This is a genomic window from Hahella sp. CR1 (assembly GCF_029813005.1).
GTDB lineage: Bacteria > Pseudomonadota > Gammaproteobacteria > Pseudomonadales > Oleiphilaceae > Hahella.
The window spans coordinates 56,126-113,796 of sequence record NZ_JAPELK010000008.1; the positions used below are offsets into that span (position 1 = coordinate 56,126).

The window sequence follows — 57,671 nt, forward strand, 5'->3', positions numbered from 1 at the left end:
AAATCTAACCTGGATTTATGACAAAACCGCTCCCATCTCATAGGACGTTATAACTAAGGAAATTTTCAAACGCGCTGTCAGGTCGTGAAGCATGCGTTCGTCGTCGGCCCGTCTGCGCCCAGCGGAGGAATGATACATGTTGATGGGTAAAACCCTGAGTGGATTGAGATTATGTGTACTGGCCGTCAGTGTCGGCTGGGCGGCCTCCAGCGCCGCCGCGCTGCCTTTGGCCGACTCACAGGGGCAGCCCTTGCCCACCTTGGCGCCCATGCTCAAGGAAGTGAACCCCGCTGTCGTCAACATTGCGACCTACGCCAAGCAGGAATCCTACAGCCCTTTAATGCAGGACCCTTTCTTTCGTCACTTCTTCAATATTCCAGACAACCGTCGGCCTCGTGAGCAGCGGCGTCAGCAAAGCGCCGGCTCCGGAGTGATCGTCGACAAAGATAACGGCACGGTGGTGACCAACTACCACGTCATCAAAGGCGCGGACGAGGTGCATGTGTCGTTGACGGACGGCCGCACCCTGAAGGCGGAAGTGCTGGGCGGCGATCCTGACGCCGATATCGCCGTTCTGAAAATTGCAGCGGACGACCTGAGCGAAGTGAAAATGGCGGACTCAGACAGACTGGAGGTCGGTGATTTCGTGGTTGCAATCGGCAACCCTTTCGCACTGGGCCAGACCGTCACCACCGGCGTTGTCAGCGCATTGGGACGTACAGGACTTGGCATCGAAGGCTATGAAGACTTTATTCAGACCGACGCCTCCATCAACCCCGGCAACTCTGGCGGCGCCCTGGTCAACCTGCGCGGCGAGCTGATCGGCATCAACACCGCTATTCTGGCTCCTACCGGCGGCAATGTCGGCATCGGATTCGCGATTCCTGTCAATATGGCCAAGGCCAGTATCGATCAGATCGTAGAGCACGGTGAAGTAAAACGCGGGCAATTGGGCGTGGGGATTCAGGACATCACCCCGGATCTGCGCCAGGCCTTTAAACTGCGTAACGGCCAGCGCGGCGTTCTGATCACCAGCGTCGCCAAGGATTCTGAGGCGGAGAAGGGCGGTTTGAAGACGGGAGATATCATTATCGCCGTTGACGACAAGCCCACCCGTAGCGCAGGCCATCTGCGCAGCCAGATCGGGCAACGCAAAATCGGCGATAAGCTGCGTGTGACTATTTTGCGCGAAGGCGATGAAGAGATCGTGAAAGTGACCTTGCAGGAGCCGCCCAATAGCATCGCTGGCGACACCCGTATCCACAAGCTGCTGGAAGGCGCTTCGTTTGAAGATAATCCAGACGGCTCCGGCGTGGTGGTGACCGGGTTGGCGCCCAACTCAAACGCCGCCTATAGCGGTCTGCGTCCGGGCGATGTCATCATCGGCGCTAATAATCGCCGGGTAAATTCTGTTGGCGACCTGCAAAAAGTAGTGGATGTTGGGGAGACCAAATTGCTCCTGCTGGTGCAGCGGGGCGGCGGCGCCTTTTATCTGGTGATTCGTTGATTTGATCATTAACAAGACGATGGTCGATACAAGTCGGCCGTCGTCTGCATGAGTCAGAGAATACGAGGTTCAGTATACTTTCATACTGTGAATGTGAAGTTTATAACCCCGATCATAACCCGATTCACTGACTTTCTTTTCCAACTCTGCGGATGCCTGTATGGCTACAGGCTCCTCTCTACCATCAATTGCGATTCGCCCGGAAATATTAAAGGTGCAGGCGTCGCCAGTGAACTTGGCGGCATGGGTAAGCGTATACACCTTACCGTCAGCGCCATAGGTCTCCGTCTTTCTATCAACGTTAGGCTCACTACCTTCTCTCCATTCCGTCGATACGGTGAAAGGCTTTTTACATACCGGCGCTGAGGCGTTCAACGATTCGGATTCCAGCACCAACCTCTCACCAACAGACTCTTTTTTGAGTAGGTCTAAATGCAGCGCCAGCCTGGGTTGTATTGCTGTGATTTTTTTATCCTCCACGTTGGTGCTGGATAAAGTCGTTGCATAATTAAACCCCTCAAAGAATAGATCTACTTCGAGTTCTCTCTGTAGGCTCTGGCTGGGTTGAAGGAATTTGCCTAGCAGTTTCGTCGCCACCGCCTGACAAACTTCTGACGTCTGCTCGCTCGTGTTGAGGCCATGCCCGAACGTAGTGGATTCTTCTGCAATGTTGAGTTGCAGAGGGTACCAGTCGAAGTCCCCATTCGACCAAGACTTTTGCGAGTAAGAGTGGCCGGAGAAATAATTAGCTGGGTATCCATTGCCCGACAGTGTTTTATAACCTGAAAGATCGCAATCTTGATAGGCGCTGGCGGGTGGCGTGGAGTCATTCGATCCACCGCCCCCGCAGGCCGTCAACAAGGCTAAAGGAAACAACAAACACAAAGATGAGTACTTCATTCAACAACTCCCTGGTTGAAAATCAATCGAGATAGGAAATGCGCCGCCAATCGAAATCGATTGACGATATATCTCAGCAATAAAAAGCATGTGTTTCAGATTATATAACTGGCGTAAAAAGGCAGGTCAGACTCCTTTCTGTACAAATAAAAATGGTCCTTGCGCTTGTATATAAAGCAATGCGGAGAGTGAGGCGAAAGTATAGGAATTCAGGACGACTAACAATCCTGATTTGTCGTTTTGGCGATTATTATTCTCGTCTCAGGTAATTGATTAGTATGAAAAATATCTAATAGTAGGTATGATCCGCCTTCACCTGGACAGGTGAGGAGTACTTATTAAAAAGGAGAAGTCAGTATGACCAAAACACTAGCAGGGCTACTTTTAGCAATATCCACTACTGCATCCGCACAGTTCCAAGTCGAAAATAATGTTGAGTATAGCTTTATACATCTGGATAGGGTTTCTCTGTTTCCAGAACTGAAACTTGGCGAGTCTGTCTACGTTAAAGATATTGATTTTTGTATGGATGAAAAAGGCGCACTATATGCTGGCGCTAATGGCTATCACTTCTATCCCACTATAGATGCGCCCTTTGTGATAACGTCGGTAGGAGAGGGTAAAGTGGCGATAACTCATATATCCGAGAAAAACGGTTTTCTGCTAAATGGTCCGGCCGTCCAGATATTGCACAAATTAAAGCAGGAAGACTTGAGCAACCCATGGAAGTGTGGCTTGGAGGGCGCGGAAAATATTCGAGTAGAGTCTCGTTCGCCGTATAAAGTGGAATCTTTGTTTGGCCATATCAGCTATGAAGGTTTGGCTGAGGCCGTTAATAAAGAGTTTGAATCACGTTATGGCTCTGATGTTACATACTCGACCGTAATTCGCATATACGAACCCCGTGAGACAGAATAAGCCATTGTCTTAATTTCTTATCCACGCCCGGCGCCCCTGCCGCACCGGGCGTTCCCTCTAATTCGTGACATTTAGTCTTACCCGGATAACTGCGGATTTTTCCTTGACCGGATACTGCGGTATCATGGCCGCCATTTCCATCAGTTTCAGCGGCGGACTCCCGTTGCTGTGAGTAACGAAGATCTTCCTATGAATCTGCAACAATTGCTTGAACAGAAAATCAGCGCAGCGCTGCATGCGGCGGGCGCTCCAGAAGGCTCTCCGGCGATCGTGAAGCCGTCCGGCAAGCCTCAATTCGGCGACTATCAGGCCAATGGCGTGATGGGCGTCGCCAAAGCGCTGAAAATGAACCCGCGCGAATTGGCGACCAAAGTCCTGGACGTTCTGGATCTGGGCGACATGGCCGAGAAAGTTGAAATCGCCGGCCCTGGCTTTATCAATATTTTCCTGAGTAAAGACTGGATGAGTCAGAGCCTGCGTCAGGTGCTGGCCGATCCGCGCCTGACCATTCCTCTGGACAGCCCCAAACAGACCGTCGTAGTGGATTACTCCGCGCCTAACCTCGCGAAAGAAATGCACGTAGGCCATCTGCGCTCCACCATCATCGGCGACGCTGTCGTCAGAACCCTGGAGTTCCTGGGGCACCGGGTGATTCGTCAGAACCATGTGGGCGACTGGGGCACCCAGTTCGGCATGTTGTTGGCCTACATGAACAAGTTGAAGGCGGAGAACCAGCAGACTTTGTCTATGGAGCTGGCTGACCTGGAAAACTTCTATCGTCAGGCCAAGAAGTGTTTTGACGAAGATCCTGAATTCAAGGATAGCGCGCGTCAGTATGTCGTGAAGCTGCAATCTGGCGATCAAGAGTGTCTATCGCTGTGGAAAACGTTCATTGATATTTCCCTGCAGCATTGTGAAGAAGTATATGAGCGCCTGAATGTCAGCCTGACGCGGGCGGACGTAATGCCTGAAAGCGCCTATAACGAAGATCTGCCGAATGTTATCGATGATCTGCGCGAGAAAGGTCTGCTGACCAACAGCGATGGCGCTGAGTGTGTCTTCATGGACGAATTCAAAGGCAAAGACGATGAGACGTTACCGCTGATCGTGAAGAAGTCTGACGGCGGTTACCTGTACGCCACCACGGACCTGGCGGCTTTGCGCTACAGAGAGCGGGTTCTGAAGGCGAATCGGGTGCTTTATTTCGTCGATGCGCGGCAGTCATTGCACTTGAATCAGGTCTATGCGGCTGGCCGCAAGGCAGGCTTCGTCAGCCCGGATATGTCCCTGGAGCATATGGCGTTCGGCATGGTTCTGGGTACGGACGGCAAGCCTTTCAAGACTCGGGATGGCGGCACTGTCAAATTGGCGGATCTGCTCACCGAAGCGCAAGGCCGGGCTTATGCGGTCGTGAAAGAAAAGAATCCGGAAATGCCGGAAGAAGAGCTTAATCGCATCGCTCACGTCGTCGGCATGGCGGCGGTTAAGTATGCGGATCTGTCCAAGAACCGCTCCAGCGATTACATTTTCAGCTTCGACGCCATGCTCAGCCTGGAAGGCAACACCGCGCCATACGTGCAGTACGCATACAGCCGGGTAGTGAATGTCTTCAAGAGAGGCGAAGTCGGTAATCTGACCTTTGAGGGCGATCTGCAACTGGTGGAGCCTATCGAGCGCGCGCTGGCGGTCAGGTTATTGCAGTTCAATGAAATACTGCACTCTGTGGCGTCTGAAGGCTGCCCGCACATTCTGTGTGGCTATCTCTATGAACTGTCCAAAGAGTTCGCAAGCTTTTATGAAGCTTGTCCGATTCTAACGGCTGAAGAATCCGTGCGCAGCTCGCGTTTGATGCTGTCATTGCTCATTGCCAAGACCCTGAAACAAGGTCTGGATTTGCTGGGCATCGAAACCCTAGAGCGGATGTAATTCTCATCCTGCTTCTCATAAACCCGGCGGGGCTCTCCGCTCCGCCGGCTTAATCTTTTTCTCCTTTCCCTTGCTGTGATTTCCCAGGCTTGCTTTTTAAGCGACCTTCACTGTGTCGCTTACGCGCCGCCGATCTGATTAACGTTTGAAAGCGGGGACATTCAAGCTGATTGGGCTCAGGGCAATTAGCGACATGGATGATGCTGTCCCGCATCGTCTCCATTCGCTGAATGAGCTGGTCCAGCTCGCTGGCTTTTTCGATAAGTTGCGCCCGGTCTATTTTGGGCTTTCCATCGTGGGAGAACATCGCCCCGATCTCATCCAGACTGAAGCCCGCATATTGGCCCAGGGAAATTAAGCCCAGCTGGTCAATGACGGTGGAGCGGAAAATCCTCTTTAACCCTTCTCGCCCAATGGACTTTATCAGCCCCTTCTCTTCGTAGTAGCGAAGGGTGGAAGCGGGCAAGCCGGACAGCTTCGCCACTTCGGCGATATCCAGCTCATTACAGTTTTTCATAAAGGTGTTGACCTAAAGCTGACTTTAACTTGCATAGTAACTTCCTCAATACGGTAGTTAAAGAGGAAGTGGAGTCGTTATGGTCAACAGTGTGGAGCCTCTCGCTGAATATCGTGGCGCGCTGGCCGCGTTGCTGCTGTCTACTTTTCTCACCGCCCTGGCGATCAGTAGCGTCAACATTCTATTGCCCGAACTGGTGTCCAGCCTCGACGCCAGCTACGCCCAGGTCCAGTGGGTGGTTGTCGCCTACTTGATCGCGCTGTCTTCTTTTCTGGTGATTGCCGGGAGTCTGGGGGACACCTTCGGTCGTCGTCCGTTGTTTATCGCTGGCCTGGGTATTTTCATGGCGGGCTCCGCTCTATGTGGAATGACGGAAAACATAGGAATGCTCTCTGCGTACCGTGGCGTCCAGGGCATCGGCGCTGCGATTGTGGTGTCCCTGAATCTGGCTTTGGTGAGAGATATCGCGCCATCGGAGCACACCGGACGGGTCATGGGCTGGATAGGAGGAATGTCCGCCGTGGGCACCGCTGCGGGGCCTGTTTTGGGGGGACTGATAACCGGCTTTGCAGACTGGCGATGGGTGTTCTGGCTCAACCTCCCGTTGGGGGCGCTTACTCTGTTGCTTACCGTGCGTTATCTTCCTCGCGCCATGCAAGGGGCGGGGCAGGCGCCGAAACCATTTGACCTGATGGGCGCATCCCTGTTGGCGATAATCGTGCTCCTCTATTCGCTCGGGATTAAGCTCAAACTTGAGGAGGAGTTGCTACGCTTTTTCCTGGCGGGGCTTGCTCTTGTCCTGCTGGTCGTTTTTGTCCTGGTTGAACGGGCGAAGCCCTCTCCTTTGCTTCATCTTTCATTGTTGCGCGACTATCGCTATGGCCTGAGTTATCTGATCCAGTTCATCGTGGCTTCGGCGGTAATGACCGCTTTGGTGATTGGGCCGTTTTATCTGATTTCCCTCGGCTTGAATCTGCCCATGACCGGGCTGGTAATGGGCTGCAGTCCTGTGTGCGTGATGATTACCTCAAGCTTTATCGGTCGTCGCGTAAAGCCGGAAGCATGCAGCAACATGACGTCAACCGGCGTGCTGTTTCTATTCATCGGCTCTCTGTGCCTCACTCAGTTAAGCGCCGCGACGGGCGCCATCGGTTATGTCGCCTGTCTTATGGTGACCGCCATCGGCTATGCGATCTTCACCGTAGCGAACAACACCCAACTAATGGCTCGGGCTGCTCCAGAACAGCGAGGACAGATATCCGGCCTGCTGAATCTCGCGCGCAATCTGGGAATGCTGACCGGCGCCGCCTTGATGAGCGCTTTGTTCGATAGCGTCACCAACGCGTCGGCGCTTGGTGCGCTGACCCCGCAGCTGGCTGAAACCGGCTTACATCGTGTGTACGCCTGCGTCTCCCTAGTACTGTGCGTTGGTCTTGCTGTGCGCGGGTACTGGCATTTCAGGGAATACGGAGAAAAGGATGGAATAAGAACACTAACCTAAAGTTAGCTTTAACTATTAAGGCGCATCAATAAGACTTGTTTAACCCATTGGAGGACTTATGCAACCTACCGCACTTGATCACTTTATCGAATCGGCTCGCGAGGGCTGGGATGGCTTGACCACAAGTAATGTAATAAGGCTCCGCCGCTTGCTGCAGGATCTGGCGAAAACCTCCGCTGAGGAGCCTTGGCTGGCGCAGATTCACGCTGATCGGCCCGACATGGTCGAGTTGTATACCGACCCAGAGCACGGATTCAGACTGCTGGCCCATACCGAACCCCGTGGGCTGTATCGTGCGCCTCATGACCATGGCTTCGGCTGGGTGCTTTACGCCTTACAGCATGGCGCCCTGGAAATGTCCACTTATCAGTCCATTACGGATAAGCGTGGCGAAACCCGGCTGGTGAGCAGAGGTTGCGACACTCTGAACCCCGGCGACTGCAGGGTATTTCTACCTGGCGACATACACGACACCAAGTGTGTTTCTGACTATATCGTGCAGTTTCGTCTTACCAGCAGCGACTTCAAACTGGAGAAGAAAGAAGGACGGATGATTCAGTACCTGGATCAGGGGAACATGGCGTGAAGGGCTTGGTCTGGTAAGGGCTTTTGCGTCAGATCGCCGCATGTGTCAGATGGCGGGTTTTATTGACTCCGTTTTTTGCCCCTGAAATAATCGCGCGATGATTTATATTGATATTCATATTGTTTCGCGAATTGAGGGCGTTCCTGGTGGGGCGTCCGTAATTCGTGAGCAAGTCTAAGTTCGCGTAATTGCGAAATCAGCCCCGCCGTATCAACGGACGGGGCTTCGTCACGCCTGTAGGAAGTTGTATCCCGTTCGTTGCCGGCATATTCAAACGGAGTACACACTCATGACACAAAATATTTACGACACCGATTCATTCTTTGAAGGCTACAGCCAGCTGCCACGGTCCCTGAAGGGACTGGAAGGCGCGCCGGAATGGGCTTCCATCAGAGCGCTGATGCCGCCGTTGGCGAACGCCAATGTGGCGGATTTAGGCTGCGGATTTGGCTGGTTCTGCCGTTGGGCGCGGGAGCAGTCCGCGGCCAGCGTGCTGGGCGTCGACGTTTCTCAAAACATGCTGTCCAAGGCGGAAGAGATGACTTCTGACGCCCATATTCAGTACGCGCGCGAGGATCTGGAGACGCTGACCCTGCCCGAGAACAGCTACGATCTGGTCTACAGTTCGCTGACGCTGCATTACATCGCCAATCTGCAAGGTTTGTTCGAGCAGGCGTACAAGAGCCTGAAACCCGGCGGTTGGCTGATCTTCTCCGCGGAGCATCCGATCTATACCGCGCCCAAGCGACCTGGCTGGGCGGAAGACCAGCACAAGAACACGCTTTGGCCTATCAATCAGTATCTGGTGGAAGGACCACGAACCACTGATTGGCTGGCGGACGGCGTGGTCAAACAACACCGCACTCTGGGCACGTATCTGACGATGCTGATTAATGCTGGCTTCACCCTGAAGCATCTGGAGGAATGGCGTCCCAGCGCAGAGCAAATCGAGGAGTGCCCGGAACTGAAAGTCGAATTGGAGCGACCGATGTTCTTTATCGCTGCGGCGCAACGCGTTGAATAACGTCTGATTAAAACGCGGCTCATCTAAATGAAAATCAAGGCGGCGATCTCTGTTTATGAGGCGCCGCCTTTTCTTTGCTTTTTTGCTCCGACGCATGGCGTCAGCCTGGCGGGTTGACATCTTTCTGTTCGGACGCATAATGTCCGGCATGATTACTTTCAACCTTCATCCAACGCATCTGCATTCACTGTCGCATCGTCGGCTGGGAGAGCTATTGCTTGGTTGAAAGTTAAGCCCGTTCACTGAGAAAGCCCTCCCAGCGTTGCTGCGAGGGCTTTTTTATTGTTTTTAAATCAGTGAATGGGAATCCGTTATGGAATACAAAATTGAAGGTATGGCCAAAGGCGTACGCATTATCAGCGGCGAGACGGCGAAGAAGCGCAGAGCGTTGCTGAATCAGATGATTGTGCTGGCGGAAGCGAGTGGTTTTGAAGAGGTGATTCTGCCTTCCATTGAGCCGTCACAAGTCTATGTGGACAAAGCCGGCGAGGAAGTATTGGGGCAGATGTATGTGTTTCCGGATAAGAAAGGACGCTCTTTGTGTCTGCGTCCAGAAGGGACGGCGACTGTACAAATGGTGGCGGATAAACACTTCAAACGCAGAAAGAACGTGCGGCTCTGGTATTTCGAGCGCTGCTGGCGCTATGAACGGCCGCAGGAAGGTCGCTACCGGGAGTTCTTTCAGTTCGGCGTCGAGGTTATTAATCCCACTACGCCAACCGTTCGGCAAGAGTTGATCGATCTGGCGGAGAAGATGGTGTCGCTGCAAACCTCGGAATATGAAGTGTTCAGCGCCGTGAAGCGCGGGCTGAGTTACTACATGGAGGATGGCTTCGAAATCTCCGTACCCAAGTTGGGCGCGCAGAAACAGGTCGTGGGCGGCGGCGCTTACAAGCAAGGAATTGGTTTCGCGATTGGCTTTGATCGCCTGATGCTTTGTTAAGTAGCCCCTGATCGATTATCCGCCGTGCACTATGGATGGGGAAATCCACCTGATTTATCAGGCATTCTGAATTTCCCTGTCCTCATCTCCCCGTTGGCCCAGAGCTTGCCCTCATTTCCCCCGTTCACCCAGAGCCTGTCCTCATCTCCCCCATTCACCCAGAGCCTGTCCTTATTTCCCCGTTCACCCTGAACCTGTCCTCATCTTTCCCGTTCGCCCTGAGCCTGTCCTTATTTCCCCATTCGCCCTGAACTTGCCCGCATCTCCCTCGTTTACCCAGAGCCTGTGCTTATTTCCCCATTCGCTCTGAACTTGCCCTCATCTCCCTCGTTCACCCTGAACCTGTCCTCATCTTTCCCGTTCGCCCTGAGCCTGTCGAAGGGCCTTCCAGGGCGACTCAGGAAAAAAGCCGATTACCCGGATGTTGATTAAAGATCGTTGTCTATGGATTAGCTCTCTGGGAAGCCCTTCGACAGGCTCAGGGCGAACGGAGTAGAGATAGACTGGTGAGAAGAAAAGGTCGTGTTTGGCGATGCCAAAGTCCGCTATTGAGCGGCTGCCAAGACGACCAGTTCAGACTATCTTTTCACCAATTCAACCCGGCGGTTCTTGGCTTTGCCTGCTTCGTTTTCGTTGGAGGCGACAGGGGCCGCCATACCCACGCCTAAGGCGGTCATACGTTCAGCGCCGATCTTGTACTGGCTTACCAGCGCATCCATCACGGCTTTGGCGCGGCGTTCGGAAAGGCTGCGGTTGTAATCAAGCGCGCCCACATTATCGGTGTGGCCGACGATCAGCACTTTTAGTGAAGGCTGGGACTTCATCAGTTTGGCGATTTCCGCCAGGGTTTCCCCTGATTCCGGTTTGATATCCGCTTTGTCAGTGTCGAAATAGACGCCATACAACGCGATGTGCCCTTCTGCATCCAGGCCTTTCGCCATGGCTTCGGCGTCCACTTTCACCATGCCTGACTGCATGGGGGCGGACTCCACTACCTGAGTATTCACGAACACCCTGTTTTTATCCTGTCCGCCGATGGAGTAGGCCTTGGTGATATACACCGCCACATGTACGGTTTGATCTTCCCGGGTCAGGCGCGCCAGCAGGTAGCGTTGATCCTTCTCGTGAAACATCATTTTTACGGTGAGGTCCTTCGGCGTCACGATTTCGTTGAAAGGACGCCCAGCGGGCTTTCCGCCGCAGTCTTCATTCTTGCAGCTGAACAGGATTTCGAAACCCGCGCCGCGCAGGGCTTCCTCGTAATTGCGATAGACCTCCAGGGTGCTGCGTCCCTCGGGAATACGGTAAGCCACGCGGGTTAGTTTTCCTTCCAGCTCCAGAAACGCGCCGGGATTCTTGTCCTTGCCGCCCCGCTGTTGGATTGGCGTCTGCGCCAGGGATATTTCAGTGAAAGCCTGTTTTTCGTATTTGATGATTTCCGCGCCGGCGTAACGGGACACCATGGGATGGTCCTCGGCGCCGGGTATGTCGCCTGCCGTCGCCAAGGGCGTAATGAGGATGCAGAGCAGTGTCGCCAAGCGCCAGAATAAGCGAGCCGTCATAACGATAAGCCTCCACTATGAATAGAAGAAAGATAGCTCACATCGCCAAAGTACTGCATAGGCGTTTCAAGATTACTGCGTATTTCGGGTTGCTGACCAGCTATTATTCAGGGATAACGAGTGCAATATTTCATTGACTTGCGGACGATATACAGTGACGGCTGAACCATCCGGTACTCTCACTTTACTTCTCCTTGGCGGCGGGCATACCCACGCTTTGTTATTGCTGGCGTTGGCGAGGGACCCTTTGCCGAACGTGCGGGTGGTTTTGGTTTCCGAGCGGCCGCTGAGTCCTTACTCAGGCATGTTGCCGGGGCTGGTGGCGGGACACTATGACTATGCGCAGGCGCATATTGATTTGCTGGCCTTGTGCCGTCAGTCGGGGGCGGAGTTTCTCGAGGGACGGGTGAAAGGGCTGGACTGCGCGGGGCGTATGGCGTTTCTGGAAAGTGGAGAAGCGCTGCGCTACGACTACCTGTCTCTCAATATTGGCGCCGTTCCGGATTTGAGCACGCCGGGAGCGGCTGACTATGCGATTCCCGTTAAACCCATCGCCGACTTTTGGCCCCGCTGGCGTGAGGCTTATGAAAGCCTGCGCGTCGATCCGGCAGTGCGGAATATTGTTGTGGTGGGCGGCGGCGCAGGCGGAGTGGAACTGGCGTTCGCTGTTGCTCATGCGTTGCAGTCGGCTCCTGTCGCCCATCGTGTGACGCTGGCGGCGCGCAGCGAACCGGTGGCGGATTACCCCAGACGTATGCGGCGCTGGCTGCAACGCCGTCTTGATCGCTATGGCGTGAAGACGCAAGCCGACTTTGAGGTTGCGGAAGTGACCTCAGAGAGCCTGATTGATCAGGCTGGGCGAACACTGCCTGCGGATCATGTGTTCTGGTGTACGCAAGGCAAAGCGGCGCCTTGGCTAACCCAGACGGAGTTGCCTTTAACCCCCGAGGGTTTTATTCGCGTCGCTCCCAGCCTGCAAAGCATCGCTTTTCCTGAGGTGTTCGCCGTCGGCGATTGCGCCTGGATTGACGCGTCCCCCACGCCCAGGGCGGGCGTGTACGCCGTGCGTCAGGCTCCTTTCTTGCTCGATAACCTGCATCGCTTGTTGCGCGGCCTGCCGATGCGTACGTATCGACCCCAGCGGCGTTTTTTGAGTTTGCTGGCTTGCGGCGGACGCGATGCCGTGGGCGCGCGAGGAGGGATCAGTCTGGCGGGTGAGTGGGTATGGCGTTGGAAAGACGCTATCGACAGGCGCTTTATGCGACGTTTCCCTCGCGCCTGATCTGTTGGACTGGGCTATTCATTCATCATCGTTTTGCACTGCGGAGTCAGGCGCGTCATAGTCGCCGCGATAATAGGCCTCTTCCATTTCCTGATACCGGCCGCTTTCGCGCAGGCGGCGTAACCCCTCGTTGAACTGCAGGATGAGTCTGGCGTTCATGGGCCGTTTGCGGGATAGCATAAGCCGATATTCATGGCGGTCGAACACGGTGGCTGAGTGAGTGATGAGCGCTTGCTCCTGAGGTGAAAAGTGCGCACGCAGTGCGCTGTAGCCGACAGCTCTGGCGAGTGGGAAGGCGTCTACCCGCCGGCGCAGCAACATATTCATTCCCACTTCGATGTCCCGTACTCCGACCAGCATCACTTGTCCAGACTCCACCACCTCTTTCCAAACGCCGAGTTTGGAGCCCAGGGGCACGGCGATAGATTCGCCGCGCAGGTCTGCGGGCGACTTTGGCTCTAAGGGTAGTGCGCGCAGGTGAAACAGCACTTCATCCTGGGTGGCCACTACGTCGCTGAAATAAGCGAACTCATTCCTCTGCGGCGTTTGCGTCCAAAGCAGAGAACCGTCGATTTGCCCGCCTTCCACCATCGCTTCGGCGCGCGCCCAGGGGTAGAACTGGTACTCCACCTGCACGCCCACGGCGGAGAACGCTTCCGTGACCAGATGTGAGGCGAAGCCATAGTGAGGCAGGCGTTCAGAAAGAAAGGGCTCCCACTCCCCGTTGGCCAGAATCACCTGCTGGTCTTCTTCCGCCCTGACCGTGGCGGCGCAAGCCAGCAATAAAAAGAGACGAAGCCAATAGAGCATGGGACCTAATAGGGTTTGTGCGACGTACTTTTAACTATAGCTGAATCGTGGGCGGGGCTTATTGCAGGCATGTGACGACAGGGAAATAGAGGGGATAGGAAGCGTTAGCAAAGGCCCGCGCCACACTTGGGCCTTTGCACTCAATATGAACGAGTCAGGTTATTCCTGTGTTGGGGCGCCGACCTCTCTCACCAGCTTTGAACTCCAGGGGCACCAGATATTGCCGGGGAGAAAAGCGCCGCCGACTTCGTTCAGGTGTTCTTGCACGTATTGCATGGAGGCGTCGCACACCTCGATTGAAAATTCGAAGAAGCTGATGGTGTCTGTGTCCAAATGGTATTGCCATCTGGGGTTATAAGGCGTGGGAGAGGGCGTGACATAGCCCATGACGTGATAAAAGTCTTCCTGGCCGTTAGCCAGAATGTCCCGCGCCTGTTGAATTTTCGCTTTGTCCGTTAACTGGATGACAAACGTCTGCTCTGGTTTGACGTCGGTGAATTCGAAGTAGGCGACCTCCGCGGAGGCGGTGGCGGCGCAGAACGCCAGAGGGGCGGCCAACATTTTGGTCACATGCTTTTTGATGGACATAAGATACTTCCTTTTAATGTAAGACTTTCCAGTGATAACGCTCGTGATTGGTTCACGGGGCGGATTCTACTGTGTTTTATGCGCCTTCAGTACCGTGCTTTTCCCAATATTTATCCCAGTTTCGCACCGATAATGGGCGTCGTTAGCAGCGGCGCCCCACGAAGGCGCACAGCCTTATCGCATAAGCAGATGAAAGTTTTATGACGACCTATTGAATCGGCGACCGGGGAGTGGCTTTGGAGGGGGATGTTTTATCTGTAATTGCAGTGATGAATACAAAAATGAGTCAAAAAATGATTAATCATTTTGATGCTTTTTTCGGATGAAAATATAAATAAAAGTCAAAATATGTTGTCACCATTTTTTTGATAAAAATGGATCGCTGATAACACCCGTTAGATAAATCTTTTAAAACATAAAAGTAAGCCGTTTAAAATTTATAAAATACGTATAAATACTTATTCTTTTTGGTCTATCTTGTGAGTGATTAAAAAACGCCCAAACTGCTGAATTAATAAAAGTTCTCTGGCATAGGAATTGCCATCCGTCTTCGTCATCACTCAGGACAACATTCAACTTGGAGAAGAAGTAAAATGACGGAGAAGTCGTCCATAGCATCCTTTAAGGCTATATCACTTAATTTATCTCGCGGGGCGCTGGTTTCTGTATTAACCATGAGCGCGGCCGCCAATCTTTATGCGGAAGAACCTGTCGATGCGGATGCGTCCGCCGAGGCGGAAACTGAAAGCGCGCCGGTGGAAAAACTGGAAAAGATTCGCGTCACCGGTTCACGCATCATGCGGGCGGATATGGAAGGCGCCCAGTCGGTGCAGGTCATCACGCGTGAGGATATCGACCGCACGGGCGAGCTGAGCATTGCGGACGTGCTGCGCTCCGCCGCCGGCAACAGCTTTGGCTCGATCTCGGAGTCCTCAGGCTCTACGGCGCAGTCGCAGTCGACCATCAGCCTGCGCGGCCTGGGCGAGGGCAGAACCCTGGTGCTGATTAACGGCATTCGCGTTCCGGTTTCTCCCAGCGGCTCAGACACCGGGCCCGCCGGCGCCGTCAACTTGAATGCGATTCCCGCCGCTATTGTCGAGCGTGTTGAAATCACCGCCGATGGCGCATCTGCGATTTATGGTTCCGACGCCATCGCGGGCGTCGTTAACATCATCCTGAAGGAAGATCTGGACGGCGGCATCATCTCTTATGGCAAAGGCCTGCCGAAACATGAGGGTGGGGAAGAGGAATCCTATAACCTGGCGTTGGGAACGACCACAGAGAAAGGCAACCTGCTGTTCTCCTACGAGCATGACTCCAAAGGCATCGTCAATCTGCGTGACCGTGGCTATCTGAAAGCGACTGGCTTTGGCTCCGAATTCTTCTCCGACACCAGCGGACAAAGCTACTACGGACGCAATGTACTCGACCCCGCCAACGGCTACGCCATCAAGCCGTTGGCCGGCTCCCTGGATGGAGACGGCAACTGTAAAGGCCCTTTCCATGGTCCGTATCGGGATAGCAAAACCGATCCCAGTCAGTTGGTCTGCGCCTACGACTACACTGGCGAAGCGGCTAAAACCGCCTCCTTGAGCCGTGACTCGGTGATGCTGACCGGACGTCAGGAGCTGAAGGATAATCTGGACTTTGTGGCGCGGGTGATTTTCAACCAGAACAAAAGCTTCAGCCGCTTCGCGCCGGTTGCGGACCAGTTTGAGATCGACCAGAACACCTCCGGCGGCGCTGCGTTCTTTGCGGAAAACGGGCTGGACCCGGACACTAACGGCGATGGCGTGGTGAACGGCGATGACGATCCTGCCGTTGTGTTATATCGCTTCTCACCCATCGGACCTCGTGACGATAAAGTCTCCGACACGCAGTTGGATCTGGTTTTCGGTCTGGAAGGCGAAGTGGAGACGCAATTGGTGGGCGATCTGAGCTGGAACGCCAACTACCACCACAACTACGCCAACAACACCAAGACATCCACCGGTTACGTGCTCAAGCCTCTGATTCAGCCCTTGCTGGATTCCGGTAAGTTCACCGGCGGCGAGTTTGACGCGGAAAGCATCCAGAGCCTGAAATACTCGCCGTTCTCGCAAGATCAGATGACGTTTGAGCAGGCGACCGCCGGCGTGTCTTTTGATCTTGGCGAAATCGGCGGCAGATCGGTTTCCTGGGCCCTGGGTACGGAATACGCGAGCTGGGATTTCTCCTCCAAAGTGGATGACCAGTCGGAAGCCGGCAACGTGCTTGGCAGCTCCGGCAACTCTTCCGCTGGTAAAAGAAACATGCGCGCGTTCTACATCGAAACCGTAGCGCCGATCACCGATCAGGTGGAACTGAACCTGGCCGGACGTTATGACCGTTACAGCGACTTCGGCTCCGCCTCCACCGGTAAAGCCACGGTCCGTTATCAGCCGCTGGACAACCTGACGCTGCGCGCTACCTACGGCACCGGATTCCGGGCGCCGACCTTGAGCGATCTGTACGCGGCGGATTCTTTCTCTGCCGATTACGCGGTCGACTACGTCACCTGCGGCGGCGATTGCGATGAGCGCCAGTACAACGTAACCCGTTCCTCCAACGAAGATCTGAAGGCGGAGGAGTCCACCTCCTTCACCGCAGGAGCCGTGTGGAACATCACTGACTCCATGGACGTTTCCGTGGATTACTACTCCATCGAAATCGAAAACGTCATCCAGTTGCTGGAGCTGCAAAACTCCATCAACCAGGAAGTCGCCACTGGCGAATCCTCCCCCTACATCACCCGCTCCGATTCTGGACGCATCCTGTCCGCCGTCGCGCCTATGGTTAACTTTGGCGTGAACAAAACCGAAGGTCTCGACGTCAAGTTCAACTGGGGTGAAGACTATGGTTTCGGCGCGCTGCGTTACGACTTCTCCGGCACCTATATCCTGAGCTTCGAGAAAGACGAGTTCCCCGGCGGACCCGTGAATGACTACGTGGGCCGTTGGGAATATCCCAGCTTCCGCTTCAACACTGGCGTTGGCTACACCACGCCTAACGACGCCCATGATGTTTACCTGAACGCCGAAGTCATCGGACCGCAGTCGGATTCCGCTATAAATGAGCGCGACGGGCACGTCGACTCCAATACCGTGTGGAACGTTCACTACAGCTACAACACGCCCTGGGACGCCACCATCGCTCTGGGCGTACGTAACCTCTTCGACGAAGAGCCTTCGTTCCGCGCCGATGGCGTCACCTACTCAGAAGAGCTGTACAGCATTCAGGGACGGGTCTCCTACTTCAAGTACACCCAGGCCTTCTAGTAATGGATGAGCCGGCGCAGCCGTTCGCAAGGCGGCCTGGCCGGACTACAACGGTCGTTTTCCTGTAGTCGCCCCGCTTTCGGGCGGGGCTTTTTTCAGGAACCGACGATGATAGTTTTTGCAAGATTATTGAAACTTATGAAGATCAGATCGATTTCCAAACTGCTAATTGCAGCGCCCCTGGCGGGACTGACGCTGTCCCTGCCAGTCTATGCCGATACTCTGGGCGAGTCCGTCGCCGCGCAAACCGCCATGGTGCAGTCCTCGCAGCAATCTCAGGCGCGGGTGGACAAACTGGCGGACCAGTCCGACGAATTACTGTCCGAGTACAAAAACGTCATCCGCCAGATCGAAGGCCTGAAAGCCTATAACGATCAGAATGAGCGTATCGTCAGCTCGCAACAGGCGGAGTTGAGCTCTCTGAATACGCAGATTTCCGCTCTGGAGCAGACACGTACGGAAGTGGTTCCGCTCATGCTGCGCATGGTGTCGGCGCTGGAGCAGTTCGTGGAAGCGGATGTGCCTTTCCAGATGGACGAGCGGCGCAAGCGGGTGGCGGATCTGCGCGCCTTGATGGATCGCGCCGATGTGTCCACGTCAGAGAAGTTCCGCAAAATTCTGGAAGCTTACGAGGTGGAGAACGAGTACGGTCGCACCATCGAAGCCTACAAGGCCAGCCTCGGCGAAGGCGAGCAACTGAGAACCTACGAATTCCTGCGCATCGGCCGTATCGCGTTGATGTATCAAACGCCGGATGGCGCGGAAACCGGCCACTGGAACAAAGATAAAAAACAATGGGAAGCGCTGCCGGAAACCTACCGCTCCGCCGTGTCGCAAGGGCTGAAGATCGCCAAGAAACAGGCTCCGCCCGCGTTGATTAAATTACCTGTGCTGGCTGCGAGGGCGAAGTGATGAGAACACTCAAACGTTTAACTGTCTTCAGTTGCATTCTGGCGGCGGCGTTGGCGACTACGACGGTCAAAGCCGGCACCAATGAAGACCTGCAGGCGCTGTTAAAGCAGATCAAGGAAGACCGGGTCACCGAGTCTAAAGAAAACAAAAGTCGCGAAGCGAAGTTCAAGGCGGAGAAAGACCAGCGCCAGGCGCTGCTGGCCAAGGCTCAGGCGGAGTTGAAGGCGGAGCAGGCCCGTATGGACAACCTGAAAACCGCTTACGATGAAAACGAAAAGCAGCTGACGGAACTGAAGGAAACCCTGGAGCAACGTAAAGGCTCCCTGGGCGAGATGTTCGGTCTGGTGCGACAGACCGCCAACGACACCAAGGGCGTGTTTCAGGCGTCCATGGTCACGGCGCAATACCCTGAGCGCATGGCGCTAATGAGTTCATTGGCGGAGAGCACCGCGTTGCCGTCCATCGATGAGCTGGAGAAGTTCTGGATTGAGCTGTATCAGGCCATGACCGCCTCGGGAGAAGTCAGCCGTTTCGACGCCACGGTGGTTTACGGCGAGGGCGATCAGGCGGTGAAAAACGTCACCCGGATCGGCACATTCAATGCCATCGCGGACGGCAAATACCTTAACTATTCCGCCCAGACCGGTAAATTCGAACAGCTCTCACGACAGCCGGAAAGCGCCATGCTGGAGCTGGCCGCGGGCCTGGAAAACGCCAATGACGGTTATCAGCCGTTCTTCATCGACCCTTCACGGGGCGTGATCCTGTCGCTGCTGGTGCAGAGTCCCAGCCTGGAAGAGCGAGTGCAGCAGGGCGGCGCCGTAGGTTATGTGATTCTGGCGCTGGGCGCAGTGGGACTGCTGCTGGCGTTGTTCGGTTATCTGCGCCTCAGTTACATCCAGTCCGGCGTGAAGAAACAGCTGAAGTCCAAGGACGTGATTCGCGGCAACCCCATGGGCGACATCATGCAAACCTATCAGGACAACAAAGACGCGGATGTCGAGACCCTGGAGCTGAAACTGGACGAAGTGATCATGAAAAACGCTCCCAAACTGGAGAAGGGCGTTGGTTTCATCAAGCTGTTCGCCTCCGTGGCTCCGCTGTTGGGACTGCTGGGAACGGTCATCGGCATGATCGCCACTTTCCAGGCTATCACTCTGTTCGGCACCGGCGACCCCAAACTGATGGCGGGCGGTATTTCCGAAGCGCTGGTCACCACCATGTTGGGGCTGATCGTGGCGGTGCCACTGGTTTTCGCCCACACCCTCGTCAACGGTAAGAGTCGCCGTCTGATTCAGACCCTGGAAGAACAGAGCGCAGGCTTTATCGCCTTGCATAAAGAAGCGGAAGCGGCGCGCTAGCCGGAGCTGACATTATGGTTTGGTTCATTCTTGACGAAATCGAGTCCATCAAGCGCTTTCTGGGCCTGGGCGGCGACGTGCTGGTCGCCATCTTCGCCCTGACCGTGCTGTTGTGGACGCTGATTCTGGAGCGTTACTTCTTCTTCGCCATGAGCTTTCCGGCTCAGGCGAAGAGCATTTTGCTGCAATGGAGCGAACGCGTTGAGGCCGCGGCCTGGAACAATCAGCAAGTGCGCCGCGCGTTGATCTCGCAGGCGTCCATCAGCGCGCATCAATCGCTGCCGTTGATCAAGACGCTGATCGCGCTCTGTCCCTTGTTGGGACTGTTGGGAACGGTGGTGGGCATGGTGCAGGTGTTCGATGTGCTCGCCGTCACCGGCACTGGCAGTCCCAGGGCGATGGCGTCGGGTATTTCCAAAGCGACGATTCCCACCATGGCGGGAATGATGGCGGCGCTGTCCGGCATTTACTTCGCTGTGCAGTTGGAAAAGCGCGCCCAGAAAGTGACCCGGGAGCTGACCGACAAATTACAGCATCACTAACGCCTGCGACGAATTGACGCAGCAAACAGACGCAGACGCGGATATAGACTAGAGGCGGCCCGGCGGCGAGTCGGGCCAGGGGATAGAACAATGAGAAGAAGATATGCTTCCGCGGAGTCGGAAGACACCGCCATCGACATGACGCCGATGCTCGACATCGTATTCATCATGCTGATTTTCTTTATCGTCACCACTTCGTTCATCAAGGAAGCGGGCATTGACGTCAATCGTCCCAGCGCCAATACCGCGCAGACGGTGAAAAAGGGCAACATCATGATCGCCGTAGCTGATGATGGCGCGGTGTGGATCGACAAGCGCAAGGTGGAAGTGGCCCAGGTGCGTCCCAATGTGGAGCGTCTGCGCGCGGAAAACCCGGAAGGCGCGGTGGTGATTCAGGCGGATACGGAGTCCCGTTCCGGCATCGTGGTGGAAGTGATGGATCAGGTGCGGATGGCGGGGGTGCAGAACATCTCCATCGCTGCAGTGAAAAAGTAGGCCTCGTTGAAATCGTTATGAAATTCAGATTCGCAGCAGCATTAGGCCTGGCCTTGATCACCGTACTGGGGTTGTTTCGGCTGATGGATCAGCTCATCCACAACGACGGCAAGGAACTGGCGGACAAGGACGACATCGGCATGATCGATTTCGTGCGGGTGCAGAAGGAAGACCCGGTCAAGGAACGCAAGCGGGAGCTGCCGAAACCGCCGCCTCCCAAGCGTCCGCCGCCTCCGCCGGAAATGAAGACCACCCAGAGCGCCGTACGTCCGCAGACGCCGCAACTCAAAGTGGACATGCCCCGGGTTGACGCCAACCTGGGACTGGCCCTGGGACAGATGGGGCAGGTCGGGATGGCCGCCAGCTCCGCCGGCGACAGCGGCGTCATCGGTAAAGCGACCTTCCCGCCGGACTTTCCCCGGGAAGCGGCGCGCGCCGGGATAGAAGGCTGGGTGGAAGTGGAATTCACCGTCAACGCGCAAGGTCGGGTGGAAGACATCAAGGTGGTGGCGTCGGAGCCGCGCAAGATATTCGACAAAGCCGCCAAACAATGTATTTCCAAATGGACCTTCAAGCCCGCCATGGTGGACGGCAAAGCCGTCGCCACACGGGCTCGACAACGCATTGACTTTACTCTTTAGGAACGGTGATGAAGATGACGAGCAAACCCCGTTCATATTCGGCGCGACAACGGCTGCGCACGGGCGTACTGACCTGCCTGTCCGCATGGCTGTTGGCCGCCGCCGCGCTGTGCGGCGCCGAAGGCATGGAAATCTCCCCGCAAACCTACAAAAAAGTGGTGAAGGCCAGGGAGTACATTTCCGAGGAAAAATACGGCGATGCGGAAACGTTGCTGTTGGAGCAAAAAGAACGCAGCAAGCGCAAGAAGTTCGACCACATCGAAGTCCTGCGCACCCTGGGCTATCTCTATGCCGCCCGCAGCCAGTATGCGAAAGCTATGCAGGTATTCGAGGAAGCGATCAAGGTGGAGGGATTACCGCCTGAGCTGACCCGGGAGCTGCGTTATAACCTGGCGCAGATGTATATGGCGGAGGACTTGTTCGCGAAAGCTGCGCCGCAACTGGAGACCTATCTGCAGGAGAGCGAGCAGGCCAAGCAGAAGCCTGGCTCCGCTGTCTATCTGGCGCTGGCCAACTGCTACTCCCAACAGAAGCAATACGCCAAGGTGATACCCGTGGTGCGCAAGGCCATTGCAACGGAAGGCAAGGCGCAGGAATCCTGGCTGCAACTGCTGCTGGCGGCCCATTACGAACTCAAGGAATATGATCAGGCCGTCAACGTGCTCAAGGAGTTGCTGCTTGCATATCCGGAGAAAAAGCAGTATTGGAAGCAGTTGTCCGGCGTGTATATGCAACTCAAAAAGGACGCCGCGGCGGTCGCCGTTCTCGAAATGGCCTACCGACGCGATATGCTGGAGGAGGAAAAAGAGTTCGTGAATCTCGCCAACTATCTCGCCTACCAGAATGCGCCCTTACGCGCCGGCAAAATCATGGAGGACGGCATGCAACGCGGCGTGGTCGCCAGCAACGGCGACAACCTGCGCAAGCTGGCCGGCTTCTGGCGTCAGGCGCGGGAACGCAAGCGCGCCATCGACGCTTATAAAACCGCCCTGCAACAACAAGTCACCGGGGACACCCAACTGGACCTCGCTTATCAGCTGTATGAAGACGAAGACTATCGCGCGCTGGTTGATTTGCTCAACGCGCCTGCGACAGACATGAGCGAGGACCAGAAAGGCCGGGCGTTGTTATTGAAAGGGCAGGCCTACTACAACCTGGAGCAGTCCCAGGAGGCGTTGGCGACGATGCGAGAAGCATCGCGCTTTGACGCCAGCGCCCCTACCGCGAAACGCTGGATCAGCTTTCTGTCCGCGGGAGCGGAGCAGTAAAGACGGCGCGGACTCCCGGGCGATTTAAGCAACGAGCGCCCCGTCCAGGCGGTAAAGGGGCGGGGTCTGTAAGAGTGAATGGAAACCAACGGATGTATAAAGCGAAGTTAAAACTGTATTCCTGCGTGCTGCTGTCCTCCTTGAGTCTGGGCGGCGGCATTGTCACTAATGCGGCCTGGGCCGCGGAGACAGGGAGCGTACCCGCGATGGCGCAGACAGAAGCGTCGAATCAACAGGCGGAAGCCTTGTTCGACCGTATTTTTAAAGGCTGGGTGTCGCGCAGTCCCACCTTTCAGTCTTATCTGGGCATCAAAACCGACTACGACAAATGGGACGATATGAGCGAAGCGTTCGCTGAGGAATCGCTGCGCATCGCCAAGGCGGATCTGCAGGACCTGCAGGCGCTGGACCCTTCGCGTCTCAATTCGTCCAACCAGTTGAGTTATCAGTTGATGCAACAGCAACTGGAAGCTCAGATTGCAGACTACCGCTGGCGTCACTACGACTACCCGGTAAACCAGATGTTCGGAACTCATTCCGACACGCCCTCTCTGCTGATCAATCAGCACAGCATCGAGGACATCAAGGATGCGGAGGCCTACATCAGCCGTCTCAATCGCATTCCTGCGCTATTCGATCAGCTCATTGAGCAGTTGGCGCTACGGGCTGACGAAGGCGTGATCCCGCCGCGTTTTGTATTTCCCAAAGTGATTCAGTCCAGCCGTAACATCATTACCGGCAAGCCGTTCGGCGGCGAGGAAGACAGCGCGTTGTTGGCGGACTTCTCTGCGAAAGTCGCCGCGACCGACATTCCCGATGCACGCAAGGCGGCTCTGGTTGCGGAAGCCAATAAAGCGTTGCTGACGTCAGTGAAACCGGCGTACGAAAAACTGATCGCGTATCTGGCTGATCTGGAAAAACGCGCGGACGACAAAGCCGGGGTCTGGAAATTCCCCGACGGCGATGCGTTCTACGCCAACGCGCTGCGCCGCATCACCACGACGGATATGAGCGCGGAAGAGATTCATCAGTTGGGCCTCAAGGAAGTCGCCCGCATTCACGATGAAATGCGCGCGATCATGCAGCAGGTGAAATTCAAAGGCGACCTGCAGGCGTTTTTCGCCTTCATGCGTGAGGACAAGCAGTTCTATTATCCGGAAACGGAAGAGGGCAAGCAGGCGTATCTGCAAAAGGCCACGGCGCTAATCGATGATATGAAAGCCAACCTGCCCAAGCTGTTCCTGACGCTGCCTAAAGCGGACCTGAAGGTCAAAGCGGTGGAGCCGTTCCGGGAGCAGGAAGCGGGCAAGGCGTTTTATGAAGCGCCGGCTCTGGAAGGGGATCGTCCGGGTCTGTATTACGCCAACCTCTACAAGATGAGCGAAATGCCCATTTATGAAATGGATGCGCTGGCCTACCACGAAGGCATTCCCGGTCACCACATGCAGATCTCCATCTCCCAGGAGCTGGACAAGCTGCCCACCTTCCGCAAGTTTGGCGACTACACCGCCTACATCGAAGGCTGGGGTCTGTATTCCGAACTGCTGCCTAAAGAAATGGGTTTCTATAAAGACCCTTATGCGGATTTTGGACGTTTGTCCATGGAACTGTGGCGGGCCTGCCGTCTGGTGGTCGACACGGGTATTCACGCCAAGCACTGGACCCGGGAGCAGGCGATCGACTATCTGGCGGAGAACACGCCTAACGCCCGCGGCGACGTGGTCCGGTCCATTGAGCGTTACATCGTCATGCCCGGGCAGGCCACCGCGTACAAGATCGGCATGCTCAAATTCCAGGCGCTGAGAGAAAAAGCAAAGCAGGAATTAGGTGAGAAATTCGACATTCGCGAGTACCATGATATTGTATTGCGTGACGGAGCCGTTCCGTTAAATGTTTTGGATGGACTGGTGACCGATTGGATCGATCACAAAAAAAGGGATGTTCTCGCCAAAGAAAAAGATGCGCTTCAGGACGGGAAGTCATGAAGTCTCTAAATCTGCTTTTCTTCTTGTTGAAAACATTCGCCCGATATTTCTGAGTCATCGTCCGTTCAGGAGCGGTTATACCTACGCCTTCAGGCCATTCGCCGTTGGTTCCCCCTGTGTGAGCAGAGGGCCGACGGCGTGTTGCGTGGCGAAGCGCGATACAGTCAACCGTTCAGGAACAAAATAAATAGCTAAGGAGTTTGCGAGTATCTATGAAAACATTACACCTGTTTGCCGGCGCGACCATGTTGGCCGCTGCCTTTACCTTGTCAGGATGCGGCGGTTCCGGTGATGAGCCGGTTTCCGTCGCGCCAAAAGCGGAAGCCGCCCAAGTCAGTCAGATGGACGCCAAGTCGGGGGCGAAGCAACCTGGGAGCGCGACGACGCGAATGCACCCGGTCACGGGAGAGCCGTTGTCCGCGGAGCAGGTGCTGGTAAGGGGTAATGGTTCGGAGCCCGGCTCCATAGATCCTCAGTTGGTGGATGACAGCGTTGGCGGCGCCGTCGTTAACGATCTGTTTGAAGGTTTGACCAGCAGTGGCGCCGACGGTCAGTTGATGCCCGGCGTGGCGGAGAGCTGGAGCTCCAGCGAAGACTTCAAAACCTGGACTTTCAAATTACGTCACAACGCCAAGTGGAGTGACGGCGAGCCCGTCACCGCCAATGATTTCGTTTATTCCTGGAGACGCGCAGTTAATCCTGAAGTCGGCTCCAACTACGCTTACTACATGGAAGTCGCGGGTGTCGCCAACAGCACCGCCATCGTCAACGGCGAAAAACCGATTACCGAACTGGGCGTGAAAGCGCTGGACGATTACACCCTGCAGGTGTCTCTGGAAGTGCCGGTGACCTATCTGCCCATCATGGTGTCCCACTACACCACCTATCCCTCGCCACAGAGAGCCGTGGAAAAATACAAAGGCGACTGGACCAAGCCCGGCAACATCGTCTCCAACGGCGCTTACAAGCTGAAAGAATGGAGCGTCGGCGAAAAAATGGTCGCCGTACGCAATGAACACTACTGGGGCAATGCGAACACCATCATCAACGAAGTGGTGTACCTGCCCATCGACGACACCGTCGCCGAAATGCAGCGCTTTGAAGCCGGTGAAATGCACCACACCAACACGGTGCCGGTTTCCCAGATGGAGCGCATCAAGCAAGACATGAACGATGAGCTGATCTCCGTGCCAAAACTGGCGACTTACATGTATCAGTTCAATCTGCAGGAAAAACCCTTCGACGACGTGCGCGTACGTAAAGCGCTGAGCTATGCGATCGACCGCGATATCATCGTCAAATACATCACCAAAGGCGGCCAGACTCCCGCGTACAGCATCACCCCTCCAGAAGTGAACGGCTTCCATTATGTCGCGCCTGAAATCAGCAAAATGACCCAGGCGGAAAGAGACGCTGAAGCGGTTCGTCTGCTCAACGAAGCCGGCTATAACAAAGACAACCCACTGGTGTTCGATCTGGTGTACAACACCAGCGAAGGCCACAAATCCATCGCTGTCGCCATCAGCCAGATGTGGAAAGAAAAACTGGGCGCCATCGTGACGCCGACCAACATGGAATGGAAAACCTTCCTGACTGAAAAAGCCGCCGGTAACTTCAAAGTGGCCCGCTACGGCTGGAACGGCGACTATAACGAAGCCTCCACCTTCCTGACCTTGATGTTGTCCAACAGCGGCAACAACGACGGCAAGTGGAGCAATGCAGAATTCGACAAACTGCTCGCAGACGCGCGCAATTCCACAGATCCGGCGCCTTTCTATGAGAAAGCGGAGCAGATCCTCAGCGAAGAAATGCCTGTGGCGCCCATCTACTTCTACCGCGGCCTGCGTATGGTCAGCCCTCAGCTCGGCGGATACGCCACTAATAATCCTCTGGACATCGCTTACGCCAAAGATATGTACATCAAGGCGCAATAAGTCAGTTTTAGCCGCCTGCGCACGCAGGCGGCTCTACTCTAGTGGGAAAATAAAAACATGCTGAGCTTCATCATCAGAAGATTGTTGGTGGCGATTCCTACGCTGCTGATACTCGTCACTATTTCATTTACATTGATGCACGCCGCGCCCGGCGGACCTTTCACCAATGAACGCAAGGTCCCGGAAGCGGTGATGAAAAACATCGAAGCCAAATACCATTTAGACCAGCCTTTGTGGAAACAGTACCTCTATTATCTTGGCGATCTGGTTCAGGGGGATTTGGGGCCTTCTTTCAAATACAAAGACCATACGGTCAATGAACTGATTTCATCGAGCTTTCCCAGATCCGCCTATATCGGGGTGCTCTCTTTCGTGATTGTGGTGCTGCTGGGCGTCGGCATTGGCGTGGTGGCGGCGCTCAATCAGAATCGATGGCCCGATTACGCGGGCATGACTTTCGCCATGTCCGGGGTCATGCTGCCCAACTTCGTGCTGGCGCCGTTGTGCGTCATGATCTTTGCGGTGTACCTGAAATGGCTGCCCGCAGGCGGCTGGGAGGGAGGGCGCATCGAGTATCTGATTCTGCCCATCGTCGCCATGGCCACGTCCTATGTGGCGCAAGTCGCCAGGATCACCCGCGGCAGCATGATCGAAACCCTCAACAGTACTTTCATCCAGCGCGCCCGCGCCAAAGGTCTGCCGCGCACGCATATTATTCTGCGCCACGCCCTCAAGCCCGCGATGATTCCGGTCATTTCCTATTTAGGGCCGGCGTTCGTTGGGATCGTGACCGGTTCCGTGGTGGTGGATAAAGTGTTCTCCACTGGCGGTATCGGCCAGCACTTCGTCAACGGCGCAATCAATCGCGACTATTCCCTGATTCTCGGCGTCACCATTCTGGTGGGCGCGTTGACTATTTTCTTCAACGCGTTAGTGGACATCCTCTACACCGTGCTCGACCCGCGCATCCGCTACTGATAGCGGCGAACCTAGCGAATCGGATAACAAGGAATACGAATCATGCTGTTGATGGGCAAAGACAAAGGCGTGGCGGCGATGGCCGCCAATATGGGCAAATACAAAGGCCGCAGCCTGTGGGCGGACGCCGCCAGACGCTTCGCGCGCAACAAGGCGGCGTTGATCAGCCTGGGCGTGCTGGCGCTGCTGCTGGCGTTCTCTCTTTTGGGGCACTATGCCTCAGATTGGAGCAACGAAACCATTGATTGGGGGCGCCTGAGCAATATCTACGAACAAGGGCAGCCCAATTTGGAAAGCGGGCACTACTTCGGCCTCGATCATGTGGGACGCGATCTGTATCAGAGAGCGGTGCAGGGCAGTCGCATCTCATTGATGATCGGCGTGCTCGGCGCGTTTGTCGCGGTGGTCATTGGGGCTCTGTACGGTGCGGTATCCGGGTTTGTCGGCGGTAAAGTCGACAGCCTGATGATGCGGCTGGTGGACGTGCTCAGCGCGTTTCCGTTTATGTTCCTGGTCATCGTGCTGATGGCGATTTTCGGACGTAATGTGCTGCTGATGTTCGTCGCCATCGGGGCGGTGAGCTGGCTGAACATGGCCCGTATCGTGCGCGGTCAGACTCTGAGTTTAAAGCGTAAGGAATTTATTGAGGCGGCCTTCACCGTTGGCGTGCATCCCATGGTGATTATCCTGCGACATGTCATTCCCAATCTGCTGGGCGTCGTTATCGTTTACGCCGCGCTGCTGGTGCCGGAAATGATCATGTTCGAATCATTCATTTCCTTCCTCGGCCTGGGCGTCTCCGAGCCGCAGACCTCCTGGGGCGCGTTGATTTCTGAAGGCGCCGACAACATGCGCAGCACCCCCTGGATGCTGGCGTTTCCCATGACGCTGCTGATCGCCACGCTGTTCTGCTTTAACTTCATCGGCGATGGGTTACGCGACGCATTAGATCCCAAGGGTAATTGAGGCGAAGGTTATGACATTGTTGCAAGTAGAAAATCTAAGCGTGTCCTTCAGCACTCCCGAAGGATCGGTCAAGGCGGTCAGCGGACTGAGTTACAGCGTCGAAAAAGGCGCCACCCTGGGCATTGTGGGTGAGTCCGGTTCCGGCAAAAGCCAGAGCGTGTTCGCCATTCTCGGGCTGCTGGCCAGCAACGCCCATGTGTCGGGCAGCATCAAGTTCAACGGACGTGAGCTGATCGGCCTGAGCGAGCAGGAGCTGAATCGCATCCGCTCGAAAGAAATCGGCATTATTTTTCAGGACCCGATGACCTCGCTGAACCCTTTCATGCGGGTCAGCGATCAGTTATCTGAAGTGCTGATGCACCATAAAGGGATGTCGAAAAAAGACGCGCTCAATGAAGCCATCCGTATGCTCGACGCGGTGCGCATTCCTCAAGCGCGGGAGCGGGTGAACATGTATCCCCATGAATTCTCCGGGGGGATGCGGCAACGGGTGATGATCGCCATGTCGCTGCTGTGCAATCCGCAGATGCTGATCGCGGACGAACCGACCACGGCGTTGGACGTGACGGTTCAGGCCCAGATTATGCATCTATTGAGAGAGCTGCAGCGGGAACTCAGTATTTCGATTGTACTGATTACCCACGACCTGGGCATTGTCGCCGGCGCCTGTGATCACACCATGATCATGTACGGCGGGCGCATGATGGAATACGGCTCTACTTTGGATATTTTCAAAACGCCGTCCCACCCTTATACCCAGGGACTGTTGAAAGCGATTCCTAGACCGGATGACGAAAGCGACGAGCTTTATTCCATTCCCGGCAATCCACCGAATCTGCTGAATCCGCCCACGGGATGCCCGTTTGCGGAGCGTTGCTGCGAGGCGGGAGAGCAGTGCGAGGCGCGCGTGCCTGCGCTGGAGGCGTTGTCCGGATCGCGTTTGCGGGCCTGCCACAAGCCCTGGACGCCGCCGCACAGAAAAGAGCCGCCCGCCGCCGGCGCGCGTCTGGAGCTGGAGGCCGGCGTGCGCGGAGATGTGTTATGAAGATGTTGCAATATAAGAACAAAGGTAATGCCGACATGATGAGAGGAGCCGCCCAATGAGCAGCGCCAACCCGATATTGAGAGTTCAGGATCTCTGCGTCCGCTTCGATCTGCCGCGGGGCGGCGTCTGGCCGTGGCGGGGAGATGCGTTGCAGCTGAAAGCGGTGAACCACATCAGTTTCGACCTGTATCCAGGGGAAATTCTCGGCATTGTAGGGGAGTCCGGCTGCGGCAAGTCCACCCTGGCGCGCGCGATTCTTGGCATGCTGCAGAACGTGCAGGGCAAAGTCGTGTGGCAGGGAGAAGACATGCTCGGACTCTCGCCCTCGCAGTTGCGCAAGCGACGCCAGAAACTGCAAATGGTGTTTCAGGACCCCATCGCCTCGCTGTCTCCACGGATGACCGTGGGGGAGATCATCGCCGAGCCGTTGAGGACCCATTATCCGGAGATGTCTTCCGCGGAGCGGGAGGCAAAAGTGGTCAGCATCATGGAGACGGTGGGACTGCACGCCAATCAGGTTAATCGTTATCCCCATGAGTTCTCTGGCGGACAATGTCAGCGTGTGGGCATCGCCCGCGCCCTGGTGCTGGAGCCGGACCTGATCATCTGCGACGAGCCGGTGTCCGCCCTGGACGTTTCCATTCAGGCGCAGATCGTCAATCTGCTGAAAAAACTGCAGCGGGAACTGGGTCTGTCGCTGATTTTCATCGCCCATGACCTTAACCTGGTGAAGTACATCAGCGACAGGGTCATGGTGTTGTATCTGGGGCATGTGATGGAGGTGGCGAACAGTCGCGATCTGTATCGGGAGCCGCTGCATCCCTACAGCAAAGCGCTGATCTCCGCGGTGCCGATTCCAGATCCGGAACTGGAGCGCGGCAAGGACGTATTGTTGTTGGAAGGGGATTTGCCGTCGCCGATCAATCCCCCGCTGGGATGCCCCTTCGTCACCCGTTGCCCTATGGCGACGCAGGTCTGCGAAGAGACCAAGCCGGAACTGCGTGAGGTAGCGGACGGTCAACGCCGCGTCGCCTGCCATCACGCGTGATCATAAGGACGTAATCGAGTTTTAGTTGTTGTAAGGAAGTGTCTATGTCGTTCGTAAAACAGGGTGTTGAGCCATCTATTCACTGTAGCTTCGTATTTTCATATCTCGCATATCTACGCGAGAGCCGGCTTGATGAGCAGGCGCTGGTGGGTGCGGTGAAGGGGTTAAGGGAGTTGTTGGACGAACGTTGCTGGGTTCCCGCGCGCATGCTCAACGAGCTGACCGCACGGGCGCTGTCGGAAACCCGCGATCCCTACATGGGGTTGAGGTTCGGGGCGGAAATCGACGCCTCGACCTATTCCATTCTGGGCTATATCGTCAGCTCTGCGCCTTCCGTGGAGGAGGCGCTGTCCGTGCTGCGCAAGGCGCAACGGGCGGTCAGCTCCATCGGAGAATTACAACTGGTGGTGGAAGAAGACGCCGTCACCTGCGTTTTCAAAGACAACTGGCCGCGCAAACTCATGCTGGACCATCTGGTGGAAGCGTTCATCAGTTGCTGGAAAGCGCTGGGCAGCCGCATCTCCGGCATCAAGGCGCGAGCTACGCTGGTCACTTTCAAGCATGCGCCGGTCGGCGATCCAGTGCAGTATGAAAAAGAGCTGGGTTGCCGGGTGAGCTTTCACAGTCCGGTAGACTCGGTGCGCTTTTCGCTGGAAGGCGTTAATCGCGAGACCCTCTGCGTGGGCGACACGCTGGTCTTCGAAGCGCTGAAAGAGCGTCTGCTGAAAATGCTTGGACCGGGCTCCCGCAACGTCTCCGCTCAGGTCAACCGGGTGCTGGCGAATCTACCGGGGGAATTGTTTCCCAGTATGGAAATGGTGGCGTCCCAATTGGGCATGGAGCCTATTGAACTGGGCAAACAACTGAAAAGCGAGCACGCCAGTTTCCGCATGTTGTTGGACCGTCGCAAGTTCATGCAGACCCTGGCGCTGATGCAAACCACTAAACTCGACCTCGCCGCGATCGCCGTGCAAGTCGGCTTCTCCGAGCAAAGCGCCCTGAGTCGCGCATTCCAGCGCTGGACCGGCATGCCCCCGGCGCAATATCGGGAAATGCTGCAACGGCAGGAACGCTGGTTGCGGCGTCAGCGCGGAGATTCCTCTCTGGGTTCGCTATCGCCGGAGCTTTCCTGGGCGCCTGCGTTGAACAACCGTAATCTGCCCACGCCGCGATCGTTTGTTCCGGAAGAAGCGTTTTCCCGCTGATCCAGACCGCGTAATCTCGCTGCGCAGAATATTCTGCGCGTTTCGTCTCTGGGGCAAATTGAGCGGATAGTCTATTGTTAAAGACGTTGCGGATGTTTTAAGCGTCCGTGCGTCAGACTATTGCTCTTGATGGATATCCCCCCAGCAGACGGAGTGGCTTATGAAGCTCAATTTCTTTCAGAAGCTTGTTTTACTGGTGGCGCCTGCCGCCGCCTGTCTCTTGATACTGGCTTATGTGATTATTTCCGAGTCTCTGCGCGAGTACCAACAAGCGGATGACCTCACCTACATGGTGGCGCTGGCGGGGAAAAGCAGCTATCTGACCCACGAACTGCAAAAAGAACGCGGCGCCAGCGCCGGGTATCTGGGGTCGGGAGGCAAGGCCTTCGGCGACACCCTCAAGGAACAGCGCACCCTGACTGATCAACGACGCTCTGAACTATCCGCCTTTCTGACCAAACACCGCGACATGATCGTCAGACCGCAACTGTTGGAGCTGATGAAAACCGTCGATGACCTGATAGCGCAAATGCCGCAGATCCGACAACGGGTCGACAGCCTGAATATTCCCGCCGCCGAAGCCATCGGCTATTACACCAAGCTTAACGCACTGCTGCTTTCCTCCGCAGCGACCGTCGCCGATGACGCGGTGACGCCTCAAATTAGTTCGGCGCTGATGGCTTATTACAACTTTCTGCAGGGCAAGGAGCGGGCGGGAATCGAGCGGGCGGTGCTCAGCAATACTTTCGCCGCCGGGAAGTTTGCGCCCGGAAATTATGAAAAATTTATCCGGTTGGTCAGCGAACAGAATGTTTACCTGGATACCTTCGACCAGTTCGCCCAGCCTGAGCAGGTTGAATATCGCAAGCGCACCTTGCAGGGCGATGCGGTGGAAAAGGTGGAAAAATACCGCAGCTTCGCCTTGAGCGGCGAGTTGCAGCAGGATGCGGCGGACTGGTTCAAGCAGTCTACTGGACGCATTAACCTGCTGAAAAACATCGAGGACAAATTGACGAGTGATGTGCTGGCGCTGGCTGAGCAGGTTAAGAGTGATGATCTGAGTTTGTTATGGTGGCATTGTGCACTGGCTCTGATTTCTCTGGTCATCGTCGGGGGTATGGCGACATTTCTGACCCATGGCGTGCACAAGCAGGTGAGCAGCCTGATGGAGACCATGCGCGCGGTGTCCATTCGTAAAGACCTGCGCAGTCGGGCGAAAGTCCTGGCGGGAGATGAACTGGGGGAAATCGCAAGCCTGCTGAACGATATGCTGGATAACTTCCGCGACGCGGTACACCGGATTTCCGCCTGCAGCGGACAATTGGCGTCCGTGGCGGAAGAAAGCGCCGTGACGGTGGCCACCACAGCGGACAGCCTGGGGACGCAGAAGCAGGATACGCTCATGGTCGCCTCCGCCATCGAGGAAATGAGCGCCTCCATCAAAGAGGTTGCGGAGAACACGTCCAGCGCCTCCAGCGCCGCCGGTTCCGCAGACTCGCTGGTGAACAAAGCCAATCAACTGATCTCGGATGCGGCGACAACCATTGATACTGTTGCGGCGCAGGTCGGCGAAGCGTCGGCCTCCATTCGCAGTCTGCGCGATAGCAGCGAGCGCATTTTCCAGGTGGTGGACGTCATCAAAAGCATTGCGGAACAAACCAACCTGTTGGCGCTCAACGCCGCCATTGAAGCGGCGCGCGCAGGCGAACAAGGGCGGGGATTCGCCGTGGTGGCGGACGAAGTACGCTCGCTGGCGCAACGCACCCAGAGTTCAACCACGGAAATTGAAGACATGATCAAGTCCTTCCAGGACGAAAGCGGCCGGGCGGTGTTGAAAGTGGAGGCGAGCAAGGATTCCGTCAACAAGAGCGTAGTGGGCGCAGGCGAGGTGCGCGAAGTGTTGACCGACGTGCTGGCGGCGATCCACGACATCAACCAGCGCGCGTTGCAGATTGCGGCGGCGGTGGAGCAGCAGGCGCAGGCCAGCGGCGATATCGCCTCAAAGATGCAGTCGATTGGCGAAAAATCTCAGGTTGCTGCGGAAGCCGGGGACCAAATCTCCGCCGCCGCTGGCGAACAAAGTCGCCTGGCGGACGAACTCAAAACCCTTTCCACCGCGTTTCAGGTGTAATTACTCAGAATAAAAAAGCATAAGAGGCTGTGCCTCTTATGCCTGTCGCTTTGTTTTTCCTGCTAACTCGCCTCAAATAAATAACGCTTATCCTAAGTTAAAATCAAATAAAACAAACTGTTGCGTATTGCCTTTCGGCCTCGGCGGCCACTCACTTCATCCGCCAAATTGCATAGAAAAAATACCTTTCTGGATGATACCAATTCGTGTACTAATATATACCATTGAGATACCAATAATAAGTAATCTCATGTGGTAGGTAGGTCCATTGATATAAGTGGTACGGTATAGGCGGTCCAATATAGCCCTAACGAGGCGTGCAAGGCGCAGCCCAGTAAACCGGCCTGGGCCGCTTATTACAAAAATCCAATAAGGAGTCCCGTAAACGCCGGGACGTTTTGCCTCAAGGAAATAACTATGCGTACTCAATTTAGATTCGGAATGGGGATATTAGCCTCTGTTTTCTGTCTATCCAGCGCAGTTGTCATGGCTGCTGTGCCGGAGTGGAAAAGCAACGCCGTTTATCAGGGCGGCGATCAAGCGCACACCGCCAATACGATTTTTCAGGCCCGCTACTGGACGCAGGGAGATGATCCCACCGCCTCGGGAGAGTGGGGCCCCTGGAAGCAAGTAGGACCTTGCGACGCCTCCTGCAGCGGTGGCGACAGCCCCGGCGATGGCGGCGATAATCCGGGAGATGGCGGCGACAGCGCCAGCGATCTGCCGCAACCTCTACCGGGCGGCGGCTACAGCATGAAAGCCTCTGCGCTGGACGCAGCGGAAGCCAGTCTTACCGATACGCCTCTCTTCAATAAAGTCAAAGACTCCGTCAAAACCCTGGATAACGCTCAAGTCGAAGCCATCGTTCCCGGCGCCGCCTCTAACCCGGCGAACGTCAAACGGGTGGAGAACATCATGTCTTCCGCTCAGTTCGAGCAGACCTTTCCGCAGCGTCATGAGTCCTACACCTACACCCGCTTTTTGAGAGCCGTCGGCAAGTTCAAAGGGTTCTGTTCCACCTATGACGACGGCCGCGACAGCGACGCCATCTGCCGTAAATCCCTGGCGACCATGTTCGCTCACTTCACGCAGGAAACTGGCGGTCATGATGGCAACTCCTCCATTCCACAGTGGCGTCAGGGCTTGGTGTTCGTCAGAGAAGCCGGGTGCGACGCGAATAACTCGGGATGCGGCTACAACGCCGAATGCAGTCCGGACACCTGGCAGGGCAAAACCTGGCCTTGCGGGAAGGACGCCAGCGGCGACTACCTGAAATATTTCGGCCGTGGCGCCAAGCAGCTCAGTTACAACTACAACTACGGCCCCTTTTCCCAGGCCATGTACGGCGATGTGAGGGTGTTGTTGAACGATCCTGAAAAAGTCGCCGACACCTGGCTGAACTTGGCTTCCGCCGTGTTTTTCTTCGTGTATCCGGCGTCTCCGAAACCCAGCATGCTGCACGTAGTGGATGGGACCTGGACGCCTAACGCTCACGATGCGCAACTGGGCATCAAACCTGGTTTTGGCGCCACCACCAATATCATCAATGGCGGCATCGAATGCGGTCACGGTTATGAGAAGCCACAGTCAGTCAATCGCATCGACTATTACCGCAACCACGCTCAGGCGCTCAATGTCGCCATTGGCGCCAACGAAGAGTTGGGATGCAAGGATCAGAAAAGCTTCGACACCCAAGGCTCCGGCGCATTGCAGGTGTACTGGGATCAGGATTGGGGTTATTACCCGGACATGCCCGAAGGCAAATCTTTCGCCTGCAAGCTGGTCGGCTATCAGACCCCCTACTTCGCGCTGGCGCAAGGCGACTATCGCAGCTGCGTGGAGAACTTTTTCAACGTCACCGTCGTGACTGATGAAAAACAACAAACAGCGGGACAATGAAGCCCGCGACCGCAAAAGGACTATAAATTATGAAAATGAAATTGCTGACCGCCACCTTGATTGCTGCGGGAGCCCTCAGCCAATCGGCGTTCGCCTATGATTGCGCGGGACTTTCCGACTGGGACAGCGGCGCCGTTTACACCGGCGGCGCGAAAGTGAAGCACAAAAACAGCGCCTATGAGGCGGCCTATTGGTCGCAGGGCGCTGATCCTGAAACTCATTCCGGCGACTGGCAGGAATGGAAGCCCCTGGGGCAATGTGACGACGGCGGTCCTGTCGATAACAAACCGCCCAGCGTGACGTTGACTGCGCCTAAGTCCGGCTCTGAATACGCCGTTGGCGACAATGTCGTGCTATCCGCTGACGCGTCCGATGAGGACGGTTCTATCGCCAAAGTAACCTTTATGGTGGATGACAAAGTGGTCGGCGAAGACGACAGCGCGCCTTATTCCGTAGAGTGGAAGGCGGAGCTGGGCGACCACACTGTCAGCGCTACCGCAGTGGATGACGACGATGCGGACGCCACGTCCGGCAAGGCCAGCATTAAAGTTTCCGATGACGATACGCCGCCGGATAATCAGGCGCCTACGGCCAGCGTGACGTCTCCCAAAGCGGGCGAAGAATTCAATGTGGACGACAACGTTAATATCAGCGTTGACGCCGCGGATGCGGACGGCTCTGTCAGCAAGGTGGAGTTCTATGTGGACAACGCCCTGATCGGCGAAGACGACGCTGCGCCCTATGAAATGGACTGGAAAGCCAAGGCTGGCGGCCATCGCATCGCCGCCAAGGCGATTGACGATAAAGGTCTGAGCGGCATGGCTCCAGCGGTCGCCATCAAAGTGAATGGCGGAACCGATCCCGGCGGCGAAGACTGTCGTCCGGAAGGTCTCTATCAGACGCCAGGCGTCGATGTGCCCTACTGCAGCATCTACGATGAAAACGGCCGCGAAAAAATGGGCGCGGATCATCCCCGTCGCATCATCGGCTACTTCACTTCTTGGCGCACTGGCAAGAATGGCGCGCCGTCCTATCTGGCCAGCGATATTCCCTGGGAGAAGCTGACCCACATTAACTACGCCTTTGCTCATGTAGACGGAAACAACAAGATCTCCGTGGGCAATGTGAATAATCCGGAAAACGCCGCCACCGGTCTCACTTGGGATGGCGTGGAAGGCGCGGAAATGGACCCAAGCTATTCCTATAAGGGCCATTTCAACCTGCTGAACAAGTTCAAGAAGCAGTATCCCAACGTGAAGACCCTGATCTCCGTTGGCGGTTGGGCGGAAACCGGCGGCTATTTCGACGATGACGGCAAGCGCGTCGACAGCGGCGGCTTCTACACCATGACCACCAACGCGGATAACAGCATCAACCAGCAGGGCATCAACACCTTCGCCGATTCAGTGGTGGCGTTCCTGCGCTCATACGGCTTTGATGGGGTGGATATCGATTACGAATACCCCACCAGCATGAATGACGCCGGCAACCCGGATGATTTCTCCATCGCCAATGCTCGTCGAGCCGGTTTGATGGCCTCTTACGTGGAACTGATGAAAACCCTGCGTGAGAAGCTGGACGCCGCGTCGGCGGAAGACGGCAAGCACTACATGCTGACCATCGCTTCGCCATCTTCAGGCTATCTGCTGCGGGGCATGGAGGTGATGCAGATCACGCCGTATCTGGACTACGTCAACATCATGTCTTACGACCTGCACGGCGCCTGGAACCAGTTCGTTGGTCCCAACGCGGCCTTGTATGACACCGGCGAAGACGTGGAGTTGAAAGCCTGGAATTACTACAACACCTCTCAGTATCAGCGCATTGGTTATCTGAATACCGACTGGGCCTACAAGTATTTCCGTGGAACCATGCAGGCGGGGCGCATCAATATCGGCGTGCCTTATTACACCCGCGGCTGGCAGGGCGTGAACGGCGGCGACAACGGTCTGTGGGGCACGGCTTCCGCGCCGGATCAGAACAACTGTCCTCCCGGCACCGGTTCCGGCGATAAGAATGACTGCGGCAACGGCGCCGTCGGCATCGACAACATCTGGCATGACCTGGATAAACAGGGCAATGAGATGGGCGCCGGCTCCAACCCGTTGTGGCACGCCAAGAATCTGGCGGAAGGCGTAGCGGGCAGCTACATCGCGGACTACGGTCTTGATCCAGCCAACGATCCTACCGATGTGCTGACCGGCTCTTACAGTCGCCACTATGACTCGACTGCGGTGGCGCCCTGGTTGTGGAATGCGGAAAAACGCGTGTTCCTGTCCATCGAAGATGAAGAGTCCATTGGCGTAAAAGCCAAGTATGTCGCGGATAACGGCATTGGCGGCGTCATGTTCTGGGAACTGGCCGGCGACTATGACTGGAATGCGGACAAGGGCGAGTACTTCATGGGAGACACCCTGACTACGCAGTTCTATGACGCGTTCAAAAACGCAACGCCATACGGTGATCAGGTCGGCTCCGATGTGCCAGCGACCAGTCTGGACATCAAGTACAGCATCAGCGGCTTCAAATTGGGCGATCAGAACTATCCGATCAACCCCAAACTGAAGATCACCAACAACTCAGGGCAGACCATCCCAGGTGGAGCCACCTTTGAGTTCAATGTGCCCACGGCGATTCCCGACACCATCAGCGATCAGAGCGGCGTAGGCCTGAAAGTTATCGCCAGCGGCGCTAACAGCTCCGGCAACAACATCGGCGGTCTGGAGAACGATCACCACAAGGTGGCGTTCACCCTGAAAAACTATCAGGCCCTGGCGGACGGTGAGAGCATGGACATCACGCTCAACTACCATCTGCCAATGTCGACGCCTTCCAGCTGGAGAGTGAAAATCGGCGGCGCCACCTTCGCCCTGAAACAAGAGCATCCGGAACTGCCCGCCGGCTCTTTGGACGGCGGCGATAATGGCGATGGCGGAGACGACGGTGGCGATGATGGCGGTAACGACGGCGGCTCCTGCGCCGACGCTAACGTCGATCCCAGCAAAGTGAACGTCTATCCCAACTGGACCCAGAGCGACTGGCAGGGCAACCCCAATCACGCCGGCACAGGCGACCTGATGTCCCACAACAAGGTCGTCTACCGCGCAGGCTGGTGGACCCAATCCACCCCAGGCAGCGACGGCAGCTGGACCCTGGTGTGCCGCTTCTAAACTAAACCCACCCGTCCGCCCCTTTTACCGGGGGGCGGACTCAGTACCATCCCGCTTTGTAGCTTAACGGCTTTTCCTTTTGAACCTGTTATTGACGCTAATGGCTGGTGCGATTCCAAGTCAATATTCTGAGACTTGTGGTTATCTTTTTCTGACAATTTGGTAGCTTTAGTGATCAGCAAGTTTCTTTGCTATATCCTTTTTTGGTACCTATAATTATCAAATTACCGTCTTTTGATAACTATAGTGATCACTATATGTCTGGTGAAAAAAGAAGCGCTGTTGTTTTTCCCAAGAACCAAAAGGTTCTCTCGCAGTTAGGTGAGAACATAAAGTTGGCCAGAAAGCGTAGAAACTATACTCAAACCCTGATTTCTGAGCGGACTGGGCTCAGTCGGTTAACCATTCGCAGAATCGAGCAAGGAGACGCCAAAGTGTCTATGGGACATTATGTGGCGGTATTAGGCGTACTAGGATTAGTAGAGGACTTGGCGAAAGTGGCTAGTGACGATGAATTGGGACGCAAGCTACAGGATATTAAGCTTCTGAGTAAGCAAAAATGAACACTGAAGTCTTTGTATTTGCTGACTGGGAGGAATTCGATGAACCGGTTTTGGTTGGGAGACTTCGCTCTACTGTCACCAAGAATAGAGAGCATTTCAGCTTTCATTATGATGAGGGGTGGCTGAAGCTTCCCAGCGCACAGCAAATAGACCCTGACCTCCATTTGTTCTCCGGCGAGCAACATAGCTCAAACTCAAATAACTTTCGCGCATTTCTGGACTCTTGTCCTGATCGTTGGGGACGCTTGCTGATGAACCGTCGCGAAGCGATCTTAGCGCGTCAGCAGGAAAGGCGCCCCAAGGTGCTTCATGAGATGGACTATCTCCTCGGCGTCCATGATCTTTATCGCCAAGGCGCCTTGAGATTTAAACAGTCAATAGAGGGCGCCTTTCTTGATAACGACGAGCGACTGGCGGCCCCGCCCATATCATCGTTAAGGGAGCTGGAGTACGCCGCCCAGCAAGTAGAAGACAGCAACAGTGATGATCCCGAGTATCTAAGATGGCTCTACATGTTGATGTCGCCAGGCTCATCTCTAGGGGGCGCTCGCCCCAAGGCAAGCGTGGTGGATGAGGCGAATCACTTGTGGATCGCCAAATTTCCGAGTCGCCATGACGACCATGACATCGCTGCGTGGGAGTTTACGGCTTATCAATTGGCGTTGGAGGCGGGGATAGTGATGGCTCCGTGCAGAATTGAGAGATTCAATAGCCATCACCACACGTTTTTAACCCAGCGTTTTGATCGCACTGCTACGAGTCGTCTGCATTTCACCTCAGCATTAACGCAGCTTGGTTACTATGATGGCGACTACGACGCCAGCTACATCGAATTGGCGCAGTTTCTTACGGAGAGAGGCTCCAACACCAGAGATGATTTGGCGCAACTATGGCGTCGTATCATTTTTAACATTGCGATTTCCAATACGGATGATCACTTGCGTAACCATGGGTTTATCTATCAAAAGGGGGGATGGGTTTTATCTCCGGCTTACGATATTAACCCTGTTACACCCTCTAATGGGCTGCATTTGAATATTACTGATAATGACAATAGCCTGGACTACGACTTAGCGATGGATGTAATCGAGTTTTTTCAACTAGGCGTCAGTGAAGCGAATGCGATAAAGGATGAAGTGCTGCACAGTGTTAGTCAGTGGGAATCGGTGGCCAAAAACATCGGTATCAGCCGAGCTGATCGACAACTAATGGCTTCAGCGTTCAATGTTGGATAAATGAATCGCGATTCTCCATCCTGATTCAAGCCCGCCTGCGCAGGCTTTTTCTGCTTCTCTCTTGCAAGAACGCCCAAACGCTCACATCACCCACAAGTACACGCATAACGCCATCACTGGCCAGCCTACGTAGGGGCCTAGCGTCCAGCGCCAGATCGTCAGGCGCGGTACGTAGCCGACGCCGTGGACGAAGCCGGCGCTGACGCCCCACAGGCAGAGCGTCAGCAGGCCGTGTTTGAGTTCCGCGGAGCTGGCGGCGATGAGCTGCGGCGCGGCGAACGCCATGGCGGCCAGCGCCAGGGCGCTCAGCAATGACAGGCCCCGCGCCCAGCCGGCGTAAAGCGGCCCGTAAGCCACATAGTCAACGGGATGGCTCATGGGTTAATCCTTGACGTCGGGTTCGCGGTCTAAGTTCTCGGTGACTTCCAGCCACAGGGCGTTGACCAGTCCGAATGAACACGCCAACAACACGCCCAGAATCCAGGTGAAATACCACATATCCGGTTCTCCTCTAATCGTAAAAGCTGTTTCAGTTCGCCATTGCGGGTTCAATAAACGCCGTGTTTGTTGTTCTCGATAAAATCCGTGGTCAGTCGTCCCCACATCTTGTAGTAACCCCAGAGGGTGTAGGACAGCACGATCGGCACGAAAATCATCGCCACCCAGAACATGATGTTCAGGGTTTTCTCACTGGATGTGACGTCCCACAGCGTGAGGCTGTGTCCCGGCATGAGGTTGGAGGGCATCACAAAGGGAAACAGACTGAAGCCGGCGGTGCAGATAATGCCGGTCAGCGCCAGGGAACTGCCGACAAAAGCCAGCCCGCTGCGCTGGGCGGCGGTCATGACCAGCGTCAGGAGCAAGCCTGCGTAAGCCAGAATCGGCGCCGCCAGAGTGATTGGATATTTGCCGTAATTGGCCAGCCAGGCGCCCTCTTTCAGTTCGACGGATTTCTGCAGAGGCGTCATGGCGGCGCCGACATCAGCGCTGGCGGTGATGACATAACCTTCAATGCCGAAGTACAACCAGACTCCCGCCAGGGTGAAGCAGGCCGCCACCACCAAAGCCAGCAGACGTGTGTAACCGCTGGCGCGTTGACGCAACTCCCCGTCAGTGCGCATTTGCAGATACGCGGCGCCGTGCATGGCCAGCATACTCAGACTGACGACCCCGCACAGAAGCGCGAACGGATTCAGCAACGCCCAGAACGAGCCGGTGTATTCGGAGCGCATCAACTCGTCCAGTTTGAATGGCGTGCCCAGAAACAGGTTGCCAAAGGCGACGCCGAACACCAGCGCAGGCACGGCGCCGCCGGCGGTCAGTCCCCAGTCCCAGGCGTTGCGCCAGCGCGGATCTTCCATTTTGGAGCGGTACTCGAAGCCCACCGGGCGGAAGAACATGGCGAACAACACCAGCAGCAACGCCCAATACAGACCGGAAAAGGCGACCGCGTAAACTACCGGCCAGGCCGCGAAAATGGCGCCGCCAGCGGTGATGAACCAGACTTGGTTGCCATCCCAGTGCGGGCCGACGGTATTCAGCAGCACCCGCCGCTCGTTGTCGTTTTTGCCGATGATGCGTAACAGCGCGCCCACGCCCATATCAAAGCCATCGGTGACCGCGAAGCCAATCAGCAACACGCCGACCAGCACCCACCAGATCATTTTCAGCGTTTCATAATCAAACATACTTTGACTCCTGATATCTGTAGGGGCTTAGGCGTTGGCGGCTGCGGAGGCGGCCGATTGTTCGAGGTCGTAACGCCCGGTGTGCAGACTGGAGGGACCCAGGCGCGCATAGCGAAACATCAGGTACATTTCCGCCACCAGCAGCAGGGTGTAGAACCCGATAAAACCGGCCAGACTCATGTACAAATCCGTTGCTGAACGCGTGGAGGCGGACAAGTAGGTCGGCAGCACCTCACCGATGGACCAGGGCTGACGCCCGAACTCGGCGACGAACCAGCCCATCTCGGATGAGATCCATGGCAGGGGAATGGCGAACAGCAGCGCCTTCAGCAGCCAGCGTTGACGCTCCACGCTATGACGGGAGCTGTGATAGAACGCCAGTCCGATCAGAATAAGCATGGCGAACCCCAGGCCGACCATGATGCGGAATGTCCAGAACATGGGGCCCACGGAGGGAATGGTGCCGTGCGCCGCCTGCTTGATCTGCGCTTCACTCGCATCCACCACATTGTCCGTGTATTTCTTTAGCAGCAGCCCGTAGCCCAGGTCTTTTTTCAGGGCGTCGAAGGCTGACAGCGTTTGCGCAGACTGGTCGCCGCCTTTGAGTTTTTGCAGCAGCGCATAGGCCTGCATGCCGCGGCGAATGCGTTCTTCATGCTCGACGATCAGATCCTTGATGCCAGTGACTTCTTCGTCAATGGAACGGGTCGCGATCAGGCCCAGGGCGCCGGGTACTTTGAGCGCGTAATCCGTTTTCATGTTTTCGCTGTCGGGAATGCCGAAAAGCGTAAAAGCCGCCGGCGGTTCCACCGTTTCCCACTCCGCTTCAATGGCCGCGAGCTTGGTGCGTTGCACATCGCCCAACTCGTAGCCTGACTCGTCGCCAAGCACGATGACGGAGAGTATGGATGCGAAGCCAAAACTGGCGGCGATGGCGAAGGAGCGCCGTGCGAAGGGAAGGTCGCGCTTTTTCAACAGATAGTAGGAAGAAATCCCCAGCACGAACATGGCGCCCGTGACATAACCGGCGGACACAGTGTGAACGAATTTCACCTGCGCTACGGGGTTGAAAATCAGTTCGCTGAAACTGACCATTTCCATGCGCATGGTTTGATAATTGAATTCGGCGCCGACCGGGTTCTGCATCCAGCCGTTGGCGATGAGAATCCATAGCGCGGACAGGTTGGAGCCGATCGCCACCAGCCAGGTGACCGCCAGATGCTGGACTTTACTGAGGCGGTCCCAGCCGAAGAAGAACAGGCCGATGAAAGTGGACTCCAGGAAGAACGCCATCAGCCCCTCAATGGCTAGCGGCGCGCCAAAGATATCGCCGACATAATGAGAGTAATAGGCCCAGTTGGTGCCGAACTGAAACTCCATCGTCAGGCCGGTGGTGACGCCGAGCGCGAAGTTGATGCCGAACAGCTTGCCCCAGAACTTGACCATGTCCTGATAGACCTGCTTGCCGGTCATCACATAAGCCGACTCCATGATGGCGAGAAGAAACGCCAGTCCCAGGGTTAAAGGCACGAACAGAAAATGGTAGAAGGCGGTGATCGCGAACTGGAGCCGCGACAGGTCCACCACGTTTTCACTGATCATAGTGATCCTCCGATTGAGTAGGAATAACGCCGAACTGCTTGGAAATGCTTTCCTCTGGATGGGATAAATCCACAGGATCAGAGAAGTAGGCCGCCTTGATGGCGAATATCAGAATCAGTTTGAGCAGCAGAAACAGACTGAGCTCGCGCACCAGAGGAATGGAAAAGATGGACTTGCGCTCAGGCATTGCGGGATCTCCCTGACGTCTCCCGCGCCGCAATCGCCTTTTCCTGACCAAGGCTGGTGATGCGTTGTCCGCTGACGATGCGACCGGGGTAGATTATGGTGTCGTCCGCCAACTCCAGCAGGGACTGCAACAACGCAGGAGAAGGTTCCTTTACTGTTGTTAAGTAAAGCAGGGCTCCGGGAGAAAACCACTGGCCGGTGAAGGCGAATCCCTCGCAACGAAATCCGCAACACTCACCGGCTGCGTCAGGCAAGGTCCATAAAATGGTTTCCCCCAAAGGCAGACTCTGAGGCAATCGCTCCCCTGACGTCGGCGCAATGCGTAGTCCTGCAATATCAGAAACGTCGGATGTTTCCGCTGCGGTATACAGCAGATATTGATTACTGAGTCCCTTGCTGGTCAGAAAGCTCCGGTAGCTGTCCGAAAGGACGGGAAGGGCGTCGATCAGAGCGCTGCGCCGTGAGATGGGCTCGAACAGCAGGTAGCTGAGTCGGTCGCCGTAAATCCATTGTTTCACTCTGGCCATGGTTAGTCGTCGAATTTGGGGTAAAGGTTTTTGTGGTCTGCGATGAGGATTGAGCAAGCGGCGGGCCAGAGGCGGGAATGTCTTGTATTCCGCGGAGATAGAAGCAAAAACAGGGGTTGCGCCGCTTTACTTTATGGTGATGTCGCGCCATATTTGTCATGAGTTATGACATAAATGGCGGTCTGTTATGACAGAGTCCTCTTATCCCACACTCCCCGCTATCAGCTCTATGCTGGAAGCGATTCCTGCGCCCGCCGTGTTGCTGGATCGCGAATACCGTATCCGCGCCGCCAACGACGCCTATCGCCGCACCTTTCAACAGGACGGCGCGTTGCTCAATCGCCATTGTTATGAAGTGTCCCACGGCTATTCCGTGCCTTGCGATCAGGCGGGGGAGACCTGCCCCTTGCGTCAGTGCCAGGAGAGCGGCCGACGGCAGCGCATGCTGCATATTCACAACACGCCGAAGGGGCGCGAGCATGTGGATGTGGAGCTCAGTCCGATTCGCGATGAAGAAGGCGAAATTCGCTTCTATGTCGAGATCATGCAGCCGGCGCATCCTGGCCGCAGGGAGCGTAGCGAACGGCGCATGATCGGATTCAGTAACGCGTACACGCACATGCTGGAGTTGCTCAGTCGCGCTGCGCCTGCCGATATCAGCGTGCTGCTGTTGGGGGAGTCGGGAACCGGCAAGGAACTGGCGGCGGAATACCTGCATGAACGCAGCCCTCGCGCAAGTAAACCCTTCGTCACCGTGGAGTGCTCCGGGTTGACCGACAGTCTGTTTGAAAGTGAGTTGTTCGGCCATGAGAAGGGCGCTTTCACCGGCGCGACGCACCGCAAGATGGGGCTGGTGGAAGCTGCAGCGGGCGGTACGCTGTTTCTGGATGAAGTGGGCGATATTCCTCTGAGCATGCAGGTTAAGCTGCTGCGTCTGCTGGAATCCGGCGCCTATCGTCCGGTCGGTGGGGTGACGCCGAAACAAGCGGACTTTCGCCTGGTCTGCGCCACGCATCAGCCGTTACAGGAACTGGTGCGGGAAGGGCGTTTTCGTCAGGATCTGTACTATCGCATCAGTCCTTTTCCTGTGCGCTTGCCGGCGCTGCGCGAACGCGGCGACGATGTGCTTCATCTGGCTCGGCATCTTCTCGACAGTCTCAGCAAACAACGTATTCTTAACTTCGCAGAAAATGCGGAGCATTGGCTGCGACGACAATCCTTTCCCGGTAACATCCGGGAGTTGCGCAACCGGATTGAAAGGGCGATTCTGCTCTGTGACGGCGCGGAAATCGAAGCCTCTCACCTGCAGCTTGATGACGAGGCGATGACGGATAACCGCCCGCTTATCGCGGCTGCGGAAGAGAAGCTTCTGACCTTGGAAGAAGCTGAGCTTTGCTACTTGCAACAGTCGCTTGAGCGACATCAGGGCGATAATGCGTCCCTGGCCAAAGCGCTGGGCGTTAGCGAAAGAACGTTATATCGGAAAATCAGGACGTTGAAATAGGGGCCGGCCACGCCCCGCCGATAGCCTGCCGACACACCAGGGCCTGCGTGCGTCGATGAAAAAGGGAGTATGAAAATGGGCGTTATTCTTCGAAGACTGTTTGCTTTCTCCATGATTGTTCTGGGTGGAATCCTTTTCATGTGGGGGGCGTCCGACCTGTTTACGGTGAAGAGCATCATGGGCGATAAGTTCGTCGCCGGTGGGAAAGATAGCGCAAGAGACGTCGTTATCATGCTTTCGGGGCTGGCGCTGATTGGTTATGGCGTTTTCGACATCAAGCTAACCGGTAATTAAACGTCTGCGTAACCATTGATTGCCCTTTTTTCCATACTTGCCGTTCTGCTCTCAGCTGTTCAGTAATGAGAGTCGGCGCCTCTCAATCCGCCGAAAAACCACGTCGTTAAATTGCGTAAAAACTTTCCAGTCGTTTATAGGGGGAATTAATCCTCCTGTGCTAAGATGCCCCGGATTTTTCGGACGTTATACACGCGTTCGCTGCATTTTTTGATATCTAGACGCTCAAGCCGAACTTTTATGAGCGTCGTCGCTGGCGCTAAGCCGGTCACTCTTCATCCAAAATACAAGGAGGTAACCCGACAAGACGGATATTTGTAACCCCTCATTTTTCTTGCATAAAAAATATACTTACGACATTGGCTAACGTACAAAGAAATTAAAATGAAAAAGTTGAAATTGACTCTGGTCATGCTGGCGACCTTGATGCTGGCTCCATCTCTTTCCTACGCAAAAGGCATCCCCATGTTCTTCAACACGGGCGACGAGATTTTTGAAATCGAAGGCGCTCCGCAATATGAAGAAGGCTACTCGCTAGGTTACGCCTGTAAGCGTTTCGGCCTGTTCGGCGCGGATATCTGGACGTGGGACTGCAAGATGATGGCGGTGAACCTGAACTTGTTCTCCGTCGCGGATATCGACGAGTCTGATCTGACGGAGTTTTCCGCCAAGTACTCTCTGAGCGACCGCAAGCGTAACCTGTGGAATCACTATGGCATTGCGCTGCTGCTAGTGGTGATTGTCGCCTTCGGTCTGCTTAAGCGCAGAGCCTGATGGGCAATAGGGCGAAGGGAGGCGTGACCGAGTGTGGCGCTTCCCTTCGCCGCTCATATTGGGCGTTCTAAAACCCTCTCTATCGTTTCTCTGATTTTACTGAACTCCATTTTCCCGCAAATAGCCGCAGCGCCTGCTTCCTGAATTTTTGCGTTACCCTGCGCATGGGATGAAACCGCGATGATTTTTAACTGGGGAAAGCGCACACGAATCTCCCGCGTCACTTCATCGCCTTTGCAGTCATCCAGATCGAAATCAATCAACGCCAAATCAAAGCTGTTTGACTCCAACGCGGTCATGGCGGATGTCTTGTCAGGCGTCACGGTAATCTCACAATCCGACAAAAAAACATCCTGCGCCGTGGCGGCGAAGACGGGGTGATTTTCGATATAAAGTATGCGGGTTTTCATGGCGTGTATTGTGTCGATGATGGTTTGGACGATGGGCTGTCAGACTCGCTATTCAGCCTCTTTCTCATTTCTTCCAATAACAAGTTTCTTTTGCTCAATGCGGATATCAATAGAAGCGCCAGTAAGCTCAATAAAAGCATGCTGATGATTGCGCTGACGTGATTACTTACCGGGAAAAATAGATTGATCAGCAACCACATAAACGCAGAGCCAAGTATAAAACCTTTTATCCCTCCCGAAGGAGATCCCGCAACCTTCCGTATGAGTTCGTCATTGCTCAGTGTATCGAGTGGCTTGCTGAGTCGCTCTATCCAGCGATCAATGAGAGTGCGGGGAAGAAGTCTGGCTGGTTTGTTCTGCTGATTTGGGTGCTTGAATATGCGGGCGCAGAAAATAATAGTGACCAGATATATCAGATAGGCGACTAGCCCGTAGGCGATCAGCCGTTCGGAGTTCAATGTTTGCTCTGACGCCTGAAAGACAAAATAAGCGCAGGCTTCCAATAACAGGCAATAACCAGCGCCAAGCGTTGCGAAGGCGCCGAGTTCCGCCTTGGCGAGAGGCTTTCCACTGACTTTGCAGTAATAATGCGCGCTCAATACCGCGCTAACCATCGCGCAGGAAAGCAGGCCCAACTCCACAAAGGCGTAGGAGAGCAGGGCAATGATCGGAGCTAACGCCAAAATAGAGAGTGCGAATAAAGCCAATGCACGAAGTAAGGGATAAGATTTCATTTTGACTACGCCTCAAAACAGAGCCTATGAAGAAACAGGGTAGTCATAGTTTTCTATCACGCCCACTTCAACGCACCGTACAATCTTTGTGACATCGCATGCCGCCTGACTAACACTTTCAGACGCTGCATGACGATCATGCGATATTAACTACGCAAATGCTCCGCCAAGTAATCAATAACAGCTTTGACGCGTTTTATCTTCGCTTTGTCTTTTGAGTAAACCAGATACATGCCGTTTTCAAATCGGTTGGGCGTGATGGCGTAGTTGGGCATCAGGCGTATCAACTCGCCGCGTTTCACTGCATTCAAAACACCATGATCCGCCAGCAGGCCGATGCCGCCGTGGTTCAATGCGCAATGCAGGATGCTTTCGGTATTGTTGGTGAGCAGATAAGGGCTTTGCATGGCGATGCGTTGTTGCGACGCGCCGTCATCAAATATCCAGCTACTGTGAGGCGATGAAAACCGGTATGCGAGCAGCCGGTGATCATGCAGATCTTTGGGGTGTTTGGGTTCGCCGTATTTCTCAATATATTGGGGTGAGGCTATCAGCCAGAATTCGTAGGCTCCGAACTTTTTCGCCAACAGGCGGGAGTCGTTCAGTCTGCCGAAACGAACGTAGATATCATGCAATCCCTCGTTGGGATCGATGACGCGATCATCGCAATCCAGAATCACCGTCAGATCAGGGTAGTGGTCCCTCAAGCCCGCCAGAGCGGGAGCGATAAAATAAGAGGCGAACCACCAGGGAGCGGACAGACTTACTCTGCCTCCCACTTCCTCTTTTTGCTGGCGCAGACAATCACTGACTTCATCCAGCGAGATGACCAGCGGCGCCGCCTCTTCATACAAACGCTGACCCTGTTGGGTTAACGCCACCATGCGTGTACTGCGGGTGAACAGCGCCACATTCAGCTCTTTCTCCAGCTCAGTTATCTGTCGGGACACGGACGATGCGGATAAATGCAACTCGGCGGAAGCCTGGGCGAAGTTCAAATGTTTGGCGACGGACAGAAAAACGCGGAGAGCATGCAGGGATCGTATCATTGTTGCGAATATTCAAAGTATGAAAAAGATAATTCGAGATTAAACAATAATGCCCGCCTCGCTAATCTACAACCCGTTTATATAGCCAAGGCGCTGCGAGCTATGAGTGGCGGCGCCGAATAACAGGAGCATGACGGATGAATAAGGTATTAATCGTAAACGGCGCGGAGCCCAAATCAGGGGTGGCGGACGGAAGCTTTAATGAGGGATTGATCAGCGTGGCGAAACAGGCGCTGCAGCCGTTTGCAGAGGTGCGAACCAGCCGGATTATGGACGGCTACGATATCGCCGAGGAGCAGCATAAATATCAGTGGGCGGATTTGGTTATTCTTCAGTTTCCCGTGTATTGGTTTTCCGCCCCGGCGGCGTTGAAGCGCTACATCGACGATGTGTATGCCCACGGCGTTTTCTTCTCCGGCGCAGAGCGATACGGCGAAGGCGGATTACTCAAAGGTCGACGCTACCTTCTTTCCACTACCTGGAACGCCGCTGAAAAAGCCTTCCATCCTGACGGCGGCGTGCTGGCCGGACTGGCGGCGGATCAAGTGCTGACCTCCATGCATATCACCCAGCGATACGTTGGCCTCACCCCATTGGAGAGCTTCGCTGCGTTCAATGTTATCAACGAACCGCGTTTCGATTACTGGGCGGAAAGATGGCGGGCGCACCTGAACTCTTTGGTGAGACCAGTCAGCGCAGTTAAGACGTTGGAGGCGGCGATCTAGTCAGTAGCGTTTTGCTCACAGCAAAAGAGGGGGGCGTCGATGTTGGGATAGGTCGCTATAATGTTTATCGCGTTACGCAAATATAACAACGAAGGTAAACAAATGACCCTGACCGGCGCTACCCGCAGTAAATTGTCCCGCAACTATTCTCTGATGTGTCCCGACTCTCACGTGCCGTTGAATTTGCCGCAGTGGAAAAACTGTCAGGTGATTTATACGGCGTCTCCCGAAATGGGAGCGAAGTTTTGTCAGTTTCTGGTGAATATGAAAGCCGGCGGTAGTTTTTGTTCGGAGAGCCCGTCAGATGAGTTTTTGTTGCTGGTGCTGGAAGGAGAAATAGCGCTGAGTTTTAGTGGCGAGACCCATCGTTTACAGCAGGACGGTTTTGCGCACTTGAAGGCGGGAGAGCGCTTTGAGTTGGTGAACCAGGGCGACTCGGCGCGGCTACTGGCGTTTCAGAAAAAATATGCGCCGATGCCGGAGACGACGGATGCGGTCACGTCCTTTGCCAGCTCCCTGACGCAAGTCCCTGCGAAACCCTTTCTTGGCGATGATGGCGCGTTGCTGCAAGCGCTGTTGCCAGATGCGCCGGCATGGGATTGGGGCGTCAATGTATTTGAGTTTCAACCTGGCGCCACGCTCCCAATAGTGGAAATGCATTTCATGGAGCATGGTCTGTACTTTCTGCAGGGGCAGGGCGTTTACCGTCTGGGAAGCGACTGGCATCTGGTGGAGCAGGGCGATGCGATCTGGATGGGGCCTTATCTGGAGCAGTGGTTCGCCGCAACGGGGAAAGTCTCCAGCAAGTATATTTATTACAAGGAAATGAATCGGGCGCCGGGGCTTTAATAAACGGCGTTCGCCGGAGATTTTGTGTTTAAATCTCCTCGCGCATAAGCCATTATGACGCCAAGTCTTTCTACTGTTTTCGAGAACCTTTGATGTTAAAAAAACTGCTGTTTCTTGTCGGATGCGTACTGGTTATCGTCGTCGCCTGGTGGGCGTTCAAACTGATCGGCAAGCTGGTGTTCTTCGCCGTACTGGCCATCGGCGCTTATCTCTTGTGGACCAAGGTTATCAAGCCCAGTTCAGGTGGGTGAGGTCTTCAAGGACGTGGCAGTCTAATCCAACTACTAACGACGCGATGCTTATTTGCCCGCGTCGGAATTTTCCTCGTTGTTCGCTCCTACATTCGCATCAAACGCATAAAATAACTGCCAATAGCAATAAAGCGCTGCGCCGCTGGCGAGCATGCCCCACAGAGGTTCGCCGGTGGCCCATTCAAGCGTCGCCCAGAACAAGCAGAACACCGTGATGGCGACACGTCTCCATACGGGGCGGAAGAATTCCAAATCTCGTTGCTGCATGGGCGTTGTCTCTGTATTCCGGGTGGTGAGTTGACGCGATGTTTCGGGTAAACATCGACGGGACGGTTAGTTTGCAGTATCCCGGAATGGTTGGCCAGCCCGGGATACTTAAAACTTATAACCGCCAGGAAGCGTCTACTTCATCGTTGGCATGGAAAACTCGGCGCCGGCGCGGAGGCCTGTTGGCCAGCGGCTGGTGATGGTTTTCATGCGTGTGTAGAAGCGTACGCCGTCCGGGCCGTGCATGTGCAGGGGGCCGAACAGGGAGCGTTTCCAGCCGCCGAAGCTGTGGAAGGCCATGGGGACGGGGATGGGGACGTTGACGCCGACCATGCCGACCTGGATTTCTTCACAAAACTGACGGGCGGTGTCGCCGTCGCGGGTGAAGATCGCCGTGCCGTTGCCGTATTCGTGCTCATTGATCAGGCGAATGGCTTCCGCGTAGCTGTCGACGCGCACTACGCACAATACCGGTCCGAAGATTTCCTCTTTGTAGATGCGCATGTTCGGCTTCACATGATCGAACAGTGTGGGGCCGACGAAATATCCTTTCTCATTGCCGGCGCAGACGAAGTCGCGGCCGTCGCGAATCAGCGTGGCGCCTTCTTCGATGCCCGAACCAATATAACTGCGCACCTTGGCGGCGTGCTCTTTCGACACCAATGGCCCCATGTGGGCTTCTTCCGGCAGGCCCAGACCGGGACCGACGCGCATGCTATCGATTTCGCTTTGCAGGCGGCTGACCAGGGTGTCCGCCACCTCATCGCCCACGCAGACTGCGACGGAGATCGCCATGCAGCGCTCTCCCGCGGAGCCGTAAGCGGCGCCTACTAATGAGCCGACGACCTGCTCAGGATCGGCGTCCGGCATGACCACCATGTGGTTTTTAGCGCCGCCGAGAGCCTGCACCCGCTTGCCATGCGCAGAGGCGGTGGCGTAGATGTATTCGGCGATAGGCGTGGAGCCGACGAAGCTGACTGCCTGCACGCGCTCGTCGGTCAGCAGGACATCGACGGCTTCTTTGTCGCCGTTCACTACGTTAAAAACACCGTCGGGCAGACCGGCTTCTTTCAGCAGTTCAGCCAGACGCAATGGAACGGACGGATCTTTTTCCGATGGCTTCATCACAAAGGTATTGCCGCAGGCGATCGCTACCGGGAACATCCACATGGGCACCATGGCCGGGAAATTGAATGGAGAGATGCCGGCGCAAACCCCTAAAGGCTGCATCAGGCTGTAGCTGTCAACGCCACGGCCCACATTGAGGCTGTGCTCGCCTTTTTGCAGGTGCGGAATGCCGCAGGCGAATTCGACGACTTCCAGGCCCCGCACCAGTTCGCCCTGGGCGTCGGAGAACACTTTACCATGCTCCAGCGTAATTAACTCCGCCAGCTCGTCAGCGTGCTTCTCCATCAGCTCCTTGAATTTGAACATGACGCGGGCGCGGCGCAGCGGCGTGACTTCCTTCCAACTGGCGAACGCGGTTTCCGCCGCTGTAATGGCTGCGCGGGTCTCGTCAGCGCTGGACAGGGCGACGTTCAGGCGTTGCTCGCCGGTGGCGGGATTGAAAACCGGACCGACGCGGCCCGAGGCGCTGTCGCAACGAACGCCGTTGATGAAGTTACCAAGAGTTTGCATGTCGAATACCTTTTTCATTTGCTGCGGCGCGCCTGCGCAGAGGCGCGCATCATCGGAGATGCAGGGCCCAAGCCGGGCCGGATTTTGCTATTTGTCTGCCTGATTAATAGGGTGGATGCTGGCGCTTATTCCGATAGCGTAATGCCCGCCTCGGCGCATAGCCGCTTCAGGTTGTTGGCGCCCAGTGTGGCGTAGGTCAGCGGATGGGCGACGGCGGGGTCCTGTTCCGCTTCCACCACCAGCCAGCCTTTGTAGCCGCTGGCTTGCAGGCCTTTGAACAGGGTCGCATAGTCAACGCCGCCATCGCCGGGAACCGTGAACACGCCGTTGAGCACCGCATCCAGAAAACTCAGATCCCGGTTTTTGGCGTCCGCCAGCACTTGCATGCGAATGTCTTTGCAGTGCACATGGTTGATGCGATCCGCGTGGCGTTGCTGCACCGCAATGGGATCGCCGCCTGCGTAGGTAAGATGCCCGGTGTCGAGCAGCAGGCCCACGGAGTCGCCAGTGTTGGCCATCAGCGCGTCGATCTCCTCTTCAGTTTCCACCACGGTGCCCATGTGATGGTGATAGGCGATCTTCACGCCTTGCTCCAGGCAGTAATCCGCCACTTGCGTCAGCTTGGCGCCGAAGGTTTCCCACTGGTCTTCCGCCAGACGTGGACGGTGAGACACCGGCGTGTTTTGATCGCCATGCACGCAGCCTGTGACCTCGCAATACACCATCGCCGTAGCGCCAAGGGATTTCAGGAGATGCAGGTGATCCTGAATGGCGGCGATTTCCGCTTCCACGCTGCGCTCCAGGAGTTGGCCGCTAAACCAGCCGGACACCAGACGCAGTCCGTGATGGTCCAGAATCGGTCCCAGCGCTTCCGGCGTGCGCGGGAACTTGTGCCCTAGCTCAAAGCCGGCGAAGCCCGCCTGTTTGCCTTCGCTGAGGCACACTTCCAGCGGCGTGTCGCCGCCCAGGGAGGGCAGGTCGTCGTTAGTCCAGGTCAGAGGGTTGATGCCGATACGTACGCTCATGAGAAATCTCCAGATATTCCGCCAAAAGTGATTACAGATTTTTGAACTGACGAGCTTTGAAGCTCTCGTAACGGCGGCGGGCCTCTTCGACCTGCGGACGTTCGGATACTTCCGCGACCGCCACGTCCCACCAGGCCCCGCCGTCTTCAGTGACTTTCAGGGGATCGGTGTCGATAGCGATCAGATAACTGATGTCGGACGCCTTGGCGCGCTCCAGGGCGGCCTCCAGCTCCTTGATATTGCGCACGCTTTCCGATTTGGCGCCCAGCGCGGCGCCGTGGGCGGCGAAGTCGATTTTGGGCGCGCCGCCGTCAGTGGTGAGGCAATCGTCCAGCAGGTTATTGAAACCGGGACCGCCGCAGGCTTGTTGCAGACGATGAATACATCCAAAGCCACGGTTATCCAGCACCACAATGATGATTTTCTGCCCCAACATGACGGAGGTGGCGATTTCGGAATTGAGCATCAGATAAGAGCCGTCGCCGACCATGACGAACACTTCCGAATCCGGCTTCGCCATTTTGGCGCCGACGCCTCCCGCCAGCTCATAACCCATGCAGGAGTAGCCGTACTCCAGGTGATAGCCTCTGTCATAGCGGGTGCGCCAGAGCTTTTGCAGATCTCCCGGCAGACCGCCGGCGGCGCAAACCACAATGTCTTTTTCCCCCGCAGCGCGATTGACCGCGCCGACCACTTCTGCGTCCGTAGGCAGGTCCGCCTGATGGTCGGCGGTGGCGTTGTCCACGGACTTATGCCACTGCGCGCGTAAGCGTTCTGCCTTTTCAATCCACTCTCCATCGGGGCGCCAGTCACCCAGCGCGTCCTGCAACTGCGCCAGCGTCAGTCTGGCGTCGCCCACCAGGGGCTGCCCCTTGTGTTTGACGGCGTCAAAAGAGGCGACATTGATGCTTAGCAATCTGGCGTCGGGGTCAATGATGGCGCGGGAACCGGAAGCGAAATCCCCCAGACGCGTGCCGACGGCGATGATCAGATCCGCCTCCGCAGCGAGTGCATTGGTGGAGGCGGCGCCGGTGACGCCCAGCGAACCGATGTTTTGACGATGATCCCAGGGCAGGGCGCCTTTGCCCGCCTGGGTTTCCCCTACAGGTAATGCATAAGTGGAGGCCAGGTTGTCCAGCTCCGCCAGGGCGCCGGAGTAATGCACGCCGCCGCCAGCAACCAGCAACGGTTTTTTCGAGGCTTTGATCATGGCGATGGCGTCAGCCAGTTCTGTGGCGTCTGGCGCCTGACGGCGCAGCCGATGGACTTTCTCCGCAAAGAAGCTTTCCGGGTAATCGAACGCCATGGTCTGCACATCCTGCGGCAGCGCCAATGTCACCGGTCCGCACTCGACGGGGTCCGTTAAGACACGCAAGGCCTGCGGCAACGACGCCAGTAATTGTTCAGGGCGAGTGATGCGATCAAAAAAACGGCTCACCGGTTTGAAGCAATCGTTGGAGGTCAGGGTGTAGTCGTGAAAATTCTCCACCTGCTGCAGCACCGGGTCGGGAATGCGGGTGGCGAAGGTGTCGCCGGGCAGGAACAGCACAGGAATGCGATTGACATGCGCCACGGCGGCGGCGGTCACCATATTCACCGAGCCGGGGCCGGCGGATGCGGTGCAGGCCATCATCTGACGGCGATTCTGCGTCTTGGCGTAGGCGATCGCGGCGTGAGCCATGCCCTGTTCATTGTGGGCGCGATAGGTGGGAAGCGCGTCGCGCACATGATGCAGCGCTTCGCCCAAGCCAGCGACGTTGCCATGGCCGAAGATCGCCCACATCCCTGCGAATAAAGGTTTGATTTCGCCATCCACGTCGACCTTTTGCGCGATCATGTATTTGATCACCGCCTGCGCCATGGTCAGTCTTATTGTTTTCATTCGGCTTAGCCTCTCGTCTTTGCTGATCCGGACGTTGGTCCGTTCGCCATCTCTGTCTGTTTCACGGGAGACAGGACCTGACCTGTACAGTGCCTGTCGTTGCAGACAAATAGAAAGCTATTTGTCTGCCTGATTAATAAGGTAATCGTCTAGGGCTGCAGGCTGTTGCGTTGCTTCCAGCAAGCGACCAGCTCCAGATAATTGGCGGCGACCGCGTCGATCAGCTCCTGGTCGTTGAATTCACCGCGCAGCCACTTGCGGCTGGGGACGCTGAAAATTGTGCGGCCCACGGCGAAGCCTTTGCAGATATCGAAACCGGCGCTGTCCATAAAGCCTTTTTTCAGTTCTTCCGCCGGCGCGTCCAGACCCAGCATCACCACGCCGCGGCAATGGGGCGAGCGTTGTGCGATCAGGTCGCTGATGCGGCGCCAGTTGGCGGGCGATTGTGGCGGCAGTTTCCACCAGTCCGGCTTGACGCCCAGGTTGTAGAATCTGGCCATGGCGTCGATATACACATTGTCGGTAACGTCCTGGTCACGGGGCGGAATCAGCTCCAGCAGCATTTCATGACCGGAGTCGCAGCAGGCTTTGTACAGTTCGCGCACCTGACGCTCCTGCGCCATGCGCAGGTCGATGCAGTCTTCCGGGTGGTAGAACACCAGGCATTTGACGATATGCTCTCTGGGCCAGGTTTTCAGGCGCGCGCTGACGCTGCGGCCGCCTTCCAATTCCAAGGGGCGTGAGCTGGGAAACTCCACCGGGCGACCAATCCACCAGCCGCGCCCGCTGACGTCATTGAGCGCGTCCTGTCCATAGGTGTCGTCAACCAGGACGCCGATTTGGCTGTCGCCGATGCCTTTGGCGCCCAACTCCGTCGCTTTTACCAGCAAGCGTTTTAGCTGCTTGATGCGGGACAGGTCTGCGCCTTCTTCCCGCGCCATGTCGAACAGTTGCTTGCGATGATCGAAAGCCAGAATGCACAGGTCGCTCCACTGGGCGCTGTTGCGCTGGGTGGTGACCCGATGCAGATAGTTCAGTCGCTCGTCCAGATCCGGACGGGGAATGGATTGCGCCCGGGCCATATAGTCGTCCAGCTCTTCCGCGCTGGGAATGGCTGGCGCGCAGCCGTGCCGGGACACCACCAGGGCGCCGCAGGCGTTGGCGTAGGCGCAGCAGCGCTCATAGGATTCGCCGCGCAGCCAGCCGCGCAGAAAACCGCTCATAAAGGCGTCGCCGGCGCCGAGTACATTGAGCACGTCCACGCGCACGCCGGAATGCACTTCGAAGGCCTCCGCGCTGGCGGGAATTTCGCCGTCAAGCACGGTGCAGCCCTGGGCGCCCAGTTTCAGGACGATGGTGGCGCCGGTCAGCGCGCGAATCGCCTGCAGGGCGGTGATAGTGTCCGTGCTGCCGCCAGCGATGTGCACTTCTTCCTCGGTGCCCACAATCAGGTCAAAGTGGGGCAGGATACTTTGCAAATGTCGGGTGACGCCTTCGCTGGAAATAAAGCGGGTTTCGCCGTCGCCGA

At 55.9% G+C, this 57,671-nt stretch carries 52 protein-coding genes (1 of these 52 cut by a window edge); 33 read left to right on the forward strand and 19 right to left on the reverse strand.

The window, feature by feature from the left end; genetic code table 11:
- Nucleotides 1–136 precede the first annotated feature (136 nt).
- Nucleotides 137–1,507: a DegQ family serine endoprotease gene (locus ONV78_RS19235; RefSeq protein WP_216737915.1), complete on the forward strand. Its 1,371-nt coding sequence runs from the start codon at nt 137–139 to the stop codon at nt 1,505–1,507.
- A gap of 69 nt (nt 1,508–1,576) precedes the next feature.
- Here ONV78_RS19235 and ONV78_RS19240 read toward each other — a convergent pair whose 3' ends face one another.
- Nucleotides 1,577–2,407, reverse strand: coding sequence for a hypothetical protein (locus ONV78_RS19240; RefSeq protein WP_279505588.1), 831 nt, complete (start codon nt 2,405–2,407; stop codon nt 1,577–1,579).
- A gap of 357 nt (nt 2,408–2,764) precedes the next feature.
- Between ONV78_RS19240 and ONV78_RS19245 the strand changes: the two genes are divergently transcribed.
- Nucleotides 2,765–3,325, forward strand: coding sequence for a hypothetical protein (locus tag ONV78_RS19245; RefSeq protein ID WP_279505589.1), 561 nt, complete (start codon nt 2,765–2,767; stop codon nt 3,323–3,325).
- Between the two features lie 189 nt (nt 3,326–3,514).
- Complete coding sequence (argS, locus tag ONV78_RS19250) at nt 3,515–5,251, forward strand: arginine--tRNA ligase (RefSeq protein ID WP_279505591.1); 1,737 nt, start codon at nt 3,515–3,517, stop codon at nt 5,249–5,251.
- A 49-nt stretch (nt 5,252–5,300) separates the two neighbouring features.
- On the opposite strand, the gene ONV78_RS19255 is transcribed toward argS, so the two are convergent.
- Complete coding sequence (locus ONV78_RS19255; RefSeq protein ID WP_347815423.1) at nt 5,301–5,768, reverse strand: helix-turn-helix domain-containing protein; 468 nt, start codon at nt 5,766–5,768, stop codon at nt 5,301–5,303.
- A gap of 79 nt (nt 5,769–5,847) precedes the next feature.
- Here ONV78_RS19255 and ONV78_RS19260 point away from each other — a divergent pair, with 79 nt between their 5' ends.
- From ONV78_RS19260 to ONV78_RS19275, 4 genes are all read left to right on the forward strand, one after another.
- Complete coding sequence (locus tag ONV78_RS19260; RefSeq protein WP_279505594.1) at nt 5,848–7,269, forward strand: MFS transporter; 1,422 nt, start codon at nt 5,848–5,850, stop codon at nt 7,267–7,269.
- Nucleotides 7,270–7,327: 58 nt separating this feature from the next.
- Complete coding sequence (locus ONV78_RS19265) at nt 7,328–7,855, forward strand: hypothetical protein (RefSeq protein ID WP_279505598.1); 528 nt, start codon at nt 7,328–7,330, stop codon at nt 7,853–7,855.
- Nucleotides 7,856–8,144: 289 nt separating this feature from the next.
- Nucleotides 8,145–8,879, forward strand: coding sequence for a class I SAM-dependent methyltransferase (locus ONV78_RS19270; protein ID WP_279505601.1), 735 nt, complete (start codon nt 8,145–8,147; stop codon nt 8,877–8,879).
- Between the two features lie 313 nt (nt 8,880–9,192).
- On the forward strand, nt 9,193–9,822 hold the full coding sequence (locus tag ONV78_RS19275) for an ATP phosphoribosyltransferase regulatory subunit (protein ID WP_279505603.1): 630 nt from the start codon (nt 9,193–9,195) through the stop codon (nt 9,820–9,822).
- A 578-nt stretch (nt 9,823–10,400) separates the two neighbouring features.
- On the opposite strand, the gene ONV78_RS19280 is transcribed toward ONV78_RS19275, so the two are convergent.
- Nucleotides 10,401–11,384 carry an OmpA family protein gene (locus ONV78_RS19280; RefSeq protein WP_216737907.1) on the reverse strand — a complete coding sequence of 328 codons (984 nt, stop codon included), beginning with the start codon at nt 11,382–11,384 and terminating at the stop codon, nt 10,401–10,403.
- Nucleotides 11,385–11,538: 154 nt separating this feature from the next.
- Here ONV78_RS19280 and ONV78_RS19285 point away from each other — a divergent pair, with 154 nt between their 5' ends.
- On the forward strand, nt 11,539–12,666 hold the full coding sequence (locus ONV78_RS19285) for an FAD-dependent oxidoreductase (protein ID WP_279505620.1): 1,128 nt from the start codon (nt 11,539–11,541) through the stop codon (nt 12,664–12,666).
- A gap of 18 nt (nt 12,667–12,684) precedes the next feature.
- Here ONV78_RS19285 and ONV78_RS19290 read toward each other — a convergent pair whose 3' ends face one another.
- Nucleotides 12,685–13,476 carry a transporter substrate-binding domain-containing protein gene (locus tag ONV78_RS19290; RefSeq protein WP_279505621.1) on the reverse strand — a complete coding sequence of 264 codons (792 nt, stop codon included), beginning with the start codon at nt 13,474–13,476 and terminating at the stop codon, nt 12,685–12,687.
- A gap of 159 nt (nt 13,477–13,635) precedes the next feature.
- Nucleotides 13,636–14,064 carry a calmodulin-binding protein gene (locus ONV78_RS19295; RefSeq protein ID WP_279505622.1) on the reverse strand — a complete coding sequence of 143 codons (429 nt, stop codon included), beginning with the start codon at nt 14,062–14,064 and terminating at the stop codon, nt 13,636–13,638.
- Nucleotides 14,065–14,738: 674 nt separating this feature from the next.
- Here ONV78_RS19295 and ONV78_RS19300 point away from each other — a divergent pair.
- The 19 genes from ONV78_RS19300 (at nt 14,739) to ONV78_RS19390 (ending at nt 40,738) form a co-directional block, all read left to right on the forward strand.
- Nucleotides 14,739–17,360: a TonB-dependent receptor gene (locus tag ONV78_RS19300; RefSeq protein ID WP_279505624.1), complete on the forward strand. Its 2,622-nt coding sequence runs from the start codon at nt 14,739–14,741 to the stop codon at nt 17,358–17,360.
- A gap of 138 nt (nt 17,361–17,498) precedes the next feature.
- Nucleotides 17,499–18,272, forward strand: a complete 774-nt coding sequence (locus ONV78_RS19305) for a DUF3450 domain-containing protein (RefSeq protein WP_127973355.1) — start codon at nt 17,499–17,501, stop codon at nt 18,270–18,272.
- On the forward strand, nt 18,272–19,633 hold the full coding sequence (locus ONV78_RS19310; protein WP_279505627.1) for a MotA/TolQ/ExbB proton channel family protein: 1,362 nt from the start codon (nt 18,272–18,274) through the stop codon (nt 19,631–19,633). The genes ONV78_RS19305 and ONV78_RS19310 overlap by 1 nt, the downstream gene beginning before the upstream one ends.
- Nucleotides 19,634–19,647: 14 nt before the next feature.
- Nucleotides 19,648–20,175, forward strand: a complete 528-nt coding sequence (locus ONV78_RS19315) for a MotA/TolQ/ExbB proton channel family protein (protein ID WP_279505629.1) — start codon at nt 19,648–19,650, stop codon at nt 20,173–20,175.
- Between the two features lie 90 nt (nt 20,176–20,265).
- A complete protein-coding gene (locus ONV78_RS19320) occupies nt 20,266–20,670 on the forward strand; it encodes a biopolymer transporter ExbD (RefSeq protein WP_127973352.1) in 405 nt (134 codons plus the stop codon).
- 17 nt (nt 20,671–20,687) lie between these two features.
- A complete protein-coding gene (locus ONV78_RS19325; RefSeq protein WP_216737899.1) occupies nt 20,688–21,311 on the forward strand; it encodes an energy transducer TonB in 624 nt (207 codons plus the stop codon).
- Between the two features lie 14 nt (nt 21,312–21,325).
- Nucleotides 21,326–22,579, forward strand: coding sequence for a tetratricopeptide repeat protein (locus ONV78_RS19330; RefSeq protein ID WP_279505632.1), 1,254 nt, complete (start codon nt 21,326–21,328; stop codon nt 22,577–22,579).
- 92 nt (nt 22,580–22,671) lie between these two features.
- Nucleotides 22,672–24,564 carry a DUF885 domain-containing protein gene (locus ONV78_RS19335; RefSeq protein WP_279505634.1) on the forward strand — a complete coding sequence of 631 codons (1,893 nt, stop codon included), beginning with the start codon at nt 22,672–22,674 and terminating at the stop codon, nt 24,562–24,564.
- A gap of 212 nt (nt 24,565–24,776) precedes the next feature.
- The gene (locus ONV78_RS19340) at nt 24,777–26,498 is read left to right on the forward strand and encodes a peptide ABC transporter substrate-binding protein (RefSeq protein WP_279505635.1); all 1,722 of its coding nucleotides are present in this window, start codon (nt 24,777–24,779) and stop codon (nt 26,496–26,498) included.
- Nucleotides 26,499–26,555: 57 nt separating this feature from the next.
- Nucleotides 26,556–27,476: an oligopeptide ABC transporter permease OppB gene (oppB, locus tag ONV78_RS19345; protein ID WP_279505636.1), complete on the forward strand. Its 921-nt coding sequence runs from the start codon at nt 26,556–26,558 to the stop codon at nt 27,474–27,476.
- Nucleotides 27,477–27,518: 42 nt separating this feature from the next.
- On the forward strand, nt 27,519–28,442 hold the full coding sequence (locus tag ONV78_RS19350; protein WP_127973347.1) for an ABC transporter permease subunit: 924 nt from the start codon (nt 27,519–27,521) through the stop codon (nt 28,440–28,442).
- Nucleotides 28,443–28,452: 10 nt separating this feature from the next.
- Nucleotides 28,453–29,487, forward strand: coding sequence for an oligopeptide/dipeptide ABC transporter ATP-binding protein (locus tag ONV78_RS19355; protein WP_279505638.1), 1,035 nt, complete (start codon nt 28,453–28,455; stop codon nt 29,485–29,487).
- Between the two features lie 55 nt (nt 29,488–29,542).
- On the forward strand, nt 29,543–30,535 hold the full coding sequence (locus ONV78_RS19360) for an oligopeptide/dipeptide ABC transporter ATP-binding protein (RefSeq protein WP_279505640.1): 993 nt from the start codon (nt 29,543–29,545) through the stop codon (nt 30,533–30,535).
- 44 nt (nt 30,536–30,579) lie between these two features.
- Nucleotides 30,580–31,740: an AraC family transcriptional regulator gene (locus ONV78_RS19365; RefSeq protein ID WP_279505642.1), complete on the forward strand. Its 1,161-nt coding sequence runs from the start codon at nt 30,580–30,582 to the stop codon at nt 31,738–31,740.
- Between the two features lie 160 nt (nt 31,741–31,900).
- Complete coding sequence (locus tag ONV78_RS19370; RefSeq protein WP_279505643.1) at nt 31,901–33,871, forward strand: methyl-accepting chemotaxis protein; 1,971 nt, start codon at nt 31,901–31,903, stop codon at nt 33,869–33,871.
- Nucleotides 33,872–34,288: 417 nt separating this feature from the next.
- Entirely contained in the window at nt 34,289–35,770 is a 1,482-nt protein-coding gene (locus tag ONV78_RS19375; RefSeq protein WP_279505644.1) for a glycoside hydrolase family 19 protein, read from the forward strand.
- 29 nt (nt 35,771–35,799) lie between these two features.
- The gene (locus ONV78_RS19380) at nt 35,800–38,940 is read left to right on the forward strand and encodes a glycosyl hydrolase family 18 protein (protein ID WP_279505645.1); all 3,141 of its coding nucleotides are present in this window, start codon (nt 35,800–35,802) and stop codon (nt 38,938–38,940) included.
- 257 nt (nt 38,941–39,197) lie between these two features.
- Nucleotides 39,198–39,503 carry a helix-turn-helix transcriptional regulator gene (locus tag ONV78_RS19385; protein WP_279505647.1) on the forward strand — a complete coding sequence of 102 codons (306 nt, stop codon included), beginning with the start codon at nt 39,198–39,200 and terminating at the stop codon, nt 39,501–39,503.
- Nucleotides 39,500–40,738 (forward strand): HipA domain-containing protein, encoded by a 1,239-nt coding sequence (locus ONV78_RS19390; RefSeq protein ID WP_279505649.1) that lies wholly within the window; start codon nt 39,500–39,502, stop codon nt 40,736–40,738. The genes ONV78_RS19385 and ONV78_RS19390 overlap by 4 nt, the downstream gene beginning before the upstream one ends.
- 81 nt (nt 40,739–40,819) lie before the next feature.
- Here the strand turns inward: ONV78_RS19390 and ONV78_RS19395 are convergent, their stop codons facing one another.
- From ONV78_RS19395 to ONV78_RS19420, 6 genes are read right to left on the reverse strand one after another with little or no spacing between them, the layout of a single operon-like run.
- Nucleotides 40,820–41,116, reverse strand: coding sequence for a cyd operon YbgE family protein (locus tag ONV78_RS19395; protein WP_279505650.1), 297 nt, complete (start codon nt 41,114–41,116; stop codon nt 40,820–40,822).
- A 3-nt stretch (nt 41,117–41,119) separates the two neighbouring features.
- Nucleotides 41,120–41,236 (reverse strand): cytochrome bd-I oxidase subunit CydX, encoded by a 117-nt coding sequence (gene cydX, locus ONV78_RS19400; RefSeq protein WP_279505652.1) that lies wholly within the window; start codon nt 41,234–41,236, stop codon nt 41,120–41,122.
- A gap of 50 nt (nt 41,237–41,286) precedes the next feature.
- Nucleotides 41,287–42,426 (reverse strand): cytochrome d ubiquinol oxidase subunit II, encoded by a 1,140-nt coding sequence (cydB, locus tag ONV78_RS19405; protein ID WP_279505653.1) that lies wholly within the window; start codon nt 42,424–42,426, stop codon nt 41,287–41,289.
- Between the two features lie 27 nt (nt 42,427–42,453).
- Nucleotides 42,454–44,028: a cytochrome ubiquinol oxidase subunit I gene (locus ONV78_RS19410; RefSeq protein ID WP_279505655.1), complete on the reverse strand. Its 1,575-nt coding sequence runs from the start codon at nt 44,026–44,028 to the stop codon at nt 42,454–42,456.
- The gene (gene cydP, locus ONV78_RS19415) at nt 44,018–44,215 is read right to left on the reverse strand and encodes a cytochrome oxidase putative small subunit CydP (protein ID WP_127973335.1); all 198 of its coding nucleotides are present in this window, start codon (nt 44,213–44,215) and stop codon (nt 44,018–44,020) included. Before cydP ends, ONV78_RS19410 begins: the two co-directional genes overlap by 11 nt.
- A complete protein-coding gene (locus ONV78_RS19420) occupies nt 44,208–44,741 on the reverse strand; it encodes a hypothetical protein (protein ID WP_279505657.1) in 534 nt (177 codons plus the stop codon). The genes cydP and ONV78_RS19420 overlap by 8 nt, the downstream gene beginning before the upstream one ends.
- 187 nt (nt 44,742–44,928) lie before the next feature.
- On the opposite strand from ONV78_RS19420, the gene ONV78_RS19425 reads away from it, so the two are divergent.
- The 3 genes from ONV78_RS19425 (at nt 44,929) to ONV78_RS19435 (ending at nt 47,313) form a co-directional block, all read left to right on the forward strand.
- Nucleotides 44,929–46,245 (forward strand): sigma-54-dependent Fis family transcriptional regulator, encoded by a 1,317-nt coding sequence (locus ONV78_RS19425; RefSeq protein WP_279505659.1) that lies wholly within the window; start codon nt 44,929–44,931, stop codon nt 46,243–46,245.
- Between the two features lie 75 nt (nt 46,246–46,320).
- Nucleotides 46,321–46,539, forward strand: coding sequence for a hypothetical protein (locus tag ONV78_RS19430; protein ID WP_216737882.1), 219 nt, complete (start codon nt 46,321–46,323; stop codon nt 46,537–46,539).
- A gap of 384 nt (nt 46,540–46,923) precedes the next feature.
- Nucleotides 46,924–47,313: a hypothetical protein gene (locus tag ONV78_RS19435; RefSeq protein ID WP_127973331.1), complete on the forward strand. Its 390-nt coding sequence runs from the start codon at nt 46,924–46,926 to the stop codon at nt 47,311–47,313.
- 53 nt (nt 47,314–47,366) lie between these two features.
- Here ONV78_RS19435 and ONV78_RS19440 read toward each other — a convergent pair whose 3' ends face one another.
- The 3 genes from ONV78_RS19440 to ONV78_RS19450 form a co-directional block, all read right to left on the reverse strand.
- On the reverse strand, nt 47,367–47,723 hold the full coding sequence (locus ONV78_RS19440; protein WP_279505660.1) for a response regulator: 357 nt from the start codon (nt 47,721–47,723) through the stop codon (nt 47,367–47,369).
- A complete protein-coding gene (locus tag ONV78_RS19445) occupies nt 47,720–48,457 on the reverse strand; it encodes a hypothetical protein (RefSeq protein WP_279505662.1) in 738 nt (245 codons plus the stop codon). Before ONV78_RS19445 ends, ONV78_RS19440 begins: the two co-directional genes overlap by 4 nt.
- Nucleotides 48,458–48,603: 146 nt before the next feature.
- The gene (locus tag ONV78_RS19450) at nt 48,604–49,506 is read right to left on the reverse strand and encodes a LysR family transcriptional regulator (RefSeq protein WP_279505664.1); all 903 of its coding nucleotides are present in this window, start codon (nt 49,504–49,506) and stop codon (nt 48,604–48,606) included.
- A gap of 137 nt (nt 49,507–49,643) precedes the next feature.
- On the opposite strand from ONV78_RS19450, the gene ONV78_RS19455 reads away from it, so the two are divergent.
- From ONV78_RS19455 to ONV78_RS19465, 3 genes are all read left to right on the forward strand, one after another.
- Nucleotides 49,644–50,231, forward strand: a complete 588-nt coding sequence (locus tag ONV78_RS19455; RefSeq protein ID WP_279505666.1) for an NAD(P)H-dependent oxidoreductase — start codon at nt 49,644–49,646, stop codon at nt 50,229–50,231.
- A gap of 60 nt (nt 50,232–50,291) precedes the next feature.
- A complete protein-coding gene (allE, locus tag ONV78_RS19460; RefSeq protein WP_279505668.1) occupies nt 50,292–51,080 on the forward strand; it encodes a (S)-ureidoglycine aminohydrolase in 789 nt (262 codons plus the stop codon).
- A 92-nt stretch (nt 51,081–51,172) separates the two neighbouring features.
- Nucleotides 51,173–51,331: a hypothetical protein gene (locus ONV78_RS19465; protein WP_216737875.1), complete on the forward strand. Its 159-nt coding sequence runs from the start codon at nt 51,173–51,175 to the stop codon at nt 51,329–51,331.
- Between the two features lie 48 nt (nt 51,332–51,379).
- Here the strand turns inward: ONV78_RS19465 and ONV78_RS19470 are convergent, their stop codons facing one another.
- From ONV78_RS19470 to iolC, 5 genes are all read right to left on the reverse strand, one after another.
- Nucleotides 51,380–51,598 carry a hypothetical protein gene (locus tag ONV78_RS19470; RefSeq protein WP_127973323.1) on the reverse strand — a complete coding sequence of 73 codons (219 nt, stop codon included), beginning with the start codon at nt 51,596–51,598 and terminating at the stop codon, nt 51,380–51,382.
- A 135-nt stretch (nt 51,599–51,733) separates the two neighbouring features.
- Nucleotides 51,734–53,236, reverse strand: a complete 1,503-nt coding sequence (locus tag ONV78_RS19475) for a CoA-acylating methylmalonate-semialdehyde dehydrogenase (RefSeq protein WP_279505985.1) — start codon at nt 53,234–53,236, stop codon at nt 51,734–51,736.
- A gap of 125 nt (nt 53,237–53,361) precedes the next feature.
- On the reverse strand, nt 53,362–54,261 hold the full coding sequence (gene iolE, locus ONV78_RS19480; RefSeq protein ID WP_216737873.1) for a myo-inosose-2 dehydratase: 900 nt from the start codon (nt 54,259–54,261) through the stop codon (nt 53,362–53,364).
- A gap of 31 nt (nt 54,262–54,292) precedes the next feature.
- A complete protein-coding gene (gene iolD / locus ONV78_RS19485; RefSeq protein WP_279505671.1) occupies nt 54,293–56,143 on the reverse strand; it encodes a 3D-(3,5/4)-trihydroxycyclohexane-1,2-dione acylhydrolase (decyclizing) in 1,851 nt (616 codons plus the stop codon).
- 149 nt (nt 56,144–56,292) lie between these two features.
- Nucleotides 56,293–57,671, reverse strand: the 3' portion of a protein-coding gene (iolC, locus tag ONV78_RS19490) for a 5-dehydro-2-deoxygluconokinase (protein ID WP_279505672.1). The gene runs 544 nt beyond the window's last position; 1,379 of the gene's 1,923 nt are visible here — the last part of the coding sequence; the start codon falls outside the window, past its right edge — the gene reads right to left on this strand; the stop codon is at nt 56,293–56,295.

Bases quoted from the DNA above. Each gene is read 5' to 3' on its own strand.
- ONV78_RS19240 (WP_279505588.1), bottom strand. From the start codon at position 2,407: ATGAAGTACTCATCTTTGTGTTTGTTGTTTCCTTTAGCCTTGTTGACG.
- oppB (WP_279505636.1), top strand. From the start codon at position 26,556: ATGCTGAGCTTCATCATCAGAAGATTGTTGGTGGCGATTCCTACGCTG.
- ONV78_RS19270 (WP_279505601.1), top strand. From the start codon at position 8,145: ATGACACAAAATATTTACGACACCGATTCATTCTTTGAAGGCTACAGC.
- ONV78_RS19335 (WP_279505634.1), top strand. From the start codon at position 22,672: ATGTATAAAGCGAAGTTAAAACTGTATTCCTGCGTGCTGCTGTCCTCC.
- ONV78_RS19390 (WP_279505649.1), top strand. From the start codon at position 39,500: ATGAACACTGAAGTCTTTGTATTTGCTGACTGGGAGGAATTCGATGAA.
- ONV78_RS19435 (WP_127973331.1), top strand. From the start codon at position 46,924: ATGAAAAAGTTGAAATTGACTCTGGTCATGCTGGCGACCTTGATGCTG.
- ONV78_RS19465 (WP_216737875.1), top strand. From the start codon at position 51,173: ATGTTAAAAAAACTGCTGTTTCTTGTCGGATGCGTACTGGTTATCGTC.
- ONV78_RS19260 (WP_279505594.1), top strand. From the start codon at position 5,848: ATGGTCAACAGTGTGGAGCCTCTCGCTGAATATCGTGGCGCGCTGGCC.
- ONV78_RS19455 (WP_279505666.1), top strand. From the start codon at position 49,644: ATGAATAAGGTATTAATCGTAAACGGCGCGGAGCCCAAATCAGGGGTG.
- ONV78_RS19245 (WP_279505589.1), top strand. From the start codon at position 2,765: ATGACCAAAACACTAGCAGGGCTACTTTTAGCAATATCCACTACTGCA.
- ONV78_RS19385 (WP_279505647.1), top strand. From the start codon at position 39,198: ATGTCTGGTGAAAAAAGAAGCGCTGTTGTTTTTCCCAAGAACCAAAAG.
- cydP (WP_127973335.1), bottom strand. From the start codon at position 44,215: ATGCCTGAGCGCAAGTCCATCTTTTCCATTCCTCTGGTGCGCGAGCTC.
- ONV78_RS19360 (WP_279505640.1), top strand. From the start codon at position 29,543: ATGAGCAGCGCCAACCCGATATTGAGAGTTCAGGATCTCTGCGTCCGC.
- ONV78_RS19395 (WP_279505650.1), bottom strand. From the start codon at position 41,116: ATGAGCCATCCCGTTGACTATGTGGCTTACGGGCCGCTTTACGCCGGC.
- ONV78_RS19325 (WP_216737899.1), top strand. From the start codon at position 20,688: ATGAAATTCAGATTCGCAGCAGCATTAGGCCTGGCCTTGATCACCGTA.
- ONV78_RS19340 (WP_279505635.1), top strand. From the start codon at position 24,777: ATGAAAACATTACACCTGTTTGCCGGCGCGACCATGTTGGCCGCTGCC.
- ONV78_RS19350 (WP_127973347.1), top strand. From the start codon at position 27,519: ATGCTGTTGATGGGCAAAGACAAAGGCGTGGCGGCGATGGCCGCCAAT.
- ONV78_RS19315 (WP_279505629.1), top strand. From the start codon at position 19,648: ATGGTTTGGTTCATTCTTGACGAAATCGAGTCCATCAAGCGCTTTCTG.
- ONV78_RS19430 (WP_216737882.1), top strand. From the start codon at position 46,321: ATGGGCGTTATTCTTCGAAGACTGTTTGCTTTCTCCATGATTGTTCTG.
- ONV78_RS19420 (WP_279505657.1), bottom strand. From the start codon at position 44,741: ATGGCCAGAGTGAAACAATGGATTTACGGCGACCGACTCAGCTACCTG.
- ONV78_RS19375 (WP_279505644.1), top strand. From the start codon at position 34,289: ATGCGTACTCAATTTAGATTCGGAATGGGGATATTAGCCTCTGTTTTC.
- ONV78_RS19380 (WP_279505645.1), top strand. From the start codon at position 35,800: ATGAAAATGAAATTGCTGACCGCCACCTTGATTGCTGCGGGAGCCCTC.
- ONV78_RS19290 (WP_279505621.1), bottom strand. From the start codon at position 13,476: ATGCTCTATTGGCTTCGTCTCTTTTTATTGCTGGCTTGCGCCGCCACG.
- allE (WP_279505668.1), top strand. From the start codon at position 50,292: ATGTTTATCGCGTTACGCAAATATAACAACGAAGGTAAACAAATGACC.
- ONV78_RS19320 (WP_127973352.1), top strand. From the start codon at position 20,266: ATGAGAAGAAGATATGCTTCCGCGGAGTCGGAAGACACCGCCATCGAC.
- ONV78_RS19310 (WP_279505627.1), top strand. From the start codon at position 18,272: ATGAGAACACTCAAACGTTTAACTGTCTTCAGTTGCATTCTGGCGGCG.
- ONV78_RS19295 (WP_279505622.1), bottom strand. From the start codon at position 14,064: ATGTCCATCAAAAAGCATGTGACCAAAATGTTGGCCGCCCCTCTGGCG.
- ONV78_RS19355 (WP_279505638.1), top strand. From the start codon at position 28,453: ATGACATTGTTGCAAGTAGAAAATCTAAGCGTGTCCTTCAGCACTCCC.
- cydX (WP_279505652.1), bottom strand. From the start codon at position 41,236: ATGTGGTATTTCACCTGGATTCTGGGCGTGTTGTTGGCGTGTTCATTC.
- ONV78_RS19450 (WP_279505664.1), bottom strand. From the start codon at position 49,506: ATGATACGATCCCTGCATGCTCTCCGCGTTTTTCTGTCCGTCGCCAAA.
- iolE (WP_216737873.1), bottom strand. From the start codon at position 54,261: ATGAGCGTACGTATCGGCATCAACCCTCTGACCTGGACTAACGACGAC.
- ONV78_RS19280 (WP_216737907.1), bottom strand. From the start codon at position 11,384: ATGACGGCTCGCTTATTCTGGCGCTTGGCGACACTGCTCTGCATCCTC.
- ONV78_RS19305 (WP_127973355.1), top strand. From the start codon at position 17,499: ATGAAGATCAGATCGATTTCCAAACTGCTAATTGCAGCGCCCCTGGCG.
- ONV78_RS19470 (WP_127973323.1), bottom strand. From the start codon at position 51,598: ATGCAGCAACGAGATTTGGAATTCTTCCGCCCCGTATGGAGACGTGTC.
- ONV78_RS19370 (WP_279505643.1), top strand. From the start codon at position 31,901: ATGAAGCTCAATTTCTTTCAGAAGCTTGTTTTACTGGTGGCGCCTGCC.
- iolD (WP_279505671.1), bottom strand. From the start codon at position 56,143: ATGAAAACAATAAGACTGACCATGGCGCAGGCGGTGATCAAATACATG.
- ONV78_RS19365 (WP_279505642.1), top strand. From the start codon at position 30,580: ATGTCGTTCGTAAAACAGGGTGTTGAGCCATCTATTCACTGTAGCTTC.
- ONV78_RS19275 (WP_279505603.1), top strand. From the start codon at position 9,193: ATGGAATACAAAATTGAAGGTATGGCCAAAGGCGTACGCATTATCAGC.
- ONV78_RS19445 (WP_279505662.1), bottom strand. From the start codon at position 48,457: ATGAAATCTTATCCCTTACTTCGTGCATTGGCTTTATTCGCACTCTCT.
- ONV78_RS19475 (WP_279505985.1), bottom strand. From the start codon at position 53,236: ATGCAAACTCTTGGTAACTTCATCAACGGCGTTCGTTGCGACAGCGCC.
- ONV78_RS19255 (WP_347815423.1), bottom strand. From the start codon at position 5,768: ATGAAAAACTGTAATGAGCTGGATATCGCCGAAGTGGCGAAGCTGTCC.
- ONV78_RS19235 (WP_216737915.1), top strand. From the start codon at position 137: ATGTTGATGGGTAAAACCCTGAGTGGATTGAGATTATGTGTACTGGCC.
- ONV78_RS19440 (WP_279505660.1), bottom strand. From the start codon at position 47,723: ATGAAAACCCGCATACTTTATATCGAAAATCACCCCGTCTTCGCCGCC.
- ONV78_RS19410 (WP_279505655.1), bottom strand. From the start codon at position 44,028: ATGATCAGTGAAAACGTGGTGGACCTGTCGCGGCTCCAGTTCGCGATC.
- cydB (WP_279505653.1), bottom strand. From the start codon at position 42,426: ATGTTTGATTATGAAACGCTGAAAATGATCTGGTGGGTGCTGGTCGGC.
- ONV78_RS19265 (WP_279505598.1), top strand. From the start codon at position 7,328: ATGCAACCTACCGCACTTGATCACTTTATCGAATCGGCTCGCGAGGGC.
- argS (WP_279505591.1), top strand. From the start codon at position 3,515: ATGAATCTGCAACAATTGCTTGAACAGAAAATCAGCGCAGCGCTGCAT.
- ONV78_RS19330 (WP_279505632.1), top strand. From the start codon at position 21,326: ATGACGAGCAAACCCCGTTCATATTCGGCGCGACAACGGCTGCGCACG.
- ONV78_RS19425 (WP_279505659.1), top strand. From the start codon at position 44,929: ATGACAGAGTCCTCTTATCCCACACTCCCCGCTATCAGCTCTATGCTG.
- ONV78_RS19300 (WP_279505624.1), top strand. From the start codon at position 14,739: ATGAGCGCGGCCGCCAATCTTTATGCGGAAGAACCTGTCGATGCGGAT.